We start from the raw sequence: 57,671 nt of genomic DNA, 5'->3' as shown, positions 1-57,671 counted from the left end.
ACCTTCGCTAAGGTGTGACTAGTTGATGAGCGTTACAACAACTCTCAGGTGTTGAGGAAACAGGTGTAAAGAGCTAGCAATTCCTCTGGCTTTGACCGTTTTTTACGCTCTAGTTGCATTTACCACAAACGAGGTTGTTCCATCAGCGTTGACGCACCTACTAAACTATTGTCTCTAGATAGCACAACTCTTGTCTGTTGCCCACTGCACAATTGCTTGAGTCAATCCTTCTAATGTGTATTCTTTAGCTTCAACATCTACTCTCCCTAGCAACTGGTAGCAGGTTGCGGACGTTTGAGTACCAATCGAGGCAATGCAAACATTTTGCAGTTGCTGGTAGGGGTAATCGCTCTTTGGTTTTCCTTCTTTAGATGTTAGGGCTTGCCCAGAGTTATTAGCTAGAGAGGCATCTAGAAGCTGACAAAAGTGCTTGACCGTTTTGGAACTGGCAAATGTTATCACATCCACGGCTTGCTTTTGCAAAGCGTCTAAGGCGGCAGGAGCAATTTGTGCAGGACATCCAGACTGATAGGTGGCAACTTCCGTTACCACTGCACCCTTGGCAGTAAATTCTTTAACTAAAACTTCTCTTCCACCGCTTTCCACTCTAGGAAATAAGATTTTTTTACCTTCTAGTGGTTCTGGGAAGTGTTCAACGAGGGAATCCGCGACAAAATCTGGGGGAATTAAGTTAGGATGTAGTCCTCGTTGTTTAAGACTGGCAGCGGTTTTCTTCCCCACTACAGCGATTTTGACACCAGATAAGGCACGAGCATCTTTATCTTGGGTGAGTAGCCGTTCAAAAAAGTAATCCACGCCATTACCGGAAGTCAAAATTAACCAATCGAACTCAGATAAGTGTGCGATCGCATTATCCAAAGCGTCCCAACTCGAAGGTGGAGTAATAACCAAAGTCGGCATCTCAACCACCTGTGCGCCTTGCTGTTTGAGGAGTTCACTAAATTCACTGGACTGTCCAGCAGCGCGAGTCACTAAGATCGTTTTACCACTGAGAGGAGCCATATCCTGTAGCGTTTCTGCGTCATCAGTCGGGGATTGGAGATAGTCTCGTAATCCTACTACCTCGCCCACCACAATTACCACGGGAGAGAGAGAAACACCAGCCGTTTGCTTAACGATATTGGCTAAAGTGCCAGTCCAAATTTGTTGCTGAGGACAGCCTGCCCAACGGATAATTGCAATTGGAGAAGAATGCGATCGTCCATGTCGTTGTAACTGCTGAACGATTTCATCCAAATAACGCCCACCCATTAAAATCGCCAGAGTATCAAGTCGCGCCAACGCCTCCCAGTCCAACTCTCCTGGTTCATGGGCACTTACAACGGCAAAGCATCGACTCAACACGGAATCAGTGAGAGGAATCCCTGCAAATAACGGTGCCGCCAAAGCCGAAGAAACACCGGGCACCACTTCAAATGGACAACCCGCTTGGATTAAGGCTTGAATTTCTGAGCTACTGCGACCAAAAATAAAAGGGTCACCACTCTTGAGTCGCACTACCCGCTTCCCCAAGCGACAGTGTTCTACCAGTAACTGATTAATCTCTGTCTGTGATGTACTAGGTTGTCCACCCCGTTTTCCTACATCAAGTTTCAGGCAATCAGGCGGTACCAACTCTAATAACTGGGCATCTACCAAGGCATCGTAGATTAACACATCTGCTTGACTGAGCAGACGCTGCGCCTTCACCGTTAGATAATCTGTATGTCCTGGTCCTGCACCCACAAGGTAAACTTTGCCCATCTGCCCTAATAGTTCATAAGTTAGGCACTCACTCTCAATCAAACACAGGTGGCCACAATTCTGATATGGCTAGCTCCCATCCCGGCAGTAGTTCTTGCACCGTGAGGGTATCTCCATCTTTGAGGGTAACGGTATTTTGGTCAAGGCGATAAACAGCCACTTCGCGCTTGTCTGGGTCAATCAGGATACCAATAACCGAGCCGAGTTTCAGAAATAGCTCAATCTTCTCAACGAGTGGTTTAATTCGGTCAGTCTTGGACTTCACCTCAACTGTTAAATCTGGCAATAGCTCCACAAAATCGCGTTTGGTCTTCTTGAGTCGGTCAGCTCGCACAAATGATACATCGGGAGCGCGGAGGTTTCTCGGTTCCTTGTCGCCGTTGTCGCCATTCTCATCTGAAGTGTTGGGCAAGATAAAGCCAGCGCTGGAACCAGTCACCCGGCCTAACCGACGTGGCATCACCCAGTTATTGAGGAAGGTACTAAATCGAGTGCCAATTTCCTCTGACTCGTAATCGGACGGACCCATAACAACGATGCTCCCATCTACTAATTCCATCTGCCAGTCAGGATGCTGGGCTTGTAGTTGCTCTAGGTCTGCAATAGTCAAGGACATAGGACGACTCAAGAGGGGTTCTGCACCCATGATAAATTGACGGGACTAATCAAAAGTCAAAGTAGCAATTACCTTGACCTTGAGACAAGAATTTTTCATTCTCTATTGCTCTATCAAAAAGACTAAATGCACAGTCGCTTACGAATTACCGTGCCGCTCGGACAATCATTAGTCCCCCAGCCATCAAACCAAATAAATTTGGCAACCAAGCACCCATAAAGGGAGAGAGAATACCTGATAACCCTAATGCTTCGGTAATAAACCGCGATAAGTAGTAGCCAAAAATAATGACAACACTAAGACCAAAGCTGGTTGCTTTGTCAGACCGTTGGGGGCGAGTTCCCAATGCCGCACCCACCACACCAAAAACCAAACAAACAAAGGGAAAAGCAATTTTTTGTTGAACGCGCAATCTGAGTTTATTGAGTTTCTTGATTTCATCCCCAACCTTGACTGTTTCTATCTGTTGCAGAAGTTGAGAGATATTCATTTCATCAGATTTACGCTCGTCACCCACTAAGTCAATCGGTGCTCTTGGAAGTCTTAGCTGTTGATTTTCAAATTGTAGGACGTTGCGATAGGAACCATCGGCAGAGATGAGGTAAATAGTGCCGTTGAAGAAATCCCAGGTGCTTTGAACCGGGTTCCAAACGGCTGATTCCGAGGTAACTACCTGATTAAGGTCTTGCTGAGACCAGTCGAGAATCGTTAAACCTCTCATGCGCTCCCCATCAAATTGATCGGCATAGAACAAGCGCTTGAGTCCCCGAACTTTTTCGCCATCTGGCTGAGTTATTTCTCCATATTCAGGATAGAAAATGTTGTTTTCTTTGAAGTCTGGTCTTTCCTCAACAAGGGCTTTCTCCAAAGTAATCCCTGCCTGATAATTAGCAGCGGGAACTACTAATTCGTTAAACACGAATGTCATCCCCGTAACAATCAAACTAAAAACCACAGCAGGTGCAATCAGTCGATAGATACTAACCCCACAACTGCGTAAGGCAATTACCTCACTGTCAGCACTAAGGCGAGAGTAAGTCATCATTGCCGCTAGCAGCATGGACATGGGCAAGGCAAAGGAGACAAACTCCGGCATCTTGAGTAGCATCACTTGCACCGCAATCTCCAACGGCAATCCAGCATCCGTCACTTTACGCACCAAGTCGAAGGCTGTACCAACCGCAACGCCGACGGAGGAGAAGGCACCAACACCGAAGAGAAAGGGCAACATGAGTTCGGTTGCAAGATACCGATCCATGAGCGATAAGCCGGGAATCAAGGAGATGGGGGACGGAGATTTACCGAATGTCATTACAGTCAAGGAAGTTTCGATTCTAGATGGCGATCATAAAACAGTAGGCGATCGCATTATCGGATAAGCCTAGGCTAACAAGCGAATAAAGATCTCTGCTCCACGCTTAAATTCCATAAAGTCGAGGATAGGGTTGTACCAGTGACTTTGCCTGATAAACGTAAACTTGCTCGATAATCCCTCCGCCTCGTCGAATTGGCACGGTTCCGAGTTCCTCTAGACTCTTGAAGTAACCTCGATAGTCAGTCAATATGTCTTCTTTCTTCTGAAAGCGGGAGATGGTAACGAATAAAGCATCTTCTCCTACCCATTGATCAGCCCGTGACCAGAACGCGAAGCCACGTAAATCCGTACTAAAGCAAGTAATTGGCGTGTCTGCTAACGGCGTTAAAGCCATGCTAATGAATCCGGCGAGGTAATAGCCGTTGGTGAATACAAAGCTAGAGTTCTGTAAAGCCTGACTCAAAAGAGGGGATTGGGCAAAGCCCTGTCGCAATTGCACAATATCAATTAGTTCTGTAGACGGGTCATCCTTGGGATTCCAAAACCCGCCCAAAATAGCATATTGACTCCCAGTTTGCAGGGTTCCTGTTGTGACGTGCAATAAGGCAAGCAGTAAGCAAGTGCCGATGAACCATCCCGAACCTTGCAACCATCGTCGCACCCAGCGTCGAGATTGTTGTTGCCAAAGGACGGCTTGTTGCCCCAAGAGTAAGGTGAGTCCCCAAAATCCTGGCACCGGCCAAGTTGGCAAGATTTGCTGATATCCTCCCATAAGTGTGAACCCAATTGTTAGAGGTAGAGACACCCAGAGAATCAATAATTGCTTTTGTTGGAAATCTCCCTCGTGGGTTGAGGATTGTTTGGAGAGGGGATTAATACGGTTTCTATTCGTTTGAGACGCTAGATTTCGATCCCCCCTAGCCCCCCTTAAAAAGGGGGGAAAATGAGAAAAGGCTGTTGTTAGGTGAGGAGAAATTGAGGTGATTTGAGTCCTCAGAGACTGTAAACTCACCCACCAAAGCGGTACGCCTAGAGTGGGGAAGAGGTAAGCCACTTCAGCTAACAAGACATCGACTACATCTAGTAGATCGTAGTCCTCTCTTGGTACGCCCCGATCTAGTTGAAAGCGAAAGGACACCCAATCATGCTGGATATTCCAGAACCAAATGGGAAAGATGGTGATGATAAATAAGCCTAAAGCTACCCCTGCCCAAGGGGATAGTAGGGCATGGCGATGGCGGGGACTCGTTAAACAAAAACCCACTAGCCCTAAACCTAAAACAAAGCCGTGATATTTTCCTAAGCAAGCTAAACCGACTAAGACACCAAAATAGCTTAAGCGATAGCTAGGGCGGTACTCCTGAGTTGGAGGGGGCGGGAAAAACTCATAAGCTGCACAGTACAACGTTGCTGTCCAGAAAAATATCAGTGGGTTGTCAGGTAGGGTAAGGACACCAAAACCAACTTGAAAAATTGGGATGATGGTCGCGATCGCTAAAGTCAATCGACCTGCCTCTACTGAAAACAGTCTGACACTGGTTAAATACAGCAGCAATAAACTACCCGTATGCAAAATCAGCGTTCCCAGTCGAATCGTGAACTGGGATACATCGCCTGTTAGCCAAGTGCCAAAGCCTGTTGTCAGCGCGACTAAAACTGGATGATCGAAATAACTCCAATCCAGATGCTGGCTGTAGACATAGTAGTAGGCTTCATCAAAGCCAGGAGGCAGCCAGAGGGCAATAAACCCTCGAAACAACAATCCTCCAATTAGCCAAAACAGTACAGGCTGATTCGCTTTATTCGTCAACCATTTCTGTACAGTCTGCATTAACGCACCCCTGACGTTGGTACACGAACTAATTGATAAATACCCTGTGCCGTAATCTCTTGATACTGATTCGGTGACAATCCCGTTTCTTCTAAAGAGTCAGGAGTTGCAATTATCAGTACCGACTCAGAACTCGATTCGTTAGCAGCGTTTTGGATATGGGAAATCGCTTTTGAGGGTTCATGTAAAAAGGTTATAGGTTGTTGCGTATAGAAAACTAAGCTGGGCTTTTCAAATCCCTCAGTAATCATCACCACTTCTTCGCCACGATTTTCAACCTGAACGACAGACTGAGAAATTTGGCGTAGAGGCAGTTGGCGTTCAGTATCAATAATCGCTGAAGCCGGCATGATGACGAACATCAGGAACGCAACAAATCCGAGAAACTTGACACTCCACAACCAATGTGCTTGGCGGCGTAGGAGGAGAATTACACCTGCGATCGCACTTATACCCCAAATGATTGCCCCAACACGAGACAAACCAGCCTCACTAACCCGCAATCCCAAATTAGGCATCGAAGGGTCATCTCCTAACCATTGGGGACAGTAGAATGTCACAACTGCTAGGGCGAGAAAAAGCAGAATGCTTAGAAGGCTAGTTATCGTTAAGCCACTTTGGGATTTAGGCGAAATTTTTGCGCTGACAATCTGCTTACTCCACCACAGCGCCACTAAAATTGCTGCCGCAGGCATCAGCGGTAGGGTGTAACTAAAGTATTTCGTTGCCGCAACTGTGAAAAAGCTTAGGACAATCAGGAACCAAAACAGCGCAAACAGTCCAAGCTGAGCGTTACGGGGTGCTTGTTGCCACTTCCTTCGTTGGAAAACTTTGATTTGTGCGATCGCAGCAGGTAAAGCGATCGACCACGGCGCAAAGCCAACCAACATTACTAAAACATGAAAGTAAGGTGGCCCTTGATGCTCATTAACCACACTCGTAAAGCGTTCAAAATTGTGGTAGCCAAAAAACGAGTCAATGTAATCCTCGCCATTTTGCAAAGTCACTAGAATGAACCAGGGTAAGCTTAAAGCCAGAACAATCAAAGCACCTCGCACGAGACGCATTTCTTGCAAAACTTCCCTTACCCTACCCAGATAAATTAGAAAAGAACCAATAATCAATCCAGGCAGAACAATTCCTACTGGCCCCTTCGTCAACACGGCTAAAGCAATCAAGACGTAAAAGGCCAGATACCAACGGGTTTGCACCGTGCGTTGTTCAGGTTGAGCGTAGCCTAGAAAAAAGGTCAGTAATGCCCCCCCAAAACAGACACTCAGTAACATATCCGAGTAGCCTGTACGCCCAAAGAACAACGTTAGGGGATGTAAGGCAACCATGGCTGCACCAAGACTTGCCACTAACCACAACTGCCATTGGAGCAAAGGAGAATTGCTGATTGGCGTACCCTCAACGGTAGCGTCACCATTAGGAACATCTTGGCGATCGCGATCACTCTGCCCAATTCCCGATTCCCAATTCCCAATTCCCCAGTTCCAACTCCAACCACCAAAATACCGTAAGGTGTAGAAGCATAGACTGGTGAGTGCCAACCCAGCTAATGCCGAAGGTAGCCGGACAGCAAACTCATTAATACCGAAGATTTGAAATGCGATCGCCTGACACCAGTAAATTAAGGGAGGCTTGTCAAACCGAGGCGCTTCATTAAAGGAGGGAGTAATCCAGTCTCCCGTCACTACCATCTGTCGAGACGCTTCTGCAAACAGTGGTTCTGTTTCATCAATCAAGCCAGTGCTGCCTAAGTTCCAGAAGAAGGCAAGCGAACTAATTAAAAGCAGCCAAATGAGTGCTAGCACCCAGGCATTGCTTGTCTGCCACTTCCAGGAACCTATACCCTGCGTAACTAGATTATTCCGACCAAATTTCATTGAGCCTTTGACGTGCAGTAGGTGAGTTTTGTGCCTCACTATCATGCACAAGAACAAGGAAAAGGCAAAGGCTTATGGCTCAGAAGCTCCACTCAATGCCTAATCCGCTTCTATCCATGTACACTAGTGTTGAGTGAAGTACGGCGGATTACTCCATAAGTTTTTCATCTGCCTCAGTTAGAATTCCCTGCAATAAGGGTGATAGGCGTTCATTTAAACGCCCAGCACGGATAAATTCTGCATAAGTATCGGCTTCGATATCTATCATCTTCTCTTGCAGTTGTTCCATATCCAGGGCTTGTAGCTGAGGATATTTCTTAAGCATCTCGTCAATTTGTTCTTGAATACTTTCGAGTTGAAATTGCACAAGTTCTCTTTGGTACCGCGCAAACTCAGAGTCAATATCCTTAGACTTAGCTGCTTCTAAAAGATAGTCTCTTACACGATTGAGAGCAACACGACGAGCAACTATCTCAGAGTATTGTTGACGTAGTGGTTGGTCACCAATTAGATTCAGCTTTTCTAGAAAAAATTGAGTCGTCAACCCTTGCACTAGGAGCGTAAATAGCACAACGCCAAACACCGTATCAATAATGTCTTGTCGTCCATCTAATGCCACTGGCACACTCAACGCCAGTGCAATCGAGACAGAACCCCTTAAACCGCCCCACCATAGTACTGTCTGCTCTCGCCAACCAATTTGGGCGTTTGCCAACCAATTGCTGATAGCTGCCAATCCGTAAATTGCGATCGCTCGCGTTAACAATACTGCCCCAACAGTGACAGAAATTAAGTTTAAATTCTGCCCCAGGCTAGAAAAGTTTATTTGGTCACCAATTAGCAGAAAAACAATCGAGTTTACAAAGAAAGATAGAAAGTCCCAAAACTCAGAAACAATCAGCCGGGTGCGCGGGTTCATGCCAATCCGCGAACCAAAATTCCCTAAAATTATACCGACCGTAACAACCCCAATCACACCAGAACCACCGAGTTTCTCGGTAATTAAATAGGTGCCATAAGCCGAAACCAAAGTCAGCGATTGCTCTACCAAAGGTAAATCAAATCGTTGGGTGAGCAAGGAAATCCCAAAACCAACTAAGCAGCCAACTCCAATCCCAATCCCAACAAACACGCAGAACCGGGCAAAGGTTGTGGAAACTGAAAATTCACTAGTTCCCAGCGGTATTCCCACCAGCAATAGAAACGCTACTACCGCAACGCCGTCATTAAATAAGCTCTCCCCCTCCATCAAAATTTTCAGGCGTTTATCGGCACCCAGTTCACGAAATAAAGCAACTACCGAGACAGGATCGGTTGCAGAAAGACTCGCTCCTACTAACAAAGCTGTCGTCAGTGGTAACCCTGTTAACTGATTGATGGCGAAAGCAATACCAACAACAGAAATCACAACCCCAACAATGGCAAATAAACTTACCGATATTAAATCCTGCTTCAACTCGCGCCACCGGATATTCCAAGCGGCTTCAAACAGGAGAGGTGGCAGAAAAATTTCTAGAATTAATTCTGGTGACAAATTCACCAGTCGGACATCTACAAACGCTAAACCCAATCCGACTATCACCAGTAGTAACGTGTAGGGAATTCTTCGGAACCAGGCAAAAATCCGTGATATCGTTGCCACACTCAACGAAATAGATAGCACTAGCAGAAATTGCTCCAGATTCTGCTCAATTCCAGCTTCGCTGATTGTAGATTCTACAGACATGGGAAAACTCCAAGGAACACGGCAGTCGATACCAGGATGTACCTCGATGTGTCGCCAGTGTATCTGGAGGAAGAGAGAGATAAATTTTTTCCACGCTAAGACGTAGATACTTTGGCGCTTTGCTATTGGATTCGGGCAAGGACGTTCATCACGAAAGTCGAGAAGGCGAAGAAGACTCCGGCTATCAGCCCACAGCCCAGTGCCGAGAAAAGCTTCAATGCGAAATAATGCTGTTGAGTTATTAGATGTTGCAGCATCGCCTTACCTTCTCACCAATTGAGTGACTTGGGTACGGGCAGATGCGATCGCGTCTGCTAATTTTTGCCCACCAGATTCATCATTTTCAACATCAATAAACGTGATGTCAGTAATGCCTATAAACCCGAAGACTGTTGCCAGGTAAGGGGTCTGATAATTCAGCTTCTCGTATTGCCCACCCGCTCCAAAACCAGAACCCCCTCGTGCCGCAATGATAAACATTTTCTTACCCAGTACCAGCGGTTTGTAAGGGTTTGCAGAATTCTCTGGTTCAAACGCAAAGGTTCGCCCAATCCGTACAATTTGGTCAATATAAGCTTTGAACGCACTGGGAACGCTTAAATTGTACATGGGAACGCCGATGACGTAGACATCAGCCGCTAAGAATTCATCCACCAGTTGATCGCTAATACGAATCGCTTCCTGGAGTTGAGGGGTTCGTTGCTCTGGCGGTGTATAAGCTGCTGCAATCCACGGTTCATCCACATGGGGAACGGGATTGCGACCGACATCTCGATAGGTGACAACATCAGCCGGATGAGCCTGCATCCTCGCTTCAACGAATTCTCTTGTGAGTTGGCGAGAGTGCGATCGCTCTCCTCTGGGACTGGAATCTATGTGTAGAATGTGTGCCATCGCTTCTCTTAGTGAATCACCATTCCAGCGTAGGAAACCTACCCATACTCAGCTATCTAATTCCTGCGTCACTATCAAAATCTTGCTGCCAGTTTTTAGGCTAATCGCTGAGAGTCCTCTCACAGTGAATACAATCAGATGAGATCGATTGGAGTTTGCATGATGAAGTCTCCAGCCAACCATCAGACTGAACTGACTGGCTTACCCATCCTAGCTAGCCAATCTCAGGGTTGGGAAAACATTCTGGTCGAGCAATTCCAACAACCTCCGGGTGAGGCGCGGTGTCATTACAGCGATGAACATACAATTTATCTGTCTCTTGCCCCCCGTCCAATTCGCTTGCTGCAAATCCAGGGAGGCAAGACTCACTCAGGACTGTACGCGAAAGGTGACATTTCTGTAATGCCTGCAAAGATGCCAGTTTTCGCCCGTTGGGATGGAGATGACCACTGCTTGCAGATTCGGCTTGCGTCTCGTTTCATCCAGAGCGTTGCCACAGAAGCTCTTGCGATGAATCCAGATCAGCTTGAATTACTCCCCAAATTTCGGACTCGCGATCCACAGATTGAGTCGATTGGCATGATGCTGCTCTGTGAACTCAAACAGGAAAATTTAGGCGGAAGGCTCTATGTTGAATCACTGGCAAATGTCTTGGCAGTGCATTTACTCAGGCAATACTCTGCTGTCAAACCTCGCCTTGCAATTTATGAGGGTGGCTTATCTGAGCCTCAACTTCTGCAAGTCTTGGAGTACATCAACGAACATCTGAATCAAGATATTAAGCTTACAGATTTAGCCCAATTGGTGGGTATGAGTCAATTTCATTTCAGCCATTTATTTAAGCAGTCGATGGGCAAGGCTCCCTACCAATACCTGCTCCAACAACGGGTAGAACGGGCAAAGCAGTTATTGAAACAAACAAACCGCTCGATTATGGACATTGCCTTAGAGTGTGGGTTCAACAGCCACAGCCATTTGAGTAAACAGTTTCGGCAATTTACAGGCATGGCACCGAGAGCCTACAGAACGAATTAAATCGAGAGAAGAAGACTAAGTGGCGTTGCAGGCAACACAAAGCGATCGCACCTCCGTCAAAAAAAGGCGATCATTATAAAAGTTCAATATCAATACCCAAATTCATACCCAAACTTTAGTGGCTATATAACTGAAAGCCTCGATGACAACAATCTGTCACCGATGAAAATTAATTAGTCACTGTACATTTTTGAAGCGGATGATCGGACTCGAACCGACGACATTCAGCTTGGGAAGCTGACGTTCTACCACTGAACTACACCCGCAAGTGATTCCCGATATGAAGCCGCCTACTATTATATGACGATTTAGAAACTAAGCGTTGACTTACTAAAGCGGATTGATGACTGATGAGTAATAAGTTTTCTTAACTTTAGATACCGAATGAGGCTAAGCAGGATTACACGCCAAGTCTTTAGCCAACGATGGATTGACAAGGGTTATTAATATTTAATTATTTTGTAAGCTTTGTCAAAACTATTATGTGTACTAGCGTTGAAAGCTTAGTTGACTACTCAAGCTAGGGTCTGTGATGCAAAACACGAAGCCTCGTGATGCCCCATCAAGCAATCAGCAAAATTTTATTGCATCCTGTAAGGTGTAGAGACGTTGTCACCATTCAGTGCCGATAAGGTCTAAAGTTAAGCTCATCCCCTTGATGCTTTGGTGTATTCACCAAAAAACAATTGAGGGAAAGAGGTCTTGCGTAGCCAAAGGCTTCTCCCAAATGGTTACTACAGTTCAGCCAAGCCCTATATACATTGCACTCAGTACGAGCGATTACTAAGGATGTTTAACGCAACTGAGATTTTAATTAATGTCTTTGTTCAAAAACTTCGAGAAGGCTACCGCCGGACTTACGGGGGACTGAAGACAGACCATGAGGATATTATTGCTTGGGCAGGGAGCATGGCAATGGAAAATATTGCTAATAGCGATGCCCTGTATCACAATGTCGAACACTCAATCCTCGTTGCTTTGGTAGGGCAAGAGATTTTACGGGGCAAGCAGATCCGTGAGGGTGGGGTGACACCGGATGACTGGCTGCACTTTATCATCTCCCTGGTATGCCATGACATTGGCTATGTTAAGGGAGTGTGTCGTAGCGATCGCGAAACGGAACGACTTTATGCCACGGGTCAAAATGGCGAAATGGTTCATCTGCCTTTGGGAGCTTCGGATGCTGCCCTCACGGCATACCATGTAGATCGAGCAAAATTATTTATTGATGAGCGGTTTGGTGGTCACAAACTAATTGACGCAGAATTCATTAAGCGCAGTATTGAACTAACCCGCTTTCCGGTGCCGAAAGAAGGAGACCATCAAGATACATCAGGCTTCCCTGGCTTGATTCGCGCTTCTGATTTGATTGGTCAGTTGAGTGACCCACGCTATCTTAAAAAGATTAGTGCGCTGTACTATGAATTTGAAGAAACTGGCGTTAATAAAGCTTTAGGATACAGGCATCCTGGAGATGTACGACGGAACTATTCTAAGTTCTACTGGACTGGAGTCTATCCTTATATCCAAGGGGCACTGCGATACCTGGAGTTGACGCAACAGGGCAAGCAGATTATTGCCAACCTCTACTCCAATGTGTTTGTCATTGAACACGAGAAACAAGAAGAGGAACATCGGCAGTTAGCACAAAAGGTTCACTCATAACGACTTAACACGCATGAATTGGTGGCAGAAACTTAAAAAGAACCCACTTGCTCGTCTTGGGGCATTGTTACTATTAATTTTTTATGTCGCTGTCATCGCGGCTGATTTTGTTGCCCCCTATGATGCCTATGCCTCGCAGCCGAATGGTTCGCTGCTGCCACCTACCCCAATTTACTGGCGTAACCAAGAGGGACAATTTATTGGCCCACACGTCTATCCCACAACTCAAGGACCAACAGATTTAGAAACAGGCGATCGCAAATTGTTTGTTGATCGCTCTAAGCCCTCACCACTACGCTTTTTTGTCAAAGGACCAGCCTATCAACTGTTCCAGATTCGTCTACCGATTGGACAAAAATTTGAGGAAGTCGATGTATTTCCAGGCATTCCCTCAAACCTTCATTTATTCGGAACTGTTGGTGAAGGCAAAATTAATTTATTAGGTACCGATGAGCAGGGGCGCGACCAGTTTACCCGTCTCGTGCATGGCGGTCGCATTAGCCTCAGTATTGGTCTAGTGGGAGTTGCGATCTCTTTCCCCTTGGGTTTATTAATTGGCGGAATTGCTGGCTATTTCGGGGGCTGGATAGACGCTATTTTGATGCGTCTGGTAGAAGTCTTAATGACGATTCCGGGCATTTATCTACTGGTTGCCCTTGCTGCGGTGCTACCACCAGGACTAACAAGTGCCCAACGGTTTTTATTAATTGTTTTGATTACCTCGTTGATTGGTTGGGCAGGTTTAGCACGGGTAATTCGCGGACAAGTGCTGTCTATCAAAGAACGCGAATTTGTTCAAGCCTCACGAGCGATGGGTGGCAAACCCTTATACATCATTATTCGCCATGTTCTGCCCCAGACTGCAACTTACGTGATTATCTCAGCTACCCTCGCAGTGCCTAGCTACATCGGCGCAGAAGCGGTACTGAGCTTGATTGGGTTGGGAATTCAGCAACCTGACCCCTCTTGGGGAAATCTCCTGTCGCTAGCAACGAATGCTTCGATTTTGGTGCTACAGCCTTGGTTAATTTGGCCACCGGCAGTGTTAATTGTCCTGACGGTGTTGGCATTTAATTTGCTGGGAGATGGACTGCGTGACGCACTCGACCCCCGTAGTCTTCAGCGTAATTATTCTAATGTTACTGAGTCATCACCTGGCAGGACAGGCGAGATGCCTGCCCCACAAGATTAAATCTGTTGTTGATTGGGGATTGGGACGAATCAAATGGGGCTTGCCCCTACTGAATTTCGATAAGAATTCTTGCCCAGTCCCCACATAGAGGAAGTACTCTACTTCCTTCTCACCCTAAGATTACCCAATGCGAGTCTTCACCCAATCCCCGTCTAGAAATTATTCTAAAGGGGTTGGGAGCGAATTTATCGAAGGATAGTCAGCCGGACGGTTTGTGCTGTTTTCAGCATTAGGTGTGGTGTTGAAGTGCAGCGCCGCTAAACCTAAAGCGTTTTGAGCGGCTGTCCTCTCAGTAACTTGCCTTCCTTCCGTTAAGAGATACTCAAGAAAAGTACGAGCGACGATAGATAGTTGTTTACCACTTGGGTACACAGCGTACCAGTAGCGTTCAATTGGAAATTTCTCGACATCCAAAACGGCTAGCTGGCTGTCCTGCCCTTCAAGCGCTAAAGTGTGGGCTGATAATATGGAAATTCCTAAGCCACCTGCGATCGCTTGTTTAATCGCTTCATTACTCCCTAAGTCAAGACGCACTTTCAGCAAAATCTTATGCTCATCGAAAAGGCTTTGTACAGATTTGCGCGTCCCTGAACCAGGTTCTCTCATAATAAATGGCTCAGCCGCCAAACGTTCAAGTGAGATATTTTTCTCATGAACCAAAGGATGAACAGCGGGGGCTACGACAACTAGGGGATTTTCTAAGATTGGCTGACAGGTAATTTCAACACTCTCCGGTAGTTGACTCATGACATATAGGTCGTCCAAATTCTCACTCAAGCGATTGAGTATATGCTCATGGTTGGTGACCTGAAGGGAAATATCAATTCCCGGATAACGCTTGCAAAAAGGGCCTAATAAACGAGGGACAAAATATTTGGCTGTTGTAATCACGCCAAGACGTAACCGTCCCTGCTTTAGACCTTTGAGATTGGCTACAGTCATCTCAAACTGGTCTAAATTCTCAAAGACTTCTCGGCACGTCTTCAAAAGTTCCTCTCCAGCTTGGGTAAGGGACAAACGCTTACCTACCTGGTCAAATAGGGGCATACCCACGGCTTTCGTCAGTTGCTTGACCTGCATAGAAACCGTGGGTTGGGTAAGAAATAGTTCCTCTGCGGCTCGTGTAAAACTATTATGTCGAGCCACCGCTTCAAATACCTTCAGTTGGTGCAGCGTAGCTTGCTTCAACGCTACTTCTCCTTAACTTCTTATAGACTCTATTCTATTATTTCCATTGGAAACAATGTTTTTTCCTATAAAAATTCCAGGTTATCATTTCAGAGAACTGGAACAAGTGACAGTCTTCCTTCCATCCAGCGTTGCACAGTTTACCGGTTGTAGATTTGGGTATTATAAAATCCTGGCATCCTGTAATTTGCAGGTAAACACAAACCCTCATCTGCTTTCTTACTGTGCAATGCTTTCCTCTAGGGTAGAGATTAATGGAAGAAAATTTTCAGTAATGATAGTAAGTTGGGTTGCCAGCATTTGAAGGTCATATCATTAACTATTTATGGCTCTTTTTTTAAAGGCATTTGTAGCTTTTCTAACGCTGGCAGTGGCAGTTCTACCAACTCTTTTTCAGTCTCTTTGACATTAACAGGTAGCATTAGAGGCTGAGGTTGCTCCTCAATTAGGCAACTAGCTACTGGCAGGCTTCTCTCTAAGTCCTCTAGTGGGCGAGAAATTACGGTAACCGCTACCAACTCACCAATCCTCTGCGCTTCGCTAATCCCTACTTGTAGAGCCATTGCAACATCAGCAACCGCACCTCGAATAATGGCGGTACATAAACCGTCCCCAATTGTTTCGTAGGCAGTTAGCTGGATATCGGCGGATTTGAGCATGGCATCGGCAGCTCCCACCATAGCCGGAAAGCCACGTGTTTCCAAAAGACCGATCGACTGGTTACTCACGCGAGTGTCATCCTGCTGTCGAGCCTGCTCAAGCAGATGAGAGCCGATGGGGAAAATAACTTCAAGGTTAGGGAACGGTCGAGGAATAACGGTTGAGGAAAGGAATTGACCTTCTTGTTGTGCGTGCTGAACACCAGCTTCAACAGCAATCCGGACTTCCGCGATCGAGCCTCGAACAATTGCGGTACACTGACCACTGCCGATTTTTTCGTACCCAACGAGTGTGACACCCGATGCTTTGAGCATTGCATCTGCTGTACTGACAATAGTCGGAAAACTCAAAGTGGAAACCAAGCCTAAAGAGGTTTGGTTTGGGCGACGTTCACCAGATCGATCGCCATACACATCACGTTGAATTACCGAGTTTTGCGGGGCAATACCATTTTTATAGAACTCCATAGATAGAATCTCCATTTAGTTGTTGGCTGTTAGCTGTTGGTTATTATCAAGTCTAGAAACTCACAACTAAAAACTAACAACTAATCTATCTAACCGTCCTCAGGCGGACGGTTGAGAGATTGATCGTAGGGGAAGAGAGTTTTTAGGAGACGGTTCAGGTTACCTTGTCCATAAACGGATGTGCCAGCCTCTGAGTTGGGCGCTGCCTGCGGCTCGGTTGGGGAATCTTTGTCGGTGGTACTGGGAGAGGAAACAGCTTTGGTAGGCGGAACTTGCCCATTAGGTGGAGCAACGTCAGGTGTCTCTGGAGGATGAACAGGAACCGGGCTAGTAGCTGCCGAGGAGACATCCGTGACTTGACGCCCCTGCTTTCCGATTACAGAGCAACCGGGCACTACTTGCCCCGGTTCAACAGAACTGTTCCAAATTGTTGTTGCAGCTCCAATACAGGCATTTACCCCAATTTTGCCGTTGCCAATAACCAGAACCCCTGCTCCCAAATTCACACCTGCGCCGATTTCCAGAGAACCTTGGTAAGCATGTAGGATTGAACCCATGCCAATGCAAACCCCTGAGCCAATGATAATCTTGCTGTCTGGGGCAGCTCGTAAAATTACCCCAGGTGCGATCGCAGCACTAGCATCAATAGACACATCGCCTTCCACATAGACATGAGAGTTATTAATCAATGATAGTGTCGGCAAATGCATTCTAATTAGAACCGCGATTATAGCAACTGGGAATTTTTAAACCGTTAGGAGTTCTAGAGACGCGATAAATAAACACTATCGCGCCCCATTACACTACGTCTTGTTGATTTTTGTAGAATTTAGGGTGAGCTGAGAAAAGGCGATCGCCTCTTTACACCTGGTTAGAGGAAGATACTCGTCTAACAACTCAACCCTAAAAACTCTCTAGCTAGGCTGTTGAATAATCGTCTCTAGGACGCGCCGCTTTGCCTTGGTATCAATACCAATTAGCCGCACATATTCATTACTATGCTCTGCCATGCACCCTTCTAAGCCGTTGATCACATCTGACACCTGATTTGATTCAATTGGGCTACAGGTTTGCCAAGAACCGGTGCGGAATCGGCGTTTGTCAGCATGTTCTGTGCCAATTTTGTAGCCTTGAGACAACAGCTGACGCACCTGCTCAATCGTGTCGCGGTTCAAGGATGTGCCATTCTGAGGTGTTGAGGGTTCTGCTGTCTTTGATGTGTAGCTAGGGCGGTAGTAGTCACTTCCATTACCATTTGATTCGGCGGATGGTCTGCTAGCTTGAGCTTGCCCCTTGTCACCTGGTTTTTGGATAATTTCCTCACTAACCCGCCGCTTTGCTTTAGGGTCAATGCCAATCAATCGGACATACTCACCAGCATGTTCTGCTAGCAAGGCTTCTAACGCCTTAACCACTTCCGAATCCCGCTCTGAGTGTATTGAAGCAGCACTCTTCCAGGAACTCGTGCGGAAGCGACGCTCATCGGCGTACTCTGCACCAATCCGGCAACCTTGGGCTAACAGTTGACGAACCTTTTGTTTAAGGTCTATACCATTACCTGTGCTTGCTCCAGAAGTAGAGCTGTAGTCACGAGATGGTGGGGTGCTGTTGCTAGCACGAGAAGCTGTCGATGTACTTGCAACGGTTGCAGGCTTATCACCGGGTTTTTGGATAATTTCCTCAGTGACTCGCCTCTTCGCTTTAGGGTCGATGCCAATCAACCGCACATATTCACCAGCATGTTCTGCTAGCGTGGCTTCCAAGGCACTAAGGACTTCCGATTCTCGCTCGGAGTGAACCGAAGCACTCTTCCAAGAACTCGTGCGGAAACGGCGTTCATCAGCATACTCGGCACCAATCCGGTAACCCTGAGCTAACAGTTGACGAACTTGTGTTTTAACGTCTGGGGTTAATCCTGTACTCAAAGACATGGAACTATATGATTTATGAGAACTACTAAGATGACTTCCTATGGCAGGGGAATCATTGGGTACAACAACGCTGTCGCCTTGTGCCTTGCCATTCGAGTGAGACTTCTGGCGATTTTCCTGGTGGATGGGTGCAATACAAGCTTCATCCTCAGCACATTGATAACCCGTTCGCAAAGCCTCATTGCATACCACAATATGCTGAGCAAACTGCCTATCCTCATCCTGGACATCTGGCAATCTGTCCGCTAGATGCTGGCTGGTAATCAGTGCTCCTGAAGGCACATACTTGCCAGGGGGAATCTCCACATCCTGAACTAAAGCGTGCATCATCACGATACAGCCATTGCCGATTCGGGCATTAAACACCGTAGAGCGAAAGCCAATAAAGCAATCATCTCCGATGTAAGCTGGCCCGTGAATCAGGGTCATGTGGGTAATGGAAGTATTCTTTCCGATCCAAACTGCGTAATTTTGCTGATCATCCCCAACGACTTGACCACCTTCAAGACCGTGAATGACAACACCATCTTGAATCGTTGTACCAGCACTAATGTAAAACGACCCACCTTCATCGGCTCGAATTGACGTTCCAGGGGCAATCATTACATTGGCACCGACAAACACATCCCCAATAATGTTAGAAAAAGAATGTACATAGGCAGTTTCATCAATTTGTGGTTCCGCCAAACTTTTCGACCAAGGGGTCGGGGGAGCCGCGTAAGTACGGACTGCCATAAATGTCTTCCTCCTAATCTAAAAAAGCGATACACGAGCGTAAGCTCCAAACTTGGAGCGTTGCAGGGGGTGAAAGGTCAAAGGCTCACCAAGTAAAGGCGATTTTCGGATTAAGCCACTGTCGTTGGGTAAGTCTTAGCAGGTGCACGCGATCGCGTCTAACCTTCCAACGTTACCACTACCGCAACTCACTAACGATATTGATCTTTCTTGCTGTAGAGAACGTGATTATCGACACTAACTGTGTCGATAATCCCTACTACCATGGCATCTATGGGACGTGTATTACTGTCAGCAACCTGGCGAGCTGCACTGCCCATGGTTACAAGAACCCATTCATCCATTCCCGCACCGACTGTGTCTGCTGCTACTTCGTATTTGGGCAGTAGCTGTCCCTCCTCATCTAGGAACTGCAATAAGAGGAATTTCACACCTCTCAAGCTTGGTTCTTTATAAGTACTGACAACCGTGCCGCGAACTTTAGCAATTTGCATGAACTCTCCACCTTTCGGTTGGATGCAAGGATGCAAGGATACAAGGATAGTTATCTCTTTGTCTTAATGAGGTTTTATCCATCAGATCATCCAAGCCTGGGTGCGATAGACGCTGGGCTTCGCCCTGCTTCGCTAATGCGAACCGCTGAAGGCATCGCGTCCCCCTGCGCTATCGGCAATCTAAAGTCAGTTAACTAACCTACGGACGGTTCATTGGACGGATGGCGTTAGTGCTTTCGCGAAACTGTTGAACATCTTCGGTATAACGAATTGGCAGCACGTACTCCAGGTTCTCGTGGGGGCGAGCAATAATATGAGTTGACAAGACTTGTCCACCATTCACTCGCTTGACGTTATCTACTCCAGCCGCAACTGAGGCTTGTACCTCGGAGACATCACCTCGCACGATAACGGTTACGCGACCACTACCAATTTTTTCATACCCAACAAGGGTGACACGGGCAGCTTTTACCATTGCATCTGCTGCTTCTACAACAGCGGGAAAGCCTAGAGTTTCTACCATTCCGACGGCGATTGACATGAGTTTTACTCCAAAAGTTAAAGATTGTTTTGTTGATACGACAGAGGCGAAAGCGGTCAACCGTCTCAGTCGGGCTTTTCGTTAGTAAGCACGGAACTGCTCGACCGCTTCGCTATAACGAATCGGCAGGACATACTCTAGGTTCTCATGGGGACGAGCAATAATGTGAGTCGATACCACTTCACCGCCATTCACCCTCTGTACTGACTCTACACCAGCCGCAATCGAGGCTTGTACTTCCGAGACATCACCCCGGATAATGACAGTCACACGAGCACTACCGATTTTTTCATAACCCACAAGGGTGACACGGGCAGCTTTTACCATCGCATCTGCTGCTTCTACAACGGCTGGAAAGCCTTTTGTTTCTATCATTCCCACAGCAATTGGCATTGCGCTTTTCTCCTAGTGGATTAGTTAAAGACAAGGGGTAAATCAGTTTTTAGCAAAAATTCAGACGAGAGTGCCGATTTTTTAGCTTGAGAAAGCTCTTTCATTGAAGAGCTAAACCAAGCATAGATAACCTTGGTGTACTTAATCAATATAAATTATCATAATAATTCTCAATGAATGTGGTTAAAAAAACTTAACAATCATAGTTCATCAGCTAGATGATTTAACGGAAATTCATCGTTTTCGAGAATGGTTACTTTTGTTTTATAATTTTTTTATAACTTTTCTATAAGCAAGACGACTGCTGTCCATAATTTTTGACCGTTACAGCTTCCAGAGAACCTCTAGGCACTCTGGAGAACTTGTCTATATAAGCCAGAGACTGAAGAACAACAGATTTTGATGTTATAAGTTGGGTTTATAGGTTTCATTAGAGTTACTTGTATAGGCAAAGGCTTAAATTTGTCACAATTAGACAGGAAAAGGTTAAGTTGAAGTGCAATTGTTTTTGTGAAACCATTAATCAACCTAAGTTATAAACCCAACTCAATTAACATTAAAGGACAAAAGAAATCTGCGTTGTAAAAACAAAAGTTATCAATTTCCTACGACTTATTAGGGATTTTATTTGAGCCAATCTAAGTTTATGGAGCAATAGTGAGGTATGAAATCGTGAACACTGAGTTTCTTGCTCAGACAAGTTGGTGTGTACCTTTTTATGGTTTAGTTGGTGCAGTTTTAAGCGTACCTTGGGCAACAGGTGTTATTCGTCGCACGGGACCTCGACCAGCGGCTTACCTTAACCTGTTGATGACACTTTTGGCATGTGTTCATGGCTGGTTGATCTTCGGGGCAGTTTGGAACCAGCCAGCGCAAGAGATAGTGTATCACTGGCTCCAGGTCGCTGATTTAGACTTATCCTTGGCGTTAAAAATTTCACCCGTCAGTGTCGGAGCAATGGAGGTTGTGACCAGCTTGAGTCTGCTTGCACAACTCTATTCCTTGGGTTACATGGAGAAGGATTGGGCGTTAGCTCGCTTCTTTGCTCTGATGGGATTTTTCGAGGCTGCAATGAGCGGGATTGCGATCAGTGACTCGCTTTTCCTGAGCTATGCGCTTTTGGAAATGCTGACGTTGAGTACCTATCTAATTGTGGGCTTTTGGTACGCACAGCCTTTGGTCGTCACGGCAGCACGAGATGCCTTTTTAACTAAGCGGGTGGGAGACATCTTGCTGTTGATGGGTGTCGTGGTACTGGCGACTCTGGCGGGAAGCTTAGATTTTCCTGATTTGTATCAATGGGCAGAAACGGCAAACTTACCCCCGTTGACAGCAACACTTTTAGGGTTGGCGTTGATTGCTGGGCCGATTGGTAAATGTGCCCAATTTCCCTTGCATTTGTGGCTTGATGAGGCAATGGAAGGCCCCAACCCAGCCTCATTGCTGCGAAATTCTTTGGTGGTAGGTTGCGGCGCTTTTGTGCTGATTCAGTTGGTACCGATTCTAGCTCTATCTCCTGTGACATTAGCTGTCTTGATTGTAATTGGCACAGTAACAGCGATTGGAGAATCCTTTGTGGCGATCGCACAAATTGATATTAAGCGATCGCTATCCCATACCACCAGCGCTTACCTAGGTTTAGTCTTCATCGCTGTTGGCTTGCAACGCGCTGATGTTGCTGCCTCCTTACTCCTTGCCCATGCAGTTGCCAAAGCCCTACTGTTTATGAGTATTGGCTCAGTCATTCTCGTCACCAACAACCAAGACCTTACTGAAATGGGAGGCTTGTGGTCACGGATGCCCGCGACAACCAGTGCTTATATCGTCGGGGCAGCAGGCTTAATCGGATTACTTCCCTTGGGCGGTTATTGGGCGCTGAGTAAAGGGATTAACGCCTTTTGGACTAACCATCCCTGGTTAGTAGCAATCGCCCTCTTGGTTAATGGTATTAACGCCTTTGGATTAACCCGCGTCTTTCGTCTTGTTTTCCTTGGTACTCCGCATCCCAAGACTCGTCGAACCCCCGAAGTCGATTGGCCTATGGCACTACCAATGGTGACATTAACTGTATTAACCCTGATGACACCACTGTTACTCCAGCGACTCTCACTACTGCCTACTGCTAAGTACCAGTACCTCATTCAACTTCCCCAGTTGTTCTTACCAAGCTCTAGCGTGCTGGGTTGCACTCTAGGGTCAATCGTTTACCTACCCAGAACTTGGTCAAGGTCTGTTCGGATTCCCTTGAAATTTGTCCAAGACTTACTTGCCTATGACTTTTATATTGATCGACTGTACCGTCTAACTGTAGTTTTTCTCGTTGATATATCTTCTAAAATTACAGCTTGGATTGATCGATATATTGTTGATGGATTGGTCAACTTAGTTGGTTTTGCCACAGTTTTTAGTGGTCAGAGCTTGAAGTACAACACTTCAGGTAAGGCACAGTTCTATGCACTAACTATCCTAGTAGGCGTGAGCCTGTTGGTACTTCTAATGATTTGGCCATTGAATCAATGGTCTTTGAGCCAGTGGTCTTTAGATCAATTGTCTTTGTTTAGCGGTCAGTGAAGTTGTTGTTAGTTGTTAGATGAATCTATTCTCCAACAACTAATAACCAAAAACGAACAACTACTAAGGAGACTAGTCAACTTATGCTGAGTGCCTTGATTTGGGTACCAATACTCTGTGCCACTCTTATGGCGTTTTGGCCCGGAACCGTTACATCTAAGGGGGCGCGTCAAGTAGCATTGGCAGTTGCGGGTGGTCTATTTATTTGGTCGAGCGTGCTACTGTTGCAGTTTAACCCTGGTGATGTTCATCAGCAGTTTCAAGAATCTTTAACCTGGATTGAGGCTTTAGGTCTAACCTACAGCTTGGGGGTAGATGGTTTATCGCTGCCATTGCTGGTATTGAATGGGTTACTGACAGGAATTGCTCTTTATAGTACAGATGAGAATCTTGACCGACCGCGACTCTATTACGCTTTGATCTTTTTATTAAATGCTGGAGTTTCAGGTGCTTTTCTCGCTCAAGACTTACTACTATTTTTCTTATTTTATGAGCTGGAACTCATCCCACTGTATTTGTTAATCGCAATTTGGGGAGGGCAACGACGGGGCTATGCGGCAACGAAGTTTCTCCTCTATACAGCGGTATCCGGAGCGTTAATTCTGGCAGCATTCTTGGGTGTAGTGTTTTTGAGTGGTGCAACTAGCTTTGCTTACACCGAAGCTGTGGCGTTGGCGTCTTCACTATCTCAAACTAGTCAATTGTTGCTACTAGGAGCGCTTTTGATTGGCTTTGGGATCAAGATTCCCTTGGTACCGTTCCACACTTGGTTGCCGGATGCTCACGTTGAGGCATCTACACCCATTTCTGTCCTATTAGCGGGTGTGCTGCTGAAGTTAGGCACCTATGGTTTATTGCGGTTTGGGTTAGGGTTGTTTCCTGAGGCTTGGGCAACTGTGGCACCATTCCTAGCGACTTGGGCAGTAGTGAGTGTGCTGTACGGTTCGCTAAATGCGATCGCACAGCGAGATATGAAAAAAATGGTGGCGTATAGTTCCGTCGGGCATATGGGCTATATTCTCCTTGCTGTTGCTGCTGCCACCCCTCTCTCACTAGCAGGTTCCGTCCTGCAAATGGTCAGCCATGGTCTGATATCAGCGCTACTGTTTTTGCTAGTGGGTGTGGTTTATAAAAAGACTGGCTCACGAGATTTAGATGTCCTCAATGGTCTGCTCAATCCTGAACGAGGCTTACCGTTAATTGGCAGCCTGATGGTAGTAGGAGCAATGGCAAGTGCAGGTATCCCTGGAATGGTGGGATTTATCTCAGAATTCCTGGTGTTCCGAGGCAGTTTTCCTGTATTTCCAGCACAAACTCTTCTTTGTATGATTGGTACTGGCTTAACGGCTGTATACCTTTTAATTTTGCTCGACCGTGCTTTCTTTGGCCGTCTGTCTATACGGGTGATCGATTTACCAAAAGTGTACTGGAGTGAGTGCCTACCAGCGATTGTTTTAGCGATATTGATCGTAGTTCTGGGAGTACAGCCGGGATGGCTAACAAGAATCTCCGAAACAACGGTAGCGGCTTTTGCGCCGCCAGCAACGACAGTTGCACTGCAAGCGCCTTCACAGGCAAGTGTGGAATCTACGTTGAAAGCACCTTTATAAAACGATTTAAGAGAACGTAAATGGTACTTAGCAAGAAAAAGCCCCGTAACCATCCTCTAGAAGACTATATTCAAAAGCTGATTGCTGGTGAGGGACTACTGCCAGATTCACCGGAAAATGTTATGGAGGTTGTTGGAATTCTCAAGAGTTATGGCATTGTTCTTGATGCCTACTCCCGCAATCTTAATTACATTGCAGAACACCAATTTTTAGTGTTTTTTCCCTTTTTTAAATACTTTAACGGGGAAGTTTCGCTAGGAAAGTTGTTGCGTCACTGGTGGCACGATCGCATTAATTTTGAGTATGCCGAATACTGCATGAAAGCGATGTTCTGGCACGGGGGCGGCGGGTTAGATGCCTATCTGGATACACCGGAGTTTGAAAAGCGATCGCAACAAGCGATTCAGGCACGATTTAAAGCTAGTCCCTTGATGCAGGGGCTAAACTGGCTATTTCCTGACTTTTTACCCGAACTCGTGCGCCAGTTGGCTTATTACAGTGGGTTGGGGCAATTTTGGCGGGTGATGAGTGATATGTTCCTTGAATTAGCTGACCGCTATGAAAATGGAGAAATCACCTCAATTCCCCAAGTTGTTGAGCATATTCAAACGGGTTTGGTAGAAAATGCTAACTTGCCAATTACTTATGCTGCAACGATTCGTGGAAAGACGTATGAAATCCTTCCCAAATCCTTAGGATTGACGTTTCTCGCTGATACAGCAGTGCCTTATGTTGAGGCAGTCTTCTTCCGGGGAACGCCATTCCGAGGAACAGTTTCCTATAATGCTCAAGCCAATCAGATTTCCCCAGATCAGAGTAGATTTGCTTACGGGGCATTGTATGCTGACCCCTTACCGATTGGTGGTGCAGGGATTCCCCCCACCCTTCTGATGCAGGATATGCGTCATTATCTACCTGACTATCTCCACGAAATTTATAAGCGATCGCGTCGCGGTGAGAATGACTTACGGGTGCAGATCTGCATTAGTTTCCAAAAATCAATGTTTTGTGTTACGACAGCAACAATTTTTGGATTGGCACCTTATCCCCTAAACACGACTGACGCAAAGCAACAACAGAAGAATCGAGTCTATTTAGAAAGCTGGATGGATCGATTCCTGACATCACGTTTGCCTGACGTAAACAGTTAGCTCTATCTACATTTCCCGCATTCATCCACAGCAAACTACCTTCCGCTTGCCGCTTTTCGTGGACGTTGGAAACATAAATATTTGTGCGTAGGGGAGAACGGTTAAATCCCAAAACTGTAATACCTAGCACAACATACAGTATCAAAATACCCAATACTGGCAATCTGGGGTCAGACAAACTGGGTGTGCGGTCCCAATGCCATGATTTTGGATTCGGGAGTTTGGCTCTTAGATTATTTGTTCCAATTCCCAATCCAACTTTCCTGTAATGTCAGATAAAAATAAGGAACCACTTCTCCTAGTGCTGGTATGGCTTCAAGGTGTAAATTCAGATAATAGGTTATAAAAAAGACGGAAGATTGCAAGTTGAGGACTATATTACTCAACATTAGTTTGTCGAAATACACGCTGATCCCAAGCTAAAACTGTTCCTACTAATTGATTACTCAAATTGCTAGATAAAAATACTCTGCATTTAATTCTAATAACCAAAGACTACTAAAGTTCTTACTCAATTTTTTAGCAGGGAACGAATTGCTTTTTAGACGGCTCATAGGCTAGCAACAGCAAAATTGAATCGACTCAGGGTGAGAAATTCAGAATACAGAAGAAAGAGCAGTCAAGTTGATTTTTCACTACCATATTGGAATGAGTCGAATGCGATCGCATTCGACTACAAGAACGGGAATTAATCTAGACAATCTGTGACCGAAATTAATCTACAAGTTGAAGAAAAGGGTGATGCTGATAGTGGGTTACTCATTGGAAACACTCGCGGTGAACGCTTACGCATTGATCGCTATCTTTCTCAAGAATTACCTGACCTATCCCGATCGCGTATCCAACAGCTAATTGAACAAGGTAGCTTGCAGATTAACGGTAAATCTTGCACCTCCAAAAAAACAATGGTGCAATTAGGCGATCGCATTTCCCTCACCATTCCTGAAGTTATCCCCCTGGATTTGCAACCCGAAGCTATCCCCCTGGATGTTCTTTACGAGGATGACTCCCTCATCATTGTCAACAAACCTGCTGACCTCGTCGTCCATCCTGCCGCAGGACACGAAAGCGGTACTCTTGTTAATGCTCTTCTTGCTCACTGCCAAAATCTTGCGGGAATTGGTGGCGTTCAACGCCCTGGAATTGTCCACCGTTTGGACAAGGATACAACGGGGGCAATTGCGATCGCTAAAACAGACCAAGCTCATCAACACCTGCAAGCTCAGCTAAAAGCAAAAACCGCCCGACGAGAATATCTTGGTGTAGTTTATGGGGCAACATCATCTGACAACGGCACGATTGACCAACCCATCGGGCGTCATCCTGTAGACCGCAAAAAAATGGCTGTGGTGCCACTGGAGAAAGGAGGACGGCTAGCTGTTACCCATTGGCAAGTCCAAGAACGACTCGGCAACTACACCCTCATGTACTTTCAACTAGAAACGGGACGTACCCACCAAATTCGGGTTCATAGCGCCTATATTGGACATCCTATTGTCGGTGACCCTGTTTACAGCGCTGGTCGTTCTGTCGGTGTCAATCTTCCGGGTCAAGCCCTACATGCGTGGCGACTCACATTACAGCATCCTGTGTCGGAGGAGCGGATTTCGGTGACTGCTCCTATTCCCAAAACCTTTAACACCCTGCTGGACGTTCTCCGGAAGCGAGGGGTTCCTCCGAACTAAAAATCTCAACTTGCAATTGGGAGTTCTACAGACAGCACACGCTTCCCATATCCCTATCCCCGGCATTTTCTCCCGTCCTGTTCAGGGAAAATCACGAGTTGATGGCTCCCAAACCCAAATATAAGTTAAATAATCTTTACAAATAAGCTTTATAACTGGCACTTATCCAAAATCTGCAATTGATTGATTCGACTTGGTTTCAGCAGAATCTTAAGAAAAAATAAAATTACACTTTTCAATATTTTTCTAGGTAAAAATACTTACCTAGATCTGCATAACTCTCTAGGTAGTGGACGGTATAAACTTTGCCTCGTAAGGGTTTCAAGCCCTTCTTGACTTAGGTAGAAAAAACTTCATGATTTGTAACGAATAATGCCCCAATGGCGTTGTATAAAAGTTACCTGTAGGGGATCAATGACAGACAAAAGTTAAATAAATACTGATTTATCAAGCTCGCTCGTTTCTCATAAAAGAACCAATTTTTCTCATAATTCATGCATGAATATTTGTTTAGTTACTCTTTGTATGGGTAGCGAACGGCATGAGTGAGCAGCCTGAAAAAGCCAGTGATTTTACAGATGTCTGTTCTTGACCAATAGCGATCGCATTCAGAATTTTGAATGAGATTGGCTTCCCTAAAGTGGAGCTTTACTTTGTAACCACAACCACTCTTAACCAAGTCAGTAGGAGATTGAGTTCATGTTAGATGCATTCGCCAAGGTTGTTTCTCAAGCAGATTCCAAAGGTGAATTCTTGAGCACCGAGCAACTGGATGCCTTGACCAACATGGTCAAAGACGGTAACAAGCGCATGGATACCGTTAATCGCATCACCAGCAACGCTTCCACCATCGTGACCGATGCGGCTCGCGCTCTGTTTGAAGAGCAACCCCAGCTGATTGCTCCTGGTGGTAACGCTTACACCAACCGTCGGATGGCAGCTTGCCTCCGCGACATGGAAATCATTCTGCGCTACGTCACCTACGCGATGATGGCTGGTGACTCCAGCGTGTTAGATGATCGCTGCCTCAATGGTCTGCGTGAAACCTATCAAGCTTTGGGAACCCCTGGCTCTTCCGTATCAGTTGGCGTTCAGAAGATGAAGGATGCTGCGGTTTCAATCGCTAATGACCCCAACGGCATCACCAAAGGCGATTGCAGCCAGTTGATGTCTGAACTCGCTAGCTACTTCGACCGCGCTGCTGCTGCTGTTGCCTAAGAATTACTGTTTGTTAAAAAACTTGAAACTAAGAGGGAGACTAAGTCAAGAATGAAAACCCCAATTACTGAAGCGATCGCTGCTGCTGATACCCAAGGTCGTTTTTTGGGCAACACTGAGTTGCAAGCTGTTAATGGTCGCTTTGATCGTGCAGCCGCAAGCATGGAAGCGGCTCGTGCTTTGACCCAAAACGCTCAAAAGCTGATTGACGGTGCTGCTCAAGCGGTGTACCAGAAATTCCCTTACACCACCCAGATGCAAGGACCTCAGTATGCGTCTGACAGCCGTGGTAAGTCCAAGTGCGCTCGTGACATCGGTCACTACCTGCGTATGGTGACCTACTGCTGTGTTGCTGGTGGCACAGGTCCTATGGATGAGTACCTCGTTGCTGGTTTAGATGAAATCAACCGTGCATTCGAGTTGTCTCCTAGCTGGTACGTTGAAGCCCTCAAGCACATCAAATCCAATCATGGTTTGAGTGGTCAAGCGGCTAACGAAGCTAACACCTACATCGACTATGCGATTAATGCCCTGAGCTAATTGCATAGGCGTGCCCGGAAAGGTATGCAGGTGAAACGCTTTCAAATCGTGCTTCAACTGCTTATCTCTCCGGGCTTTGTTGTATCTATGGGTTAGTTATTAGTTATTGGTTATTAGTTATTAGTTCTGAAAAGCGAACAACTAATAACGAACAACTAACAACGAACAACTAAAAAGCTAGCTTGTTGGGAGAGTTAAACAAATGGCAATTACATCAGCAGCCTCACGGTTAGGCACTTCAGCATTTAGTGATGCGCCGAAGATTGAGTTACGCCCCCATGCCACGAAAGAAGATATTGAAGCGGTGATTCGTGCCGTCTACCGTCAGGTTTTGGGCAACGACTATTTGATGAAGTCTGAACGGCTTACAAGTGCCGAATCGCTCCTACGCGATGGGGATATCAGCGTGCGAGAATTCGTGCGTTCCGTTGCCAAGTCGGAGCTATACAAATCCAAGTTTTTCTACAACAATTTTCAAACCCGGTTTATTGAACTGAATTACAAGCATCTGTTGGGTCGCGCACCTTACGATGAGTCAGAAGTGGTCTATCACCTAGACCTGTACCACGAGAAGGGGTATGAGACAGAGGTTGATTCTTATATCGACTCTGTAGAGTATCAAACCAATTTTGGCGACAGTGTTGTCCCTTACTATCGCGGTTTTGCCACACAAACGGGGCAAAAAACTGTCGGTTTTAACCGGATGTTCCAACTGTATCGTGGCTATGCCAATAGCGATCGCTCTCAGGTCGGTGGTTCGTTCCCTCGCTTAGCGCGTGAGCTAGCAGCTAACGGGGCCTCCTCTATTATTGGACCGTCTGGTAGTAACGAAAACTGGTCATTCCGTGCCTCTAGCGATATTGCTCCGAAAAAAGCCCTCGGTAATGCTGTAGGAACAGGCGATCGCGTTTATCGCATTGAAGTAACTAGCCTACGCGGTCCCGGCTATCCGAAGCTACGCCGTAGCAGCACTGCCTACCTGGTGCCTTACGAAAGGCTATCAGACAAAATGCAGCAAATTCAGCGCCAAGGCGGAAAAATCGTCAGCATAACACCAGCTTAAGAGAGGACTAGGGGCTAGGGACTAGGAAATATCCCCAATCCCTAATCCCCAATCCCCAACAACCCAGATTAGGAGATTATTAAAGCGATGTTTGGTCAAACAGCAGTAGGTACCGGTGGTCTCAACTCAGCAGGAAGCCGTGTCTTTCGCTATGAAGTTGTCGGCTTACGTCAGAACGAAGAAACCGACAAAAATAACTATGAGATTCGCCGTAGCGGCAGTGTGTTCATGACGGTACCGTATTCCCGGATGAACGAAGAAATGCAGCGGATTGCCCGATTGGGTGGGAGAATCGTCAGCATTGAGCCGTTGACTGCTGAATCAGCCCTAAAACCCGATAGCGAAAGCGACAGAAAAAAAGCAAAAGCTGAAGGCTGAGACCGAACGAATGACCGATTTCAATCCAGAGGCGTCGAGTGATACCGCCGCTCCGGCGCTGACAGTGGAAGAAGCGATCGCCAACTTGCGCGGCACAGATTTGAGTCTCCGCTATTACGCCGCTTGGTGGCTAGGCAAATTCCGAGTCTCAGAACCAGCCGTGGTAGACGCCTTGATTGAAGCCCTAGACGACGAAGCTGATCGGACAGAATTGGGTGGGTATCCGCTGCGGCGTAATGCTGCAAGAGCCTTGGGTAAGCTAGGTGATCAAAGAGCCGTGCCAGGGTTAATCCGTTGCTTAGACTGCTCGGACTTTTACGTGCGAGAAGCAGCGGCTCAATCTCTGGAAATGTTAGGTGACCGAGCCGCTGTCTCCCCATTAATGCAATTGCTCAGCAGTGGACTTGCTGCTGCTGAGCGAGTACCAGGACGCCCCCACTTTACCCAACCCTGTGAGGCAGTGATCGAAGCTCTAGGGACGCTGAAGGCGACTGAAGCGATTCCATTGATTAAACCCTTCCTAGAACATCAGGCACGGCGGTTGCAGTATGCCGCAACGCGAGCGATGTATCAGCTAACTAGGGACGAGGCTTATGGGAAACCCCTAGTCCAAGCCTTACAGGGGCAAGATGTTGTATTGCGCCGAGTCGCTTTATCAGACCTCGGTGCAATTGGGTATCTACCCGCTGCCGAAGCGATCGCAACTGCCTCAGCCGAAAACAGCTTCAAGCTCATTGCCCTTAAAGGACTGCTGGAACATCAGCTAACACCCGAAGCCAATACGCTTTCTGATGACACCATCCGGGTAATGAAGCTGATGGATTCGCTTTTGTAGTTTTGTCAGCAGTTACTTGTCAGTTGTTTCTTAAGCGACTGACCACTGACTACTGACTACTGATCACTGACACACTGATATGATCGACTCTACCCGTATCCAAGCACTCATCCAGGCTGTTGAACAGGCAAATTCTGCCGAAGGGCTGGTCGAGTCTGTGCGGGCATTGGTCGCTACCAACTCAGAAGAGGTAATTCCTACGCTAATTACCGTGTTGGGTTACAACAACCCAGAAGCAGCAGTAATAGCGGTTGAGGGACTGATTGGGCTGGGGGAAGCGGCAGTGATGCCACTTTTGAACCAGTTGGATGAGTATAACTACGGAGCAAGAGCCTATTCGATTCGGGCGTTAGCGACAATTGCTGACCCCCGTGCCCTTGATGTCTTGGTTACAGCCGCCGCCAGCGACTTTGCCCCCAGTGTGCGCCGTGCTGCCGCTAAAGGGCTGGGAAATTTGCAATGGCACCAACTGTCACCTGAGCAGGGACAGGAGGCACAAGATCTCGCATTAAAAACACTTCTAGACGTTTCTCAAGATGCCGAATGGGCAAATCGCTACGCCGCCATTGTCGGCTTAGAAGCACTGGCAGCCAATGCAACTGGCATGATTGAGCGAATCAGAAATCGGTTTGAGCAAATGCTTTCATCCGAGGCAGATTTAGCTGTGCGATCGCGAGTATTGATGGCACAACAAAAGAATGGTTGTTAGTTGTTTGCTGTTTATTATTAGCAGCTAATCACCAACAACTAATAACCAATAACCAACAACCAATAACTAATAACTATGTCGATTCCTCTCCTTGAAATTACACCAAGTTCTCAGAATCAGCGCGTCGAGGGCTACGAAGTTCCCGACGAGGATGATTTCCAATATTACCGCCTAACTCCAACTAGTGAAGACTTCGAGATTAAGGAGTTGATTTGGGCAGGCTACCGCCAAATTTTTAGTGAACATCTGATTCTCGAAACATATCGGCAACCCTACCTAGAATCTCAGCTAAAAAATCGGGCTATCTCCGTGCGCGATTTTATCCGAGGACTAGGTAAAACCGATGTTTATCGGACACTGGTTGCAGACACTAACTCCAACTATCGCTTAGTTGATATTACCTTCAAGCGCTTTCTCGGTCGCGCTACCTATAACAAAGACGAGCAAATCGCTTGGTCAATTGTGATTGCGACCAAAGGCTTATCTGGCTTTATTGATGCTGTAGTTGATAGCGAAGAATATCGCCAAAACTTCGGGGATACGATCGTGCCTTATCAGCGTCGTCGCTACAAAGACCGCCCGTTTAACCTGGTTAACCCCCGCTACAGTGATTACTGGCGCGCGCGTCAGATTAGTTTCGAGGGTTCTTACTATCAAGTTCAAGTCTCTGGTCAATCGGCGCAACGGGGAGTTCGCCAAGCCATTCCCGACACCTTTTTGTCAATGGCACGGAGTATCAGCCCCGGTGGAGTCAACTATCAACGGACAAAAGATCGGGCAATTTCTCAAGCGACAAGTAGACCACTGCCCGACATGACCCGCAAAGTTGCTACGCCACAACCTGTTATTGGTCGTAATGAGGTGGCTCTACCCTACCGCTACCTTTACAGAAGACCCACAACTTAACAACGTCATTGGTCAATTAGTCCATCAACCCCAAACAACTAACAACCAACAACTAATAACCAACCCAATGTCAATACCTCTCTTAAACTACAAACCCTCCTCGCAGAATCAGCGAGTCTCAGGTTATGAAGTCCCCAGTGAAGATACCCCTCGGATTTATCGTACAGAAGACTGCCTGGATCAGAATGATGTTCTGGAATTAATCTGGGCAGTTTACCGACAAGTTTTGAGTGAACATGAAATCCTTAAATCTAATCGTCAGACTAGCCTAGAATCGCAACTCAAAAATCGTACGATTACTGTGCGTGATTTTGTTCGGGGGATAGCGAAATCTGATGCATTTTTCCGCTTGGTTGTCGAGCCAAATTCTAACTATCGAGTCGTTGAATTGACGCTCAAACGATTGTTGGGTCGTGAACCTTACAACAAAGATGAAGAGATTGCCTGGTCAATCAAAATCGCCACCTTAGGTTGGGGCGGTTTTGTAGATGCCTTGATTGATAGCCCAGAGTACTTAGAAAATTTTGGCGAGAATACGGTTCCTTATCAACGGCGTCGCTATAAAGGTCGTCCCTTTAACTTAGTAACACCCCGCTATAGTGAATACTGGCGCGACAAACTGGAAGATGAGCGTTACAAGTGGGGCGCTGTCAGTAACTTCTTGGATATGGCAAGGTCAATTAAGCCAAAAGCCATGACTAATACGGTGACGGTACAGACAGATAATATCAAGATTCCTGATATGACACGGGATACGCCATCGGGAGTACCTGTTTCCGTTGACACTTCTGCTAGTTTCCCACTGCGTTAATCTTGGGGCAATCAAGCAAAAGTTTTGTAGGCGGTCAAAGTCATGCTCAAATTGAATTATGGGCATCAACAAAAACGCTGAAATCTGATAAGTTTTTGTAATAGTCTAAAAGGGGGATTTTTACATGGCATTGCCATTACTGCAATACAAGCCCACAACCCAAAATGTGAGGGTTCGTAGCTTTGGGGTAGCTGACGAAGACGAAGATACTCCGTACATTTGTCGTCTGGAAGACACCAATTCTGCGGCTGAAATACTTGGGCTGATTAATGCTGTCTATCGCCAGCTTTACAGTGAACACGCTGTTCTCCAAGTGAATCGTCAGAAAGCTCTGGAATCTCAGCTTAAGAACCGGACACTCACTGTGCGCGACTTTGTTCGTGGTATCGCGAAGTCTGAAGCGTTTTATCGCTTGGTGGTTGAAAGCAATAACAACTATCGGCTTGTTGAAGTTTGCCTCAAGCGCTTTCTGGGTCGTGCCCCCTATAACAAAGAGGAAGAGATTGCTTGGTCAATTAAGATTGGCACTCTCGGCTTCTATGGTTTTGTGGATGCTCTGATTGACAGCGAAGAGTATACCGAAGCGTTTGGTGATTACACTGTGCCTTACCAGCGTAAGCGTATGGAAGGTCGTCCGATTAACTTGGTGACTCCCCGCTACGGCGAAGACTACCGCGAAGTTGTTGGTACGGTTAAAACCGACTGGCGCTTTACGGTGGAGAAGTTCTACAGCCGTAAGTACCAGGAGCGTCAACTTCAGGAAGGCGACCCTCGCAAGTATCGCGATATGGCGGCAAACGTCAATTCCAAGCGCACCTACGCGCAAAATGTCTCAGCGTCTAGTATTGATTACCTGAGCAAAGTGCCTTATCGGGGCAAACGCTAAAGAGATAATTTAGCCTAAGAACTAGCTGGGTCTAGTTTCCGCTTATAAGATGCCTCAGTGAGTGGGGTGTCTGCTAAGCAGAAGCTAGACCCAATTTTCATGAAAAAGCGATCGCCTTTTTGATAATAGGTAATGGAAAAGAAGTTGCAGTTCCCGATTAGTGATTGTCATTGTTCATAGTTTTCACAAGCCACTTTGGACGAAACTACAGAAACTACAGTAAATTTTCCACGGTTTGATGAGTGTGCTTCTTTAGTTGCTTTCGATACAAAAGTCTTATTTTTCTGTTTCTACTATAGGCGAGTAGGAGATACCTTTAGTGGAGCATAGCGATTATAGGTTAAGAGTTTAATTAAATTTTCTGTTACATCTGTCTAAGAAATTTTTCAGGACTTTAAGGGTATTGTAAGGTTGTAAGCCTCAGTTTTTGATACATTGCCTCAGAATTCAGCAACTATCAGGTTTCCAGATTCAGTGCAGATTCAAAGGCTGTGTTTTTCTTGAACTTTGCGTCCCCAATTTCCATCAGTTCGCTGTTACTTGCTCCGTACCCCTCTCATGTCATGTAGGGACAATTATGGAAACCGAAAATATGAACGGTAGCCATTCGCCAACCGCAACGGTAGGGCCTCTAGCCGCAGAACCGAAAGAAACCAAGAACAAGAAAAAAAAGGATAAGGGCAAGAAAAAAGCCAAGCTGAGCAAAACCCCAGAACGGAAAGAGCTTTACCATACATCTGAGCGCGAAAGCGGTTCTAAGCTCCTTAACAAAGAGTACAAAAAAGAACTTGCCCGTCTACAGGTAGAACTGGTAAAAATGCAATACTGGGCAAAGCATACAGGTGCCCGCATCGTCATCCTATTTGAAGGGCGCGATGCCGCAGGAAAGGGAGGTACGATTAAGCGCATCACCGAACCGCTGAATCCACGTGGCTGTCGAGTCGTAGCATTGGGGATGCCCAGCGATCGCGAAAAGACCGAATGGTACTTCCAGCGCTATGTGCTGCATCTTCCGGCTGCGGGTGAAATCGTCTGTTTTGATCGCAGTTGGTATAACCGTGCCGGAGTTGAGTACGTTATGGGCTTCTGCACCGATGAGCAGTACCAGGAATTCATGCAAACCTGTCCAGAATTCGAGCGGATGCTGGTCAGAGCTGGCATTGTTTTGCTGAAGTATTGGTTCTCGGTGAGTGATGAGGAGCAGGAGCGCCGCTTCCAGTCTCGCACGACTGATCCGGCTCGTCGCTGGAAACTGAGTCCAATGGATCTGGAGTCACGCGATCGCTGGGTGGAATATTCTCAGGCAAAAGACGCGATGTTTGCCCACACCAACATTCCCGAAGCCCCTTGGTTCACAGTGGAAGCGGACGACAAAAAACGCGCTCGCCTCAACTGCATTAGCCATTTTTTGAGCAAAATTCCCTATGTGGATATGACTCCGGAACCCCTGGAACTGCCGCCTCGCAAGAGCGCCCCTCATGACTATGTGCGTCCGCCCCGCAACGAGCAGTTCTTTGTCCCACAAGTGTAGTAAGCATTCACCCACGGTGAATGTTATTAACAATGTTGTCCTCATAGTTGCGAGAGTCGATGTTGCACGCTCACATAAACCCCACATTTTTAGGAATCAATCATCATGACCCATGAATTGCGCGTTCAAGCTGTCACTCAAGTCACCGATCGCAAACCCTTACCGCCCAAGATGCCGCAGCGACTAGAAGCGCTGTGGGCAACGGATGTATTTACGCTGAGCAAAATGCAGGCAAGCTTGCCCAAAGATGTCTATAAATCTGTCAAGAATACGATTCAAACAGGCGGAAAACTGGATGTATCGGTAGCGGGTGCCGTGGCGGCGGCGATGAAAGATTGGGCAACGTCTAAAGGGGCATTGTATTACGCGCACGTCTTTTACCCAATGACGAATGCAACGGCTGAAAAGCATGATGGTTTCATTTCGGTGCAAGGGGATGGCAGCGTCATTACTGAATTTACCGGGAAAGTTCTAGTGCAGGGTGAACCGGATGGCTCGTCCTTTCCGAATGGTGGACTGCGTTCTACCTTTGAAGCTCGCGGCTACACGGCGTGGGATGTCACCAGTCCTGCCTATGTGATGGAAACCGACAATGGTGTCACCTTGTGCATTCCCACCGTGTTCATCTCCTGGACAGGTGTCGCCCTAGATAAGAAAACGCCCCTGTTGCGCTCGAATGCAGCGATGAACAAAGCCGCAACCCGCCTGCTAAAGCTGTTGGGACACACGGAAGTTGCGCCAGTCAACTCCAGTTGTGGTCCAGAGCAAGAATACTTTTTGGTTGATGCTCATTTTGCCCATAGTCGTCCCGATTTGCTGCTAACAGGCAGAACCCTATTTGGCAAACCCCCTGCCAAAGGTCAGCAATTTGATGATCACTACTTCGGTGCCATTCCCGATCGCGTCCAAGTGTTCATGCAGGACGTAGAAGAGAAAATGTATCGGCTAGGCATTCCGGCAAAAACTCGCCACAACGAAGTGGCTCCGGGTCAGTTTGAGATTGCGCCATTTTTTGAAGCCGCCAATGTTGCCAGCGATCACCAGCAGTTAACAATGACCATCCTCAAGAGTACGGCGAAGAAACATGGCTTTGTCTGCCTCTTGCACGAGAAGCCGTTTGCTGGAATTAATGGTTCTGGGAAACACGTCAACTGGTCGGTTGGCAACGCCACTCAAGGCAATTTGCTCGATCCAGGCGATACTCCCCATGCAAATATGCAATTTTTGCTGTTCTGTGGGGCGGTGATTCGGGGCGTGCATAAGTATGGCCCCCTGATGCGGGCAGTTGTTGCCACAGCTAGTAATGATCATCGCTTGGGTGCGAATGAGGCTCCCCCGGCAATCATCTCGGTTTATCTGGGAACGCAACTAGAGCAGGTGTTTGAGCAAATTAGCCAGGGACAGCCAACCAGTTCTGCCCACGCTGGGGTAATGGAACTCGGCGTAGACACGTTGCCAGTGTTCCCCAAAGACCCTGGCGATCGCAACCGCACTTCGCCCTTTGCCTTTACGGGCAACCGATTTGAGTTCCGGGCAGTCGGTTCGGGTCAGTCCGTTTCGGGTCCACTCGTGGCGATGAACACGATCATGGCAGATTCCTTGATCTGGATTGCCGATGCCTTAGAGAGCGAGATGGCTAAGGGAGCTGACCTCAATGCTGCTGCCAAAACCGTTCTCAAAGAGGTGATGGACAAGCACAGCGCCGTGGTGTTTGGTGGCAACGGCTATTCCGAAGAATGGCACAAAATGGCGGTTGAAGAACGGGGTTTAGCTGACCTGCGGACGACAGCCGATGCGTTACCTGTCTTAAAAGCCGATCATATCGAAGAACTATTCAACCGACTCGGTGTACTCACGCCAATTGAGCTAGAAAGCCGATTTGAGGTTTATGCCGAACAGTATACGCTGGCGATTGAAGTCGAAGCCAAACTAGTGGTGAGTATGGCAAAAACCATCATCTACCCCGCTGCGGTTCGGTATCTATCTGAACTGTCCACAGCGATCGCCAACTCCAAAGCGATCGGTATCGAATTGGACAAGGAAAGCGCCGAAAAAGTGGCATCGCTGATTCGATTGATGATGGATAACGTCAGCAAACTTAGTGCGGCGATGGGCAAACACGATTTTGCCTCACTGGAAGACCACATGCAATATTTTGCCCAAACAATTTGTCCGTTAATGGACAAGGTGCGAGAATATGCCGATGCGCTTGAAGAGGAAGTAGCCGATGATTTCTGGCCTTTACCGACCTATCAAGAAATGCTGTTTGTTAAGTAAGGGATATAGAACCCTTAGAGCTGTCGCCTTGTACAACTAAGCGAAGTTTCTACCCTGGCTCAGCCGATGCGATCGCATCGGCTGAGTTTGTTTGGACTCAATTCATCCCCTACAACTGCTCCTTATCCTTAGACGGCAATCTATACTTGAGATAACAAGTTTAGGCAGATTGAAACATGGCTGTTGAAGTGACGCTTACCCTGCCAGAAAACTTAGTCGAATATGTCAAACGTCTTGGAGAGGCAACAAGAGCGAGATGTCGCAGCAATTCTTGCTGATGCACTAGAGATGTTGTTGCCTACCTGGGAGAACCTGTCTGAGGATGGTTCATATCCAAGCGTATCCAGTCTTTCCGATGCAGAGGTACTGGCATTAGCGGATTCTAAAATGGATGCTGTGCAAAATCAGCGACTTGGTGAACTTCAACAACGAGGAAAAACAACTGGATTGAGTGAAGCAGAACGTTACGAATTGCTTGCGCTCTTGCAAATATTACCAGCTTGGACAACTCCGCAAGTCAGAAGCATTAGCCCAAGCCGTTCAGCGTGGTTTGCAATCGCCTTTATCCCCATGAGCGATCTCCCTGAAGCTACCCGTCAACGGGTAAGACAACGGGCTGGTTGGCATCCTCCTAAATCAGAGTGATGATTACTTGTTATGGGTTTATCGTGAGTTTTCTGCGATCGCATCCCTCACCCTACGACGACTCTTCATCCCCAACTGAATCACTACCTAAATACAGCCGGATAAACTCCTCAGCCACAGTCGAGTTAATCTTCCGCAGTTTCAATCGCCTGTTTTAATTAAGTTGAGATTGATAAAAAGCTTGCACCGTATAGTTGATAGCTTCTAACCACTATCTCCAAAGCGATAACCTTTACCGTAGACTGTGTGGATTAGCGGCGTTTCACCCTTTGCCTCAATTTTGCGACGCAACAAACGAATTAAAGCCGCAACAACATTACTACTCGGCTGTTCGTCTTCTACCCACAAGTGTTGATAAATTTGCCCATGAGTCAATAATTGCCCACTGTGGCGCATAAAGTATTCCAGCAGTTGACTTTCTTTTTCTGACAATTCAATCAAGCGTTCACTGCGATAAGCTAGCTGATTGTCCAAGTCGAGTTCTAGTCCTGCTACTCGTAGGCGTTGACTGGTACTGGTGTCTGTAGCCGCAGAACGCCGTAAGAGGGCGCGAACTCTTGCGAGTAATTCTCGCAGTTCAAATGGTTTAACTAGATAGTCATCAGCACCCGCATCTAATCCCTGTACTCGATCATCTAGAGTGTCTTTCGCCGTCAGGAAGAGAACGGGTGTGGTGCGTCCTTGTGATCGCAATTGCTGACAAATTGCCAAACCCGACAGTTGTGGCAGCATCCAATCCAAAATCAACAAGTCATAAATGTCTTGTGATGCTAACCTCCTACCCGATGCTCCATCGTAAGCGACATCAACACCATAACCCTCACGACTCAATACTCGACTCAATGGGTCAGTCAGCTCAACTTCGTCATCAACTAAAAGGATTCGCATTGTGCTAGCTATCAGCTTTCACCTATCTAGCTTTTATTATCCTTCCCTTAATGCTGAATAGTCTCAATGCTTTCGACCTCGTTGTTTGCAGCTAGTACCCATTCCTGCATCGCTGGAAGTGCCCAAACGGCCTCAGCATAAGCCTGTGCAACTGAATCTAAATGCACCTCATAGGTGACGAACCGCGAGACTACAGGGGCAAACATTGCATCTGCGATCGTGAAATGTCCAAAGAGCAAATCTCCACCATCCCCAAACTTTTCACGACATTCACGCCAAATCGCCGTAATGCGATCGACATCGGCTTGCACACTCGCATTCATCCCCAAACCAGGGTGTCGAGAACGGCAATCCATCGGCATATTTTGGCGTAGGCTTACGAATCCAGCGTGCATTTCAGTGCTAACTGAGCGAGCTACTGCCCGTGCGGCTGTATCTTTTGGCCATAGGTTTGGTGCAAAGCCCTCTGCAACATATTCACAAATTGCTAGAGATTCCCAGATAGTCAGGTCGTTGTGCAGCAAAACTGGCACTCTGCCTGATGGAGAATAACGTCGAATTTCCTGATGTGATGTTGGGGTATCTAAGGGAATGCGTATCTCTGCAAAGTCTAGTCCAGCTTGTTTCATGGCTAGCCAAGGACGCCATGACCATGAGGAATAATTCTTATTCCCAATAACTAGAGTGAGCTGGGTCATATAAAATAACAAAACTTGACTAATTTATTAATACGAGTTGTTCCTCGTGAACTTAATTTTTTCATGATTACTGTCGCATTGCCAAAAGGCGCTCTTTTTTCTGACAGCATCCGCCTCCTACAATCGGTTGGCTTAGACTTTAGTGCTTTTCTTGACCCAAAAAGCCGTCAACTCCAGATTCAAGATCCTACTGGCACAGCTAAAGCCTTGCTAGTACGAGCGCAAGATGTTCCGGTTTATGTGGAATATGGTCAAGCCCAATTAGGAATTGTTGGTTACGATGTCCTGCGGGAGAAAGCGTCTCAGGTTGCTAATTTAGCAGATTTACAGTTTGGAAAATGCCGGATGTCAGTAGCGGTACGCGCTTCTAGCTCTTATCGACGTTCTTTGGAACTACCACCTCACGGTCGCGTCGCCTCAAAGTTTGTTCACTGCGCTCGCGAGTATTTTAATAACCTGGATTTACCAGTAGAAATTATTCCACTCTACGGTTCTGTAGAACTCGGCCCAATCACAGGGATGTCGGAGGCGATTGTTGATTTGGTTTCAACAGGTCGGACGTTGCAAGAGAATGGCTTGATTGAGATTGATACGCTGTTTGAGAGTACAGCACGGCTGATTGCCCATCCGTTGAGTTACCGCCTGAATACAGATAATCTCTGCAATTGGGTTGAGCAGATTCGGGAAGCTTATACAGTTGGCGTTGTCAAAGGATAGCGCGAGCCTTTTTCCTCTAGCAGATAGGAGAACATCTGTTGCCAGTTACACCTTACAGAAACCTTCGCTCTTTCGTAAGAAACATCTGTGAATCTGGGACAACACTACTGTTAGTCGATGATTTCACACTAGGCTGCTGAATTGGAATTTGAATACAAAACTCAGTTCCTTGCCCCGGTGCCGATACGCAGCGTAATTCCCCACGGTGTTCTGCTACTACAATTTGATAGCTAATCGACAATCCAAGACCTGTACCTTGACCGACAGGTTTTGTCGTAAAGAAGGGGTCAAACAGCCGAAGCCGCACTGACTCCGTCATCCCAGGACCATTGTCACGAATACGGATGACTACGTTTTTTGAGTCTTGATGTGATTCCAAACTATCGACGATTTCAGTACAAATCTGGATACAAGGTGAGGAAGGGGGACTTAATATCTCACTCTCTACTTGCTCACTGCTGACGGTGTGGGACTCCAGAGCATCAATGGCATTAGCCAGGATGTTGGTAAACACTTGGTTGAGTTGCCCTGCATAACATTCGATTAATGGTAGGGTGGCGTACTTTTTAATCACCTGAATCTTAGGGTGTCCCGGCTTTTCTCTAAGTCGGTGCTGCAAAATTAAAAGGGTGCTGTCGAGACCTTCGTGGATATTGACACGCTTCATTTTTGCCTCATCCAGCCGCGAGAACGTCCGTAAAGAGGCGACAATATCACGGATACGCTCAGCTCCCACTTTCATCGATTCTAGGAGGTCAGGCAAATCTTCCATCAGGAAGTCCAAGTCAATCTCTTGTGTGTACTCAGAAATAGCTGGTACTGGAACTGGATAGTGCTGTCGGTAAAGGTCTACTAAATCGAGTAGTTCCTGGATATATTCGCTAGCTGGAGTGAGATTGCCATAAACAAAACAGACGGGATTATTGATTTCGTGGGCAATTCCTGCAACCATCAAGCCTAGACTTGACATTTTCTCGCTTTGCACCAGTTGGGCTTGGGCTTTCTTGAGCTGGTGTAGGGTTTGTTCGAGTTGGGTTGCTTGTTCTCTAAGCTGGGCTTCCGATTGTCGGAGAGCAACCTCAGCTTTAGAACGCTCATGCTGTAGAGAAAGGGCTGCTGCTGCTGCTCTCAACAAATCTACTTCCGAAGCTGTCCAGACTCGTGCTTCTTCACAGTTGCCGAAGACAATAAATCCAAAAAACTGCTCGTTCACCGTGAGGGGTAAAACCAAGAGGGATAAAAGCCCGATACGCTCTAAAACAACACGCTCTTGATCAGGGAATTCACTCACTCGTCCCATTATCGTTTTACCCTTTGCCAACACCTTTGCCCAACGGGGGACACATTCGTTGTAGGGTAAATTCTGGGGTGAGTGCGTCTCTGGTTTGGAGGAGAGTGTGGTTGTTTTCCACTGTCCGCGCTTGCTGAGTAGCAGTTGCTCATTAGCGTCGCGGGAGTTCTCAAAGACATAAACGTGACTAGCGTTAGCCGCTTGACCCAGCAGTTCTAGGATTAGCGAGTAGTAGTTTTCCTCACCTTTGAGTGACAATAGGCGGTGCTGAACTTCGACTAAGGCAGCTAAGTAACGTTCACGTTCGGCTAGGGTAGATTCGGCTTGCTGACGTTGGGTGATGTCAGTGGCTACACCAATTAACTCTGTGACTTGGTCGTTTTTATCTCGTACTGGTGTTGCTCGATTTTCATACACCGAGTCACCTACGTTAACAATCCAAGAGCGATCGCTACTTTGAAGGACATCAGGAAGATTTTCTAATATCTTTAGTTGGTCACGGTACAGGTCAAAGTCTGACTCTCTAAGGAATCTGCCCGGTTGATGACCTAAACGCTCTAGTCCTCTGCCTTCTAAAAGTTTGAGCTTACCGTTACTATCCGTGGCATATAAAATAATTGGTGCTTTGGTGACAACCGTATGCAAGCGTGCCTCACTTTCCCAGAGTGCTGACTCTGCCAACTGACGCTCAATCATTTCCGCTTGCAAAACTTCATTGGCTTGGAAAAGTTCGTTAGTTCGTTTCTCTACTCGTTGTTCTAATTCTTCATTCGCCCGACGCAAGACATCTTCTGCCTCTTTACGCTTGGTGATGTCCTGCACCAAGGACGCAACTCCAACGCAGGAGCCGTTTGGTTCCATTAAAGGAATGTTGTACCATTCACAAAATAGGCTTCTATCATCTGGCGTATAGTGCTGGTTACTGTTACAGCTTCCGCTTTGACAACTCAAGAGGTCTTGCCAAATCTTGTTGAACTGTTCTTTGTCACATCCAGGTACCATCAATGTGGTGGCGTGTTGTCCGATCGCTTCGCTCTTTTTATAACCAAACATTGTCTCGGCAGCAGGGTTCCACTCACTCACCTCACAATCAAGATTCCATTCAATGACAGCCATTGGTGTTTGCTGCACCAAGAGGGATAACCGTTGTTGTGATTGCTTGAGTGCTGCTACAGTTTGCCGATGCTCAACAATTTCCTTTTCTAGAGCATAGTTGGCAGCTTCCAATTGGGCAGGACTTGGTAAGGCTAATGCTTGTGGGAGCAGTGATACTAATTCGGAAGCGGTGTACAGAGATGCGATCGCAGTAACCGCTTTCATGAAACCTGTTACCCAATAGTAAGGGTGCCAGAGCGTCCAGATTTCTAGCAAGTGGGTAGTGCCACAGGACAAAATGAAGGTACTAAATAAGAAGAAAATCCCCTGAAATGGAACATCGTGACGCCGACGCACAAAATAGACTAGCAGTAGGGGAATTGAGTAGTAGGACAGTGCAATCAAAAAGTCCGACCCGGCGTGCAACCACACCAATTCTGGCTTCCAGAGATAGCAATGTCCATGAGACATGAAGTTTCCGGAGAAGAAGTCGTTCAAATGGTTCAGCATACACTGTTCAAAATCTGTCCCTTGACAATTCGCTGCTAGTCGTGGCTAAAGTTCAACGTTGGCTCAATAAATAGTCTGTGCCTTCCGTTGTTAATACCAAGTTGCGGTCAAATGTAGTACATTCTTTTCCCCAACTCTCTATCGACTGGGTGTACCATCTTTGAATGCAACTCGGTATAAGTTCGCTTTTCTAATATTTCCCTTCAACAAAGTATTAATGACCACAGCAATCTCAGTGTAAATCTCGAAAAATCAGTACCTATAACTATCTATGACACTTTCTTAGGCTAATTGGCTCAGAGTAAATACTGATCTTTCGGATACTCACTAAATACTGAGGTTTGAGGGGTAAGAAGCTTGAGTTCTTCGAGGTTTGCGGAATGACAAAGAGGTTGTGCAAATAGGCACACAGCAGTAAAGGGACATAAGCCTCTATTCTTCAATATGAAGAAGCTTGTTTAAGCAATAGGTACTCTGTCTACTGCCACAGCCATCAAGACGGATAATTACCAGAAGGCACTGTGGAAAGGCAAAGGCGATCGCTTTTAACTTGTCCCAACATCCATAAGCAGAAATCCTGCTCTGCTAGTTGGAGAAGAATCCTGCAAGCCGCTGGCTCTCGGACTTACAAAGCAGCAGATAATACTTAAGCGTCAAGTCAAGTTTACACAGCAGTTTGTTTCTTAACCCAGCTTGCGACACGAGTAAACTTCCTTAATATTAGTATTAAAATACCTACCGTGCGATGGAGCATTCATTAACTCTGTATAAACCGTAGGAGGAACGTCAATATACTGATAAACTTCTCCCCTACGAAACTCAATTTCAAGCACTTGAGTTGACGAATCATAGCCAACACTACGGAGATAGTTAGACTCAACAGGGATGCGCTTAGTCGCTGAATCCTGAAGCATTATTTCTCTTGCTTCTTTCACAGCTTCTGGCTTCACTGGTAGATTGAGAAACTTCTCTGCATAATCAATAAATTGATCGCTGTGATACATATAAAATTTAAAATCTTCTACCCCAACCTCAGATATGATTTCTTGAATCAAATCCGGTCTAGGTTCAACTGTTTCCCCATCATACTTTAGCCACCAGTCTTCTTTATCATCATCGGTAACAAAGATAATCGGTTTTTGCTGAACTCTAGCGTAGTCGATTAACTGGAACCAAAGAACAACATCACCATAATTTTTAGGGACAGGCTTCTTCGCATCCTTGTATCCTGGGGGTCTTTTATAACTGAATCGTTTCTCCGCTTTTTGATAAATATTTTCTAGTTCATCCTCACAATAGGGTTTGCCAACCTTCCCTTCCAATAAATCAGTCAGGATTTCTCGAAGGTTATCTTTTTCGAGATAGTTAGGATGATTAGCTTGGGCTAGCTTTATTTTTGCTCTAATTTCTTCAATTGAACTTTCTAGGTGCTCTAAAATTTCTTGTGTGTTAAGAAAAGGATGCCGCTTATGGTCTTTGAATAACTCAGTCCTTAAGTTATAGAAATTCTTGTTTAAGATACTTTCGATGTCTGCATAGGCTTTAATTTGGTCAGAAATAACATACAAGCGATTTTTCTGGTATTCATAAGCAACTTGATGAGGTATCCAGATTCGCTCATTTAAGGCATTAATAATCTCAAAAAATCTCTCTTGCGTTTCGGGAGTGTAACTATAGATATGCAACAAAACATTGGCATCGAAAGAAAAGATACACTGCTGCCAGATTTTGGCTAACTCTTCTGGCGTAGGCTTGTAATAGCCACGAAATAAATCTCGCATATCCAGTTTTGAAATCTACACTTATTTATATGGTAAAGAGATTTAGTCGTTTATGGTAGCGCTTCTTAGGTTGGGTATGTCGGGTTCCTGAGTCTGTTGTTACTATAGAGTGAGATTTATTACTAATTTTTACATCTCCTCTTTCCCCCATCTCCCCCTCGGCTGGGTCTACTCACTTAGACGTTCACGCATTAACTTGCCTGGAACTTCAGTAAATCTTATTACACAACAAAGAGTAGGGTGAAGAATGTTCACCATACACCTAAATAATGATTAAGTTATTTCTGGACGCCTTCGCAGCATCTTATGCATAGTCTTTAGGTTTGTGTGATGCTAATATGCTTGGGCTGAGCTTTGACTCGTTCCAGCCAAGCCAATATGCAAGGAAATCCTGTCAAATCGAAACCACCTTCATCCGCCACATGGGTATAAGCAAACAAGGCGATGTCTGCAATGGTATAACGCTCACCAACAAAGAACTGGTGATTCATTAGATGTTTTTCCATAACCTTGAGCGCAGCATAACCCGGTTCGCGCTTTTGGTTAAGTGCCTCCCGATACTCTTCTGCTTTACCCAGTTCAGCAATCCAAAATCTGGAGGTCGCGATATAAGGCTCATGACTATACTGTTCAAAAAATAGCCATTGCAGCACTTTTGCTCGTTCCCAACGGTCATTTGGAAAAAACTCAGTTCCTTCGCTTAGATAGAAGAGAATCGCATTGGATTCTGAGAGAAATTCTCCGGTTTCCGTCTCCAAAAGGGGGATACGACCATTTGAGTTTTTGCTTAAGAACTCAGGCGTTCGGGTTTCCCCCTTAAGGATATTGAGTTCTATTCGCTCAAATGGAATACCAAGCTGTGTAAGTAAAAGACGAACTTTGTAGCCGTTTCCAGAAGGCAAAAAATCATACAAGCGTAGCATTATTCTGGGAAATTAAATAAATGAATATCAATGATACAAAAGAGTAGAATCGTTAGAGGTATTCTTTTTTACAAGAACCAATTTATCAGTCTAATGAATAGTAATATACTTATATATTCAAGTATGTGAATAGAAAACCGTGGAAAAGAGAAACCAAAATAAAGTTTTTTTTAATCTTACTATTTGTCAATATCTAGTGAACGGCTGATAAACTTCCCATAGAAAATACTGAAACGCCAGAACCACATTATAAACGGTAGAAGAGTGTCTTTAATGCTGGAATAATTTTGTTTGTATAATTTGTGGAATTCAGCATGAAAGTGGGGTTTCATTTATTTAAGCCTTAAGTTATTCGTAAGTAAATTAGTCGATTGCCCTGCAACGTCACTTGTTGATACAGGGCAATTACAGCAAGAGGAAGCAGCTTGAAAACAAGGTTCTCAGGTCGAAATAAAGCTTAGTTGTAGTACCGTTGCTCAATCCATGTCCGAAGCTCAGCTTCGGAACTTTGAATCGTTGAGCGATCGCTTACTGGATCGTAAGCGTGCCAAGATTTATTTCCATAGCGATCTGTTGTTATCCAAATTCTTAGCTCATCACCATTAGCAAATAATTGGATAAATACTTGCAAAAGCTTTTTAAGTACAGAACCTAGTGGCAGTTTTTTAGGCTGACCGTATAAGGAGTTATCAAATACATTAAATTCTGCGTTAGAAGTTTTCATTGCCGCTACTCCTCTTAAAAGATGAGTTTGTTATCTCTACTTTCTTTCAGAACTATTGAGTTGATAAGGTACAAATTCAAAAAGTTTTAGTAGTACAGTTTTGGTATTATTAAAGTGTTCTAGTAAAACTCAGCAAAACTGTACCAGCCAAGAGACATAGAAAATCGGATATAGTTCAGAAAATCATCCAGAGCATCATTCACTTTCAAGAGGGACTTGGCACCGTGAAAATTCCTTTAGACCGGAACTCCGCCCAAGCCGTTTATTTGCAGATACGCGATCGCATTCGTCGTCTCATAGAATCAGGCGCACTGCAGCCTGGAGACCAACTTCCCTCAATCCGTTCCCTTGCTGAAACTGCACAAGTCAACAAACTAACTGTCATTGAAGCGTATAGTGTCCTAGAAGCCGATGGACTAATTCATGCTCGTCAAGGCTCTGGCTACTTTGTCAGTTCACCACCAATTGCTTGTCCCCAATCTACAAGTCACTTTGCCCCACCCCAAGAGGTGATTCTGTCAGAGCAACAAGGGGGAACATTCTTTGATTTCTATGTAACCTCAGTTTCTGCACAGCAGCAGGCAGGAATGATTAACCTGGGTATTGGTTTCCCCTCCAGCTCAGGGTTAGAGGATTTGCAAACCATTGCAAGACGTGCCATGAAGCAGGTAGGGTCTACCTTATTTAATTACGACCTGCCTCACGGACAATTAGCTCTACGGCAACAAATTAGCAGAATGCTGGTGCAGCAAGGACTAGAGGTAACACCAGAGAATTTGATTATTACGAATGGCTCTAAGCAAGCGTTATCTCTCGCACTCCATTATTATGTGCAACCCGGAGATTGGGTGATTGTCGAGAGTCCGACTTATCACGGGATACTAGCGATTCTCTCAAGTTTAAAAGCCAGAGTTATTGGCATTCCCATGACAGCAGAAGGGATGAATCTAGAGCTACTAGAGCAGTACCTCCACACGCATCGTCCCAAACTAATCTACACTGTCAGCACTCTGCATAACCCGACAGGAGTGACCACCTCTCAAGCTCATCGCTCCTTATTGTTGCGACTAGCCCAGCGCTACAACTGTGCAATTCTCGAAGATAACGCTTATGAAGGCTTAAACTTTGAACCCGCACCACCACCAATCAAAGCGTTAGACCAACAGGACATCGTGACCTATATTGGCACCTTCTCAAAAACGTTGATGCCCGGTATCAGAGTCGGCTACATGGTGGTGACAGGCAAGCATTATCAGCCTTTGGTCGAATGCAAGCTGCTTCATGACTATCATGTCTCGACAGTTGCCCAATCTATTGTTAGTGAATATTTAGCTTCAGGGCATTACCGTCGTCGCATCTCTCACTTACAGAATAAACACCGACAAGGTAGAAATGCCATGCTAAGTGCTTTAGAGCGCTACTTTCCACCTGAGGCATCTTGGACAGTTCCTAATGGAGGGATTTTCCTGTGGGTACAAATCCCTTCAGATATATCCATGCCAGCCATTTGTCAGGCGGCGCTGGCGCATCATGTTCTTTTTGCTGACGGAACCTGGTTTTTCCCAAATCGTCAGGGCTACAATGCGATGCGTTTGAGTTTTTCCCTCAATCCCGATGCGATTGAACAGGGAATTTCAATTCTCGGTCGATTGCTAAAAGATGAGAGATGAGGTACAGCTCAGGTGTGTGAAACAAGAGACAGAACAAGGAAAACAAAAAAGCTGATAGCTGATAGCTGACGGCTTTCTGCCCCTTGTTGAGGATAATCCTGGAACAAGGCACAATGATTTAAAAGTGATGTGGCAGGGAGGGAATCAGTGACGGCTTCTGAAAATTTGAGCAAAAGCCAGTATGAGTTGCAGGTAGAAAGAGTCATTGAAACACTTTATAATGACCTGCCAACACTATTCGAGAAAGACATCTCTTACGAGATTTATACGAAGGACATCTACTTTCAAGACCCCGTTAATCGATTCAAATGGAAATTTAACTATCGCATCATCTTCTGGACTCTACGATTTCACGCTCAGCTATTTTTTACAGAAATCCACTTCGATTTGCATGATGTTTCGCAGCTAGCTGAAGACATCATAAAAGCGACCTGGACAGTTCGTGGGACTCTGCGCGTTCCCTGGAAAGCTAGCATCTTCTTCAATGGTGACTCTACCTACAAACTCACTAAAGATGCTCTAATCTACAATCATCTCGATACCTGGGATCGTAAGCCTGGTGAGATTTTGAAGCAGTTTTTCCGCAAGGGTTCAGCATGACTAAGTTTATAATCTAAATTCCTCTTGGTAGTTTTTTATACAAACTGTTGAATCAGGTAGCGTTAGTTAGCCAGTAGCCAGAACAATTAAAACTAAAGTAACGATTTTAGGATGATTTGGATGTTCGACAGCTTATATCTAAGTAAATACGATAAGCTGTGCGATCGCTTTTGTATAAATCTACTAACTCAATAATTTATTATCCTGATTTCTCTGTCTAAGAGTGAAACTATATAGACTAGCAAGCTCTTTCTAGGTTGTTCTTCTCAATAGTTTTATTTTATGAGAAAAGGCACTATCTCTCGATTGCTTTCAACCAGTTTGATGGGGTTAATCTCATGCAGTGCAGTGGTATGGGTAAGTCCTTCGGTTCTCACTCAGCCAACCACTAATTCCGTTGCCACACGCTACCGTTCAAACTCTGCTGTCTATATGTGGCCGGCGCAAGGAGATATTACTCAAGGTTTTAAGGCTACTCACGAAGGGCTGGACATTGCAGGTTCTTCTGGGACTCCAATTGTTGCCGCTGCATCAGGTGAAGTTACCTTTGCAGGTTGGGGTGATGATGGATTAGGTAATTCTATAGAACTTCAGCATAGCGATGGGAGCGTTACTATCTATGGTCACAACAAACGCCTGTTGGTGAGAAAAGGTCAACAAGTCAGGCAAGGTCAAGTTATTGCTGAGATGGGTACTACAGGTAATAGCACAGGTTCTCATCTCCACTTTGAAATTTATCCTGACGGTTTTCAGGCAGCTGACCCTTTCCCTAGATTACCGCCCTTAGTATCAGGGAAGATTCCAGCACCACAACCTGTTGCCAACGCTCCTGAACCCCTTAACTTTGCACCTCCTACGTCTATATCTGTATGGACTGGAGGGATATGTAGTGATGAAGCTGTTATTGAAGGGGAGACGGCAAACTTTCTTGTAAATGTTTGTTTGGAGAATGGTCGGTTATTTTACTTAGGGCAATCTAAGCAGAATCCTACCGTTACGGTTCGGCTCCCTGCTCGTAGTACTCGTGACGGCTGGTATCGTGCTGATAACGGCAACTATTCCTACTATGTCAGCGCTACTCAAGTAAAGGTTTTACAGAATGGTCGTCAAATCCGTTCTGAGCGTTTGTACAAACGAGGTTGATAACGGGAGTAGGTAACTTTTGGTTATTCGTTCCTTAAGTATTTGTCAAGCCATAACAAACATCTACAGCGGTAGGTGTGTAAAACTTGCGTAGGGAGGAAGGAAAAGAAAAAAGCTGATAGCTGACGGCTAACTGCTATAGTTAGCGACTGGATGAAAAGGAATCTGTACTGTAAATCTTGTCCCTACGCCAACTTCACTTTCGACGGCAATCTTGCCATCCTGGAAATCGACAAACCTTTTGACAATCGCTAGCCCAAGTCCTGTCCCAGGAATATCACCAACATTATTGGCTCGATAAAACGACTCAAACAAGTGAGGTAGGTCTTTTTCTGGGATACCGATGCCAAAATCTTGAATCTGGAAAATCAACCAACCCTCTTGACAAAACAGTTCAAAATTAACTGTGCCGCCATCCGGTGAATACTTAATAGCATTGCTCAGTAAGTTGCTAAGAATGTGCCTTAGCAGTTTTTGATCAAGGTTTGCCTTAATGTCTTGAGTGTGATTGACGAAAGTCAGGCTATGGTGGTTGCTAACATTCGGTTGCAATTCTTCGATCAGATCGAGGCAGAATTGTTTCAAATCAAGAGGAGAGGGATTAAATTTTAGCTTTCCAGCTTCGGCTTTACCAATTAGCAGTACATCATCTAGCAACAGAGTCATGTGTTGGACAGCGTTTTGAATGCGCTGGAGATGGCTCTGTTTTTTTTCCTTAGACCATTTATCACTGTAATATTCTAGTAAGTCAGCAGAACCCATGATTGTTGTTAAGGGAGTGCGGAATTCGTGAGAGGTCATGCTGACAAAGCGAGATTTGAGTTCATTGAGTTCCTTTTCTTTTTCCAGCTTAATTCTCAGATCCATCTGGGTAATGACTTGTCGCCCCAAAGCTCTCAGAGCGTCAATTTGCTCCCGATTTAGACGGCGTGGAATCCGATCAATCACACATAAAGTACCAAGGGGATAGTTATCAGCTGTCACCAAGGGAACTCCTGCATAAAACCGGATGTCTGGGTCAGATACTACCAAGGGATTGGTGGCAAACCGCTCATCATCTAATGCATTGGGCACAATGAACGGCTCACTAGGAGAGAGAATCGCATGGGCGCAGAAGGCTAGTTCCCTTGGTGTTTCTGTGGCTTCTAAACCGACTTTTGATTTGAACCACTGACGATTGCTATCAATTAGGCTAACTAAGGCAATCGGGGTACCGCAAATAAAGGAAGCTAAAGCCGTCAGATCATCAAAGGCATCTTCTGGGGGAGTATCAAGAATCTCGTAACGCTGGAGTGCCTCTAGCCGCGCGGCTTCATTACTAGGGTTAGCTGCTGGTGAAGCTTTTGCTATCGGTATTTTGTTTCTCTTTTTCTGTCTATGTCTATGTAGGTAACGCAACTTCAAAAAGCTTTGGTTCAGGGAGCGATGCAGAAAACGAATAACTTTGCTGGTCTCTAACAGGGATCTGACAAAACTTCTACGAGACATCACTACTCCCTAATATATAGCTGAGATAACTGGCTTGTGCGATCGCTTATCTCATTAAGCTTCTGCTCAATTAGCTTCAGCGCCATCGGAGAAGGACTCGTGCGTCCATTCTCCCAACGGTTAATTGTTGGGTATGTCACACCCAAAAAAGCTGCAAACTGCTCTTGTGTCAGTCCCATTGACTGCCGAAATTCACGAATGAATTGGCTAAACTCTACCTGATTTATGACTTTCATGTTTTTAACATCCATTGCATCTGATGTAGCAGGTAACATATCATCGGCTACACAATAACTCAGCTCTGGGAACTCTAAAAACAGAAAATTTACGGAAATCACCTGACTTCGACTCAGGACTCTAGGGAAACCACGGTTGAAAAATTTTTAATGTTAGCCTAGACCTTTTAGGATGGAGATTTTATTCTCATGTCCTCTGGCTGACTCAGCCTCTCCTAGCAACTTGGGTCACTAGACAGAGATTGAGGCGCTGACGTTATAATCCTGCATGAGATTTCAGCATATAAACTGTACGCACAGCTGCGGTTGTTAAACGTGAGGTGAGGGTGAAAGACAGTGTAGAACAGTCTCCAACGAGCTTGGGACTCAAATCGTCCACAGGTTCTAGCAATAGTCAGACCGATTTCCATGCCGATGGTGTTGATGGTGGTGAAGCTGAACCACCTCAGCCGCCACCTAACAATGCAGAGGAAAAAAACTCTCATCCTGATTCTAAAAGAGACGACTTCCCTCGTCGTCGCTACATTCGGTGGTTTCTCTGGAGTGCTGCTTTTATATTTACAGCCACAATTTCTGCCACCTTGGGGGCAACACTAGCATTGATTACGCCGTTGTCACCTCTAATTGCCCCTCTAACTCAAGGTACAGGTGCTAAAGAACTGTGGCGTCGAGGCTTCCAGTACGACTTGGCACGACCTGTCAACATCCTCGTCATGGGAATCGATCGAGTTCCAGGTATCCCCAAGAGTTCACCGCAAGTGTTTTCCGGTCGCAGTGATACGATGTTGCTCTTGCGGCTGAATCCGGCAGATAACACGGTGAGGATGCTCTCAATTCCACGGGATACTCAAGTAGAAATCCCAGGCATCGGAATGGCGAAAATCAACGATGCCAATGTTGAGGGGGGGCCTGCCTTAACAGCACGAGTTGTGAGTCGCAGTTTAAACGATGTTCCAATTGACAGATATGTGCGCGTTACCACAGATGCTTTTCGTGAACTGGTAGACCTTGTAGGCGGCGTTGAGGTCTTTGTCCCTTACCAGATGGAGTATGAAGATGTCACTCAAAATTTGAAAATTGATTTAGACAAAGGCTGGCAAACGTTGAATGGTGACCAAGCCGAACAGTTTGCCCGGTTCCGCAAAGATCAGTATGGCGATATTGGTCGGGTACAGCGGCAGCAAGCACTCCTCAAAGCACTGCGTCAACGTGTGGTTAACCCTACTGTATTACCTCGATTACCGCAGATCATTCGGGTGATGCAGCAGTATATTGATACAAATCTCAGTTTGGAAGAAATGCTTGCTCTTGTAGGTTTTGGTCTTGACCTAGAGCAAGATGCCTTCAAGATGGTACTCTTACCGGGTCGATTTAGCGAACTGAATGAGTACGTCGCTAGTTATTGGATTATGGATGAGGCGGGACGAGACCGGGTAATGCGAGAGTATTTCCAGCAAACTCCATCGTGGAGTTCCTTGGATGCTATCAGTCGCTCACCCAATCAGGTACGCATTGCGATTCAAAATGCAACCAATGACCCACAACTTGGTCAACGTGTTGCTCAATATCTAGCAGAAAAGGATTTTCATAACGTTTATATTGTTCAGGATTGGCCTGACCAGCTACGCCAGACTCAGATTATTGTCCAGCAAGGCGATTTAGAAGCAGCAGCAGCTCTCAAAAAAGTGTTAGCACTCGGTCAAGTAGAGGCATCTTCTACGGGCGACATTGATTCTGAGCTAACTATTCGAGTGGGTGAAGACTGGCTAAATAGGTAGTTCGGATTCTTATACTACTTACGGTCGTAAAATTGCTGACTCAGCCTATTGCGATCGCTTTCGGTTATTTGTTGGTGCTTAGCTACATTCAACCCAGAGATTTCTATTGTTATACCAGATTAAGACATCAACGGAGGCTATGACCCTTAGCCAGAGCTATTTGGCTGAAAGCTGACCGCTGAAAGCTGACTGCTGCTTGCTATACTACAAAACCTGTTTAGCAGATAGGCTATTGCATCCAGACGAAAAAAGCGATCGCCAAAAGTTATTGATGTGTTCAAATTCCTCCCCGCGCACAGAAGGCTTGGGGAGGGGTTCTTCAAGCGTCTACCAACATGGCTTAGGTAATTACTGTTGGAGCCTCCCGCTGCGTAAAGTTACGAATCTGGGCGACCTCTTCGGCGATCGCAATCAGGGGTGCCAGTGCTTCTTGTGTATCCTGATCATGCTTGCTTGAATCCGGTTCATAGCTTTCTACATAAAGCCGGAGTGTTGCCCCTTGCGTTCCCGTACCCGAAAGTCGGAAAACGATGCGAGAGCCATCAGTAAAGCCAATCCGGATGCCCTGATTTTTGCTGACACTATCATCCACGGGGTCAGTGTAGCTAAAGTTGTCGCTGTAATCGACTTCATACTGACCATATTGCTTGCCTTTGAGTTCTGGCGATAGCTGCCCAAGACGTGCCATCAGTTCAGACGCTCGATCAGCATCTACGCCTTCGTAGTCATGGCGCGAGTAGTAATTTCGCCCATAGGTTTGCCAGTGACTGCGGACAATTTGCTCAACGGACTCAGAACGCACCGCTAAAATATTGAGCCAGAACAGCACTGCCCATAACCCGTCTTTCTCACGTACATGGTTTGAGCCAGTGCCAAAACTCTCTTCACCGCATAAGGTTACTTTGTCTGCATCAAGCAGATTGCCAAAAAATTTCCAGCCTGTCGGTGTCTCATAGCAGTCGATTCCAGCTTGAGCCGCAACTCGGTCTACAGCCGCACTTGTGGGCATAGAACGGGCGACTCCAGCGATACCCTGACGATAACCGGGAACCAGATGAGCATTAGCCGTTAATACCGCTAGGCTATCGCTAGGAGTAACGAAAAATCGTTGTCCCAAAATCATATTGCGATCGCCATCTCCATCCGAAGCCGCGCCAAAGTCGGGTGCATCAGTTCCGTAGAGAACCTCTACTAGGTCATGGGCATAGACCAGATTTGGGTCAGGATGACCACCGCCGAAGTCCTCTAGGGGTGTGCCATTGAGTACCGTCCCTGCTGGTGCGCCTAACCGTTCCTCAATGATCGCTTTGGCATAAGGCCCCGTTACCGCGTGCATTGAATCAACGCACAACCGGAATTTTCCAGAAGTTAGGAGTTCCTGAATGCGATCGAAATCAAACAGAGACTCCATCAATTGGGTGTAAGGCTCAACGGGGTCAATCACCTCCACGACGGCGCTTCCCAGTTGGAATTCACCCAGCTTATCTAAATCAACATCTGGGGCTTCCAGGATGTGGTAGGTGTCGATAACTTTACTGCGGTCATAGATGGACTCGGTTACTTTCTCTGGTGCTGGCCCACCATTGCTGGTGTTGTACTTGATGCCAAAATCTCCCTCTGGGCCACCTGGGTTGTGACTAGCTGAGAGGATAATGCCGCCGAAGGCTTGGGACTGGCGGATAACACAGGAAGCTGCCGGGGTAGAGAGGATTCCACCACGACCCACTTTGACTCGCCCGAACCCATTCGCGGCTGCCATTTTTAAGATGGTCTGAATCGCTGTACGGTTGTAGTAGCGACCATCGCCGCCAAGGACTAGGGTCTGACCTTTGTAGCCCTCAAGAGCGTCAAAGATTGACTGAACAAAGTTTTCCAGGTAATTGGGCTTCTGAAAGACCGTAACGGGCTTGCGTAGACCGGATGTACCGGGCTTTTGGTCGGTGAAGGGCGTAGTCTGGAGTGTGCGTATGTTCATAAAGAAACACCAAGCATATTTCACGACTCAGTTATATCGTTAATCGCACCCTTCATTTGTTCTTGTCTACTCTTGTAGCGCTTACTGCTCCGAAACTTGAGCAAATCTATAAGCTTGTTGCAGATTTTTCCCTACTCGCTCCCTTGTCTCCTTTGCTTCCCCTGCTTCCTCTGTGGTTGATGGGCAAATTTCTACCTAAATTTATTCAGCTATCTTATGTCTAAAGAAGTACAGGCGTACCAACAGGGATAAATACTATTGATGGTAGATCTAAGCAATTGGGGGAACATCCCATGGCAGTATCATCAACAACTAACCTCGAACAAACAATTACAGCTTTTCAAGGCGGTTTGACATCTATACCTCCTATGAAGGCGCTAAGTTTAATTGGTGACTTTGAACAGCAGATGAGGAGCTTAGGCGCTACGCAAATTGCTAGCGATCTAGAAGAACTCAAGCACCTCTTAACAAGCGGCACTGCCACCAGTTCTGCTATTAGTAAAGTTTTAGTTTCCCTCGGTTCACAAACTAAAAGTGCCGCTGCAAGTGCTGAGCCAACTGTTTCGAGTAAGTTAATGCAACTCGGTGAACTACTGGTTTCTACAGGTACTTCGATGTCGTAAACTATAGCAGAAAGCAGTCAGCTTGTCGCGTATCAGCTTTTTGTTTTCCTTGTCTCCCTTGTTTCCTACACCTGAGCTGTACTTCATTCAACTGAAAACTACTATATTACGGTTTTTGTTCACTGTTGGCTTTTGGCTTTTCACTGTCAACAGTGAATAATTGCATAAATAAATAGTTACATTCTTGAATACGATTTCGTAATAGTTGACTACATATTCTAAAAAGGTTGAAAGCGTAGCGAGAAAGTAATGCCATTATCTTGAAGCGCATCACCTTCATCGCTGACAGAGATAAGAGGAATTCCCCAATCTAGAGTTGCAGAAAAAGAAGGATTAAGTTGCCAGCGTAAGCCTAAACCAATGCTAGCTAGGGTACTAG

Annotated in this window: 51 protein-coding genes and 1 tRNA gene; 27 read left to right on the top strand and 25 right to left on the bottom strand. The window is 46.0% G+C overall.

Going from position 1 to position 57,671, the window contains the following annotated elements:
* Window positions 1-174: 174 nt before the first annotated feature.
* The 3 genes from cobA to AC5JL3_RS04030 form a co-directional block, all read right to left on the bottom strand.
* On the bottom strand, window positions 175-1,764 hold the full coding sequence (gene cobA / locus AC5JL3_RS04040) for a uroporphyrinogen-III C-methyltransferase (protein WP_496073250.1): 1,590 nt from the start codon (window positions 1,762-1,764) through the stop codon (window positions 175-177).
* A 34-nt stretch (window positions 1,765-1,798) separates the two neighbouring features.
* On the bottom strand, window positions 1,799-2,380 hold the full coding sequence (locus AC5JL3_RS04035; protein WP_496073287.1) for a Uma2 family endonuclease: 582 nt from the start codon (window positions 2,378-2,380) through the stop codon (window positions 1,799-1,801).
* A gap of 145 nt (window positions 2,381-2,525) precedes the next feature.
* Window positions 2,526-3,638, bottom strand: coding sequence for an LptF/LptG family permease (locus AC5JL3_RS04030; protein WP_496073249.1), 1,113 nt, complete (start codon window positions 3,636-3,638; stop codon window positions 2,526-2,528).
* Here AC5JL3_RS04030 and AC5JL3_RS04025 point away from each other — a divergent pair.
* Entirely contained in the window at window positions 3,637-3,759 is a 123-nt protein-coding gene (locus AC5JL3_RS04025; protein ID WP_496073248.1) for a hypothetical protein, read from the top strand. The two genes, AC5JL3_RS04030 and AC5JL3_RS04025, sit on opposite strands and share 2 nt — an antisense overlap.
* Window positions 3,760-3,798: 39 nt before the next feature.
* Here the strand turns inward: AC5JL3_RS04025 and AC5JL3_RS04020 are convergent, their stop codons facing one another.
* From AC5JL3_RS04020 to AC5JL3_RS04000, 5 genes are all read right to left on the bottom strand, one after another.
* Window positions 3,799-5,526, bottom strand: a complete 1,728-nt coding sequence (locus tag AC5JL3_RS04020) for an ArnT family glycosyltransferase (RefSeq protein ID WP_496073247.1) — start codon at window positions 5,524-5,526, stop codon at window positions 3,799-3,801.
* Window positions 5,526-7,415, bottom strand: coding sequence for an ArnT family glycosyltransferase (locus AC5JL3_RS04015; RefSeq protein ID WP_496073246.1), 1,890 nt, complete (start codon window positions 7,413-7,415; stop codon window positions 5,526-5,528). The genes AC5JL3_RS04020 and AC5JL3_RS04015 overlap by 1 nt, the downstream gene beginning before the upstream one ends.
* 148 nt (window positions 7,416-7,563) lie before the next feature.
* A complete protein-coding gene (locus AC5JL3_RS04010) occupies window positions 7,564-9,141 on the bottom strand; it encodes a Na+/H+ antiporter (RefSeq protein ID WP_496073245.1) in 1,578 nt (525 codons plus the stop codon).
* A gap of 122 nt (window positions 9,142-9,263) precedes the next feature.
* Window positions 9,264-9,398, bottom strand: a complete 135-nt coding sequence (locus tag AC5JL3_RS04005; protein ID WP_496073244.1) for a hypothetical protein — start codon at window positions 9,396-9,398, stop codon at window positions 9,264-9,266.
* Between the two features lie 4 nt (window positions 9,399-9,402).
* A complete protein-coding gene (locus AC5JL3_RS04000; RefSeq protein ID WP_496073243.1) occupies window positions 9,403-10,035 on the bottom strand; it encodes an FMN-dependent NADH-azoreductase in 633 nt (210 codons plus the stop codon).
* Between the two features lie 159 nt (window positions 10,036-10,194).
* Between AC5JL3_RS04000 and AC5JL3_RS03995 the strand changes: the two genes are divergently transcribed.
* On the top strand, window positions 10,195-11,070 hold the full coding sequence (locus tag AC5JL3_RS03995) for a helix-turn-helix domain-containing protein (protein ID WP_496073242.1): 876 nt from the start codon (window positions 10,195-10,197) through the stop codon (window positions 11,068-11,070).
* A 194-nt stretch (window positions 11,071-11,264) separates the two neighbouring features.
* On the opposite strand, the gene AC5JL3_RS03990 is transcribed toward AC5JL3_RS03995, so the two are convergent.
* Window positions 11,265-11,336: transfer RNA gene (locus tag AC5JL3_RS03990), tRNA-Gly, on the bottom strand.
* Between the two features lie 523 nt (window positions 11,337-11,859).
* Between AC5JL3_RS03990 and AC5JL3_RS03985 the strand changes: the two genes are divergently transcribed.
* The gene (locus tag AC5JL3_RS03985; protein WP_192218266.1) at window positions 11,860-12,735 is read left to right on the top strand and encodes an Npun_R2479 family HD domain-containing metalloprotein; all 876 of its coding nucleotides are present in this window, start codon (window positions 11,860-11,862) and stop codon (window positions 12,733-12,735) included.
* Window positions 12,736-12,748: 13 nt separating this feature from the next.
* Complete coding sequence (locus AC5JL3_RS03980; protein ID WP_496073241.1) at window positions 12,749-13,927, top strand: ABC transporter permease; 1,179 nt, start codon at window positions 12,749-12,751, stop codon at window positions 13,925-13,927.
* Window positions 13,928-14,086: 159 nt separating this feature from the next.
* Here AC5JL3_RS03980 and AC5JL3_RS03975 read toward each other — a convergent pair whose 3' ends face one another.
* From AC5JL3_RS03975 to AC5JL3_RS03945, 7 genes are all read right to left on the bottom strand, one after another.
* A complete protein-coding gene (locus tag AC5JL3_RS03975) occupies window positions 14,087-15,115 on the bottom strand; it encodes a LysR family transcriptional regulator (protein ID WP_496073240.1) in 1,029 nt (342 codons plus the stop codon).
* A 323-nt stretch (window positions 15,116-15,438) separates the two neighbouring features.
* A complete protein-coding gene (gene ccmO, locus AC5JL3_RS03970; protein WP_496073239.1) occupies window positions 15,439-16,242 on the bottom strand; it encodes a beta-carboxysome assembly protein CcmO in 804 nt (267 codons plus the stop codon).
* 89 nt (window positions 16,243-16,331) lie between these two features.
* A complete protein-coding gene (gene ccmN, locus AC5JL3_RS03965; RefSeq protein WP_496073238.1) occupies window positions 16,332-16,952 on the bottom strand; it encodes a beta-carboxysome scaffolding protein CcmN in 621 nt (206 codons plus the stop codon).
* A 204-nt stretch (window positions 16,953-17,156) separates the two neighbouring features.
* Window positions 17,157-18,908: a beta-carboxysome scaffolding protein CcmM gene (ccmM, locus tag AC5JL3_RS03960; protein ID WP_496073237.1), complete on the bottom strand. Its 1,752-nt coding sequence runs from the start codon at window positions 18,906-18,908 to the stop codon at window positions 17,157-17,159.
* Between the two features lie 191 nt (window positions 18,909-19,099).
* Window positions 19,100-19,402 carry a beta-carboxysome shell vertex protein CcmL gene (gene ccmL, locus AC5JL3_RS03955; protein ID WP_496073236.1) on the bottom strand — a complete coding sequence of 101 codons (303 nt, stop codon included), beginning with the start codon at window positions 19,400-19,402 and terminating at the stop codon, window positions 19,100-19,102.
* A 199-nt stretch (window positions 19,403-19,601) separates the two neighbouring features.
* On the bottom strand, window positions 19,602-19,943 hold the full coding sequence (locus AC5JL3_RS03950; protein WP_192218260.1) for a carbon dioxide-concentrating mechanism protein CcmK: 342 nt from the start codon (window positions 19,941-19,943) through the stop codon (window positions 19,602-19,604).
* A gap of 81 nt (window positions 19,944-20,024) precedes the next feature.
* Window positions 20,025-20,336: a carbon dioxide-concentrating mechanism protein CcmK gene (locus AC5JL3_RS03945; RefSeq protein WP_192218259.1), complete on the bottom strand. Its 312-nt coding sequence runs from the start codon at window positions 20,334-20,336 to the stop codon at window positions 20,025-20,027.
* A 672-nt stretch (window positions 20,337-21,008) separates the two neighbouring features.
* On the opposite strand from AC5JL3_RS03945, the gene AC5JL3_RS03940 reads away from it, so the two are divergent.
* From AC5JL3_RS03940 to AC5JL3_RS03860, 17 genes are all read left to right on the top strand, one after another.
* Window positions 21,009-22,907: an NAD(P)H-quinone oxidoreductase subunit F gene (locus tag AC5JL3_RS03940; protein WP_496073235.1), complete on the top strand. Its 1,899-nt coding sequence runs from the start codon at window positions 21,009-21,011 to the stop codon at window positions 22,905-22,907.
* 83 nt (window positions 22,908-22,990) lie between these two features.
* Window positions 22,991-24,517, top strand: a complete 1,527-nt coding sequence (locus AC5JL3_RS03935; RefSeq protein WP_496073234.1) for an NADH-quinone oxidoreductase subunit M — start codon at window positions 22,991-22,993, stop codon at window positions 24,515-24,517.
* Window positions 24,518-24,537: 20 nt separating this feature from the next.
* Entirely contained in the window at window positions 24,538-25,668 is a 1,131-nt protein-coding gene (locus tag AC5JL3_RS03930) for a CO2 hydration protein (protein ID WP_496073233.1), read from the top strand.
* 704 nt (window positions 25,669-26,372) lie between these two features.
* Window positions 26,373-27,353, top strand: a complete 981-nt coding sequence (locus AC5JL3_RS03925; protein ID WP_496073232.1) for an RluA family pseudouridine synthase — start codon at window positions 26,373-26,375, stop codon at window positions 27,351-27,353.
* A 699-nt stretch (window positions 27,354-28,052) separates the two neighbouring features.
* Entirely contained in the window at window positions 28,053-28,571 is a 519-nt protein-coding gene (cpcB, locus tag AC5JL3_RS03920) for a C-phycocyanin subunit beta (protein WP_192218255.1), read from the top strand.
* A gap of 51 nt (window positions 28,572-28,622) precedes the next feature.
* Window positions 28,623-29,111 carry a C-phycocyanin subunit alpha gene (gene cpcA, locus AC5JL3_RS03915; RefSeq protein WP_496073231.1) on the top strand — a complete coding sequence of 163 codons (489 nt, stop codon included), beginning with the start codon at window positions 28,623-28,625 and terminating at the stop codon, window positions 29,109-29,111.
* A gap of 202 nt (window positions 29,112-29,313) precedes the next feature.
* The gene (locus AC5JL3_RS03910; protein WP_496073230.1) at window positions 29,314-30,174 is read left to right on the top strand and encodes a phycobilisome rod-core linker polypeptide; all 861 of its coding nucleotides are present in this window, start codon (window positions 29,314-29,316) and stop codon (window positions 30,172-30,174) included.
* Window positions 30,175-30,261: 87 nt separating this feature from the next.
* Window positions 30,262-30,552 carry a rod-capping linker protein CpcD gene (cpcD, locus tag AC5JL3_RS03905; RefSeq protein ID WP_496073229.1) on the top strand — a complete coding sequence of 97 codons (291 nt, stop codon included), beginning with the start codon at window positions 30,262-30,264 and terminating at the stop codon, window positions 30,550-30,552.
* 10 nt (window positions 30,553-30,562) lie between these two features.
* The gene (cpcE, locus tag AC5JL3_RS03900; protein WP_496073228.1) at window positions 30,563-31,387 is read left to right on the top strand and encodes a C-phycocyanin alpha-cysteine-84 phycocyanobilin lyase subunit CpcE; all 825 of its coding nucleotides are present in this window, start codon (window positions 30,563-30,565) and stop codon (window positions 31,385-31,387) included.
* Between the two features lie 79 nt (window positions 31,388-31,466).
* Complete coding sequence (cpcF, locus tag AC5JL3_RS03895) at window positions 31,467-32,096, top strand: C-phycocyanin alpha-cysteine-84 phycocyanobilin lyase subunit CpcF (RefSeq protein WP_496073227.1); 630 nt, start codon at window positions 31,467-31,469, stop codon at window positions 32,094-32,096.
* 75 nt (window positions 32,097-32,171) lie between these two features.
* Window positions 32,172-33,002: a phycobilisome rod-core linker protein CpcG1 gene (gene cpcG1 / locus AC5JL3_RS03890; protein ID WP_496073226.1), complete on the top strand. Its 831-nt coding sequence runs from the start codon at window positions 32,172-32,174 to the stop codon at window positions 33,000-33,002.
* The gene (gene cpcG2, locus AC5JL3_RS03885; protein ID WP_496073225.1) at window positions 32,953-33,813 is read left to right on the top strand and encodes a phycobilisome rod-core linker protein CpcG2; all 861 of its coding nucleotides are present in this window, start codon (window positions 32,953-32,955) and stop codon (window positions 33,811-33,813) included. The genes cpcG1 and cpcG2 overlap by 50 nt, the downstream gene beginning before the upstream one ends.
* Before the next feature lie 124 nt (window positions 33,814-33,937).
* Complete coding sequence (gene cpcG4 / locus AC5JL3_RS03880; protein WP_496073224.1) at window positions 33,938-34,699, top strand: phycobilisome rod-core linker protein CpcG4; 762 nt, start codon at window positions 33,938-33,940, stop codon at window positions 34,697-34,699.
* A 577-nt stretch (window positions 34,700-35,276) separates the two neighbouring features.
* On the top strand, window positions 35,277-36,230 hold the full coding sequence (ppk2, locus tag AC5JL3_RS03875) for a polyphosphate kinase 2 (protein WP_496073223.1): 954 nt from the start codon (window positions 35,277-35,279) through the stop codon (window positions 36,228-36,230).
* Window positions 36,231-36,335: 105 nt separating this feature from the next.
* Window positions 36,336-38,507, top strand: a complete 2,172-nt coding sequence (locus AC5JL3_RS03870) for a glutamine synthetase III family protein (RefSeq protein ID WP_496073222.1) — start codon at window positions 36,336-36,338, stop codon at window positions 38,505-38,507.
* A gap of 222 nt (window positions 38,508-38,729) precedes the next feature.
* Window positions 38,730-39,152 (top strand): hypothetical protein, encoded by a 423-nt coding sequence (locus AC5JL3_RS03865; protein WP_496073221.1) that lies wholly within the window; start codon window positions 38,730-38,732, stop codon window positions 39,150-39,152.
* Window positions 39,152-39,310, top strand: coding sequence for a hypothetical protein (locus tag AC5JL3_RS03860; RefSeq protein WP_496073220.1), 159 nt, complete (start codon window positions 39,152-39,154; stop codon window positions 39,308-39,310). The genes AC5JL3_RS03865 and AC5JL3_RS03860 overlap by 1 nt, the downstream gene beginning before the upstream one ends.
* A gap of 46 nt (window positions 39,311-39,356) precedes the next feature.
* On the opposite strand, the gene rppA is transcribed toward AC5JL3_RS03860, so the two are convergent.
* Window positions 39,357-40,040, bottom strand: a complete 684-nt coding sequence (gene rppA / locus AC5JL3_RS03855; protein WP_192218244.1) for a two-component system response regulator RppA — start codon at window positions 40,038-40,040, stop codon at window positions 39,357-39,359.
* Window positions 40,041-40,087: 47 nt separating this feature from the next.
* Complete coding sequence (locus AC5JL3_RS03850; protein ID WP_496073219.1) at window positions 40,088-40,738, bottom strand: glutathione S-transferase family protein; 651 nt, start codon at window positions 40,736-40,738, stop codon at window positions 40,088-40,090.
* 63 nt (window positions 40,739-40,801) lie between these two features.
* Between AC5JL3_RS03850 and hisG the strand changes: the two genes are divergently transcribed.
* Window positions 40,802-41,455: an ATP phosphoribosyltransferase gene (hisG, locus tag AC5JL3_RS03845; protein ID WP_192218242.1), complete on the top strand. Its 654-nt coding sequence runs from the start codon at window positions 40,802-40,804 to the stop codon at window positions 41,453-41,455.
* Between the two features lie 52 nt (window positions 41,456-41,507).
* Here the strand turns inward: hisG and AC5JL3_RS03840 are convergent, their stop codons facing one another.
* The 4 genes from AC5JL3_RS03840 to AC5JL3_RS03825 all read right to left on the bottom strand — a co-directional run bounded on the left by AC5JL3_RS03840 (window position 41,508) and on the right by AC5JL3_RS03825 (window position 47,779).
* Window positions 41,508-44,351: a PAS domain-containing sensor histidine kinase gene (locus AC5JL3_RS03840; RefSeq protein WP_496073218.1), complete on the bottom strand. Its 2,844-nt coding sequence runs from the start codon at window positions 44,349-44,351 to the stop codon at window positions 41,508-41,510.
* A gap of 683 nt (window positions 44,352-45,034) precedes the next feature.
* The gene (locus AC5JL3_RS03835; protein ID WP_496073217.1) at window positions 45,035-46,132 is read right to left on the bottom strand and encodes a PIN domain-containing protein; all 1,098 of its coding nucleotides are present in this window, start codon (window positions 46,130-46,132) and stop codon (window positions 45,035-45,037) included.
* 317 nt (window positions 46,133-46,449) lie between these two features.
* Window positions 46,450-47,055: a glutathione S-transferase family protein gene (locus AC5JL3_RS03830; protein ID WP_496073216.1), complete on the bottom strand. Its 606-nt coding sequence runs from the start codon at window positions 47,053-47,055 to the stop codon at window positions 46,450-46,452.
* A 457-nt stretch (window positions 47,056-47,512) separates the two neighbouring features.
* Window positions 47,513-47,779, bottom strand: coding sequence for a hypothetical protein (locus tag AC5JL3_RS03825; RefSeq protein WP_496073215.1), 267 nt, complete (start codon window positions 47,777-47,779; stop codon window positions 47,513-47,515).
* 224 nt (window positions 47,780-48,003) lie between these two features.
* On the opposite strand from AC5JL3_RS03825, the gene AC5JL3_RS03820 reads away from it, so the two are divergent.
* The 3 genes from AC5JL3_RS03820 (at window position 48,004) to AC5JL3_RS03810 (ending at window position 51,192) form a co-directional block, all read left to right on the top strand.
* Entirely contained in the window at window positions 48,004-49,449 is a 1,446-nt protein-coding gene (locus AC5JL3_RS03820; RefSeq protein WP_192218235.1) for an aminotransferase-like domain-containing protein, read from the top strand.
* A 147-nt stretch (window positions 49,450-49,596) separates the two neighbouring features.
* Window positions 49,597-50,049, top strand: coding sequence for a C6orf136 family protein (locus tag AC5JL3_RS03815; protein WP_496073214.1), 453 nt, complete (start codon window positions 49,597-49,599; stop codon window positions 50,047-50,049).
* A 282-nt stretch (window positions 50,050-50,331) separates the two neighbouring features.
* On the top strand, window positions 50,332-51,192 hold the full coding sequence (locus AC5JL3_RS03810) for a M23 family metallopeptidase (protein WP_496073213.1): 861 nt from the start codon (window positions 50,332-50,334) through the stop codon (window positions 51,190-51,192).
* Between the two features lie 129 nt (window positions 51,193-51,321).
* Here the strand turns inward: AC5JL3_RS03810 and AC5JL3_RS03805 are convergent, their stop codons facing one another.
* Both AC5JL3_RS03805 and AC5JL3_RS03800 read right to left on the bottom strand, forming a co-directional pair.
* Window positions 51,322-52,680, bottom strand: a complete 1,359-nt coding sequence (locus tag AC5JL3_RS03805; protein ID WP_496073212.1) for a GAF domain-containing sensor histidine kinase — start codon at window positions 52,678-52,680, stop codon at window positions 51,322-51,324.
* 2 nt (window positions 52,681-52,682) lie between these two features.
* Window positions 52,683-52,916 (bottom strand): helix-turn-helix domain-containing protein, encoded by a 234-nt coding sequence (locus tag AC5JL3_RS03800; RefSeq protein ID WP_242058442.1) that lies wholly within the window; start codon window positions 52,914-52,916, stop codon window positions 52,683-52,685.
* A gap of 326 nt (window positions 52,917-53,242) precedes the next feature.
* Between AC5JL3_RS03800 and AC5JL3_RS03795 the strand changes: the two genes are divergently transcribed.
* Window positions 53,243-54,694 carry an LCP family protein gene (locus tag AC5JL3_RS03795; RefSeq protein ID WP_192218232.1) on the top strand — a complete coding sequence of 484 codons (1,452 nt, stop codon included), beginning with the start codon at window positions 53,243-53,245 and terminating at the stop codon, window positions 54,692-54,694.
* Window positions 54,695-55,034: 340 nt separating this feature from the next.
* Here AC5JL3_RS03795 and AC5JL3_RS03790 read toward each other — a convergent pair whose 3' ends face one another.
* Window positions 55,035-56,669 (bottom strand): alpha-D-glucose phosphate-specific phosphoglucomutase, encoded by a 1,635-nt coding sequence (locus AC5JL3_RS03790; RefSeq protein WP_496073211.1) that lies wholly within the window; start codon window positions 56,667-56,669, stop codon window positions 55,035-55,037.
* Between the two features lie 293 nt (window positions 56,670-56,962).
* Between AC5JL3_RS03790 and AC5JL3_RS03785 the strand changes: the two genes are divergently transcribed.
* Window positions 56,963-57,292: a hypothetical protein gene (locus AC5JL3_RS03785; RefSeq protein WP_496073210.1), complete on the top strand. Its 330-nt coding sequence runs from the start codon at window positions 56,963-56,965 to the stop codon at window positions 57,290-57,292.
* Window positions 57,293-57,671: the final 379 nt, after the last annotated feature.

This window comes from Symplocastrum torsivum (genome assembly GCF_059505465.1).
Note: the sequence above shows the minus strand (reverse complement) of the source record. Positions and strands in the feature narration are given on the sequence as shown.

Excerpts from the sequence above, each read along its gene's own strand:
- cobA (WP_496073250.1), bottom strand. The coding sequence starts at position 1,764 with ATGGGCAAAGTTTACCTTGTGGGTGCAGGACCAGGACATACAGATTAT.
- AC5JL3_RS04035 (WP_496073287.1), bottom strand. The coding sequence starts at position 2,380 with ATGTCCTTGACTATTGCAGACCTAGAGCAACTACAAGCCCAGCATCCT.
- AC5JL3_RS04025 (WP_496073248.1), top strand. The coding sequence starts at position 3,637 with ATGAGCGATAAGCCGGGAATCAAGGAGATGGGGGACGGAGATTTACCG.
- AC5JL3_RS04030 (WP_496073249.1), bottom strand. The coding sequence starts at position 3,638 with ATGGATCGGTATCTTGCAACCGAACTCATGTTGCCCTTTCTCTTCGGT.
- AC5JL3_RS04020 (WP_496073247.1), bottom strand. The coding sequence starts at position 5,526 with ATGCAGACTGTACAGAAATGGTTGACGAATAAAGCGAATCAGCCTGTA.
- AC5JL3_RS04015 (WP_496073246.1), bottom strand. The coding sequence starts at position 7,415 with ATGAAATTTGGTCGGAATAATCTAGTTACGCAGGGTATAGGTTCCTGG.
- AC5JL3_RS04010 (WP_496073245.1), bottom strand. The coding sequence starts at position 9,141 with ATGTCTGTAGAATCTACAATCAGCGAAGCTGGAATTGAGCAGAATCTG.
- AC5JL3_RS04005 (WP_496073244.1), bottom strand. The coding sequence starts at position 9,398 with ATGCTGCAACATCTAATAACTCAACAGCATTATTTCGCATTGAAGCTT.
- AC5JL3_RS04000 (WP_496073243.1), bottom strand. The coding sequence starts at position 10,035 with ATGGCACACATTCTACACATAGATTCCAGTCCCAGAGGAGAGCGATCG.
- AC5JL3_RS03995 (WP_496073242.1), top strand. The coding sequence starts at position 10,195 with ATGATGAAGTCTCCAGCCAACCATCAGACTGAACTGACTGGCTTACCC.
- AC5JL3_RS03985 (WP_192218266.1), top strand. The coding sequence starts at position 11,860 with ATGTTTAACGCAACTGAGATTTTAATTAATGTCTTTGTTCAAAAACTT.
- AC5JL3_RS03980 (WP_496073241.1), top strand. The coding sequence starts at position 12,749 with ATGAATTGGTGGCAGAAACTTAAAAAGAACCCACTTGCTCGTCTTGGG.
- ccmO (WP_496073239.1), bottom strand. The coding sequence starts at position 16,242 with ATGGAGTTCTATAAAAATGGTATTGCCCCGCAAAACTCGGTAATTCAA.
- ccmN (WP_496073238.1), bottom strand. The coding sequence starts at position 16,952 with ATGCATTTGCCGACACTATCATTGATTAATAACTCTCATGTCTATGTG.
- ccmM (WP_496073237.1), bottom strand. The coding sequence starts at position 18,908 with ATGGCAGTCCGTACTTACGCGGCTCCCCCGACCCCTTGGTCGAAAAGT.
- ccmL (WP_496073236.1), bottom strand. The coding sequence starts at position 19,402 with ATGCAAATTGCTAAAGTTCGCGGCACGGTTGTCAGTACTTATAAAGAA.
- AC5JL3_RS03950 (WP_192218260.1), bottom strand. The coding sequence starts at position 19,943 with ATGTCAATCGCCGTCGGAATGGTAGAAACTCTAGGCTTTCCCGCTGTT.
- AC5JL3_RS03945 (WP_192218259.1), bottom strand. The coding sequence starts at position 20,336 with ATGCCAATTGCTGTGGGAATGATAGAAACAAAAGGCTTTCCAGCCGTT.
- AC5JL3_RS03935 (WP_496073234.1), top strand. The coding sequence starts at position 22,991 with ATGCTGAGTGCCTTGATTTGGGTACCAATACTCTGTGCCACTCTTATG.
- AC5JL3_RS03930 (WP_496073233.1), top strand. The coding sequence starts at position 24,538 with ATGGTACTTAGCAAGAAAAAGCCCCGTAACCATCCTCTAGAAGACTAT.
- cpcB (WP_192218255.1), top strand. The coding sequence starts at position 28,053 with ATGTTAGATGCATTCGCCAAGGTTGTTTCTCAAGCAGATTCCAAAGGT.
- cpcA (WP_496073231.1), top strand. The coding sequence starts at position 28,623 with ATGAAAACCCCAATTACTGAAGCGATCGCTGCTGCTGATACCCAAGGT.
- AC5JL3_RS03910 (WP_496073230.1), top strand. The coding sequence starts at position 29,314 with ATGGCAATTACATCAGCAGCCTCACGGTTAGGCACTTCAGCATTTAGT.
- cpcD (WP_496073229.1), top strand. The coding sequence starts at position 30,262 with ATGTTTGGTCAAACAGCAGTAGGTACCGGTGGTCTCAACTCAGCAGGA.
- cpcE (WP_496073228.1), top strand. The coding sequence starts at position 30,563 with ATGACCGATTTCAATCCAGAGGCGTCGAGTGATACCGCCGCTCCGGCG.
- cpcF (WP_496073227.1), top strand. The coding sequence starts at position 31,467 with ATGATCGACTCTACCCGTATCCAAGCACTCATCCAGGCTGTTGAACAG.
- cpcG1 (WP_496073226.1), top strand. The coding sequence starts at position 32,172 with ATGTCGATTCCTCTCCTTGAAATTACACCAAGTTCTCAGAATCAGCGC.
- cpcG2 (WP_496073225.1), top strand. The coding sequence starts at position 32,953 with ATGAGGTGGCTCTACCCTACCGCTACCTTTACAGAAGACCCACAACTT.
- cpcG4 (WP_496073224.1), top strand. The coding sequence starts at position 33,938 with ATGGCATTGCCATTACTGCAATACAAGCCCACAACCCAAAATGTGAGG.
- ppk2 (WP_496073223.1), top strand. The coding sequence starts at position 35,277 with ATGGAAACCGAAAATATGAACGGTAGCCATTCGCCAACCGCAACGGTA.
- AC5JL3_RS03870 (WP_496073222.1), top strand. The coding sequence starts at position 36,336 with ATGACCCATGAATTGCGCGTTCAAGCTGTCACTCAAGTCACCGATCGC.
- AC5JL3_RS03865 (WP_496073221.1), top strand. The coding sequence starts at position 38,730 with ATGTCAAACGTCTTGGAGAGGCAACAAGAGCGAGATGTCGCAGCAATT.
- AC5JL3_RS03860 (WP_496073220.1), top strand. The coding sequence starts at position 39,152 with ATGATTACTTGTTATGGGTTTATCGTGAGTTTTCTGCGATCGCATCCC.
- rppA (WP_192218244.1), bottom strand. The coding sequence starts at position 40,040 with ATGCGAATCCTTTTAGTTGATGACGAAGTTGAGCTGACTGACCCATTG.
- AC5JL3_RS03850 (WP_496073219.1), bottom strand. The coding sequence starts at position 40,738 with ATGACCCAGCTCACTCTAGTTATTGGGAATAAGAATTATTCCTCATGG.
- hisG (WP_192218242.1), top strand. The coding sequence starts at position 40,802 with ATGATTACTGTCGCATTGCCAAAAGGCGCTCTTTTTTCTGACAGCATC.
- AC5JL3_RS03840 (WP_496073218.1), bottom strand. The coding sequence starts at position 44,351 with ATGCTGAACCATTTGAACGACTTCTTCTCCGGAAACTTCATGTCTCAT.
- AC5JL3_RS03835 (WP_496073217.1), bottom strand. The coding sequence starts at position 46,132 with ATGCGAGATTTATTTCGTGGCTATTACAAGCCTACGCCAGAAGAGTTA.
- AC5JL3_RS03830 (WP_496073216.1), bottom strand. The coding sequence starts at position 47,055 with ATGCTACGCTTGTATGATTTTTTGCCTTCTGGAAACGGCTACAAAGTT.
- AC5JL3_RS03825 (WP_496073215.1), bottom strand. The coding sequence starts at position 47,779 with ATGAAAACTTCTAACGCAGAATTTAATGTATTTGATAACTCCTTATAC.
- AC5JL3_RS03810 (WP_496073213.1), top strand. The coding sequence starts at position 50,332 with ATGAGAAAAGGCACTATCTCTCGATTGCTTTCAACCAGTTTGATGGGG.
- AC5JL3_RS03805 (WP_496073212.1), bottom strand. The coding sequence starts at position 52,680 with ATGTCTCGTAGAAGTTTTGTCAGATCCCTGTTAGAGACCAGCAAAGTT.
- AC5JL3_RS03800 (WP_242058442.1), bottom strand. The coding sequence starts at position 52,916 with ATGAAAGTCATAAATCAGGTAGAGTTTAGCCAATTCATTCGTGAATTT.
- AC5JL3_RS03790 (WP_496073211.1), bottom strand. The coding sequence starts at position 56,669 with ATGAACATACGCACACTCCAGACTACGCCCTTCACCGACCAAAAGCCC.
- AC5JL3_RS03785 (WP_496073210.1), top strand. The coding sequence starts at position 56,963 with ATGGCAGTATCATCAACAACTAACCTCGAACAAACAATTACAGCTTTT.